Origin of the sequence: Streptomyces sp. NPDC126499 (assembly GCF_040302485.1) — a bacterium.
Taxonomy (GTDB): Bacteria; Actinomycetota; Actinomycetes; order Streptomycetales; family Streptomycetaceae; genus Streptomyces.
The window spans coordinates 57,672-100,074 of sequence record NZ_JBEOUO010000026.1 but is presented as its reverse complement, the minus strand read 5'-3'; the positions used below and the strand labels follow the sequence as shown (position 1 = coordinate 100,074).

At 74.0% G+C, this 42,403-nt stretch carries 33 protein-coding genes, 1 tRNA gene and 1 pseudogene; 12 read left to right on the top strand and 23 right to left on the bottom strand.

Annotation, left to right across the window (positions count from 1 at the left end; genetic code table 11):
• The coding region (locus tag ABTZ91_RS29255) for a DUF2510 domain-containing protein (RefSeq protein ID WP_352080216.1) at positions 1 to 583 on the bottom strand (583 nt) is incomplete at its 3' end.
• Positions 584 to 880: 297 nt separating this feature from the next.
• On the opposite strand from ABTZ91_RS29255, the gene ABTZ91_RS29250 reads away from it, so the two are divergent.
• Positions 881 to 1,372 (top strand): SsgA family sporulation/cell division regulator, encoded by a 492-nt coding sequence (locus tag ABTZ91_RS29250; protein ID WP_352080215.1) that lies wholly within the window; start codon positions 881 to 883, stop codon positions 1,370 to 1,372.
• Between the two features lie 229 nt (positions 1,373 to 1,601).
• Here ABTZ91_RS29250 and ABTZ91_RS29245 read toward each other — a convergent pair whose 3' ends face one another.
• A complete protein-coding gene (locus tag ABTZ91_RS29245) occupies positions 1,602 to 3,023 on the bottom strand; it encodes an FAD-linked oxidase C-terminal domain-containing protein (RefSeq protein ID WP_352080214.1) in 1,422 nt (473 codons plus the stop codon).
• 97 nt (positions 3,024 to 3,120) lie between these two features.
• Between ABTZ91_RS29245 and ABTZ91_RS29240 the strand changes: the two genes are divergently transcribed.
• Positions 3,121 to 4,539 (top strand): hypothetical protein, encoded by a 1,419-nt coding sequence (locus ABTZ91_RS29240; RefSeq protein WP_352080213.1) that lies wholly within the window; start codon positions 3,121 to 3,123, stop codon positions 4,537 to 4,539.
• A gap of 634 nt (positions 4,540 to 5,173) precedes the next feature.
• Here the strand turns inward: ABTZ91_RS29240 and hppD are convergent.
• Positions 5,174 to 6,319, bottom strand: coding sequence for a 4-hydroxyphenylpyruvate dioxygenase (gene hppD, locus ABTZ91_RS29235; RefSeq protein ID WP_352080212.1), 1,146 nt, complete (start codon positions 6,317 to 6,319; stop codon positions 5,174 to 5,176).
• 121 nt (positions 6,320 to 6,440) lie between these two features.
• Between hppD and ABTZ91_RS29230 the strand changes: the two genes are divergently transcribed.
• The 4 genes from ABTZ91_RS29230 to ABTZ91_RS29215 all read left to right on the top strand — a co-directional run bounded on the left by ABTZ91_RS29230 (position 6,441) and on the right by ABTZ91_RS29215 (position 9,501).
• Complete coding sequence (locus ABTZ91_RS29230; protein WP_352080211.1) at positions 6,441 to 6,923, top strand: Lrp/AsnC family transcriptional regulator; 483 nt, start codon at positions 6,441 to 6,443, stop codon at positions 6,921 to 6,923.
• Between the two features lie 109 nt (positions 6,924 to 7,032).
• Positions 7,033 to 7,770, top strand: coding sequence for a winged helix-turn-helix domain-containing protein (locus tag ABTZ91_RS29225; RefSeq protein WP_352080210.1), 738 nt, complete (start codon positions 7,033 to 7,035; stop codon positions 7,768 to 7,770).
• A gap of 37 nt (positions 7,771 to 7,807) precedes the next feature.
• On the top strand, positions 7,808 to 7,981 hold the full coding sequence (locus tag ABTZ91_RS29220) for a hypothetical protein (protein WP_352080209.1): 174 nt from the start codon (positions 7,808 to 7,810) through the stop codon (positions 7,979 to 7,981).
• A gap of 74 nt (positions 7,982 to 8,055) precedes the next feature.
• Entirely contained in the window at positions 8,056 to 9,501 is a 1,446-nt protein-coding gene (locus ABTZ91_RS29215) for an MFS transporter (protein WP_352080208.1), read from the top strand.
• On the opposite strand, the gene ABTZ91_RS29210 is transcribed toward ABTZ91_RS29215, so the two are convergent.
• Both ABTZ91_RS29210 and ABTZ91_RS29205 read right to left on the bottom strand, forming a co-directional pair.
• Positions 9,434 to 10,237 carry a hypothetical protein gene (locus ABTZ91_RS29210; protein WP_352080207.1) on the bottom strand — a complete coding sequence of 268 codons (804 nt, stop codon included), beginning with the start codon at positions 10,235 to 10,237 and terminating at the stop codon, positions 9,434 to 9,436. The genes ABTZ91_RS29215 and ABTZ91_RS29210 overlap by 68 nt on opposite strands.
• Before the next feature lie 53 nt (positions 10,238 to 10,290).
• Entirely contained in the window at positions 10,291 to 11,403 is a 1,113-nt protein-coding gene (locus ABTZ91_RS29205; RefSeq protein ID WP_352080206.1) for an alpha/beta fold hydrolase, read from the bottom strand.
• An 86-nt stretch (positions 11,404 to 11,489) separates the two neighbouring features.
• Between ABTZ91_RS29205 and ABTZ91_RS29200 the strand changes: the two genes are divergently transcribed.
• Positions 11,490 to 12,476 (top strand): helix-turn-helix domain-containing protein, encoded by a 987-nt coding sequence (locus ABTZ91_RS29200; protein WP_352080205.1) that lies wholly within the window; start codon positions 11,490 to 11,492, stop codon positions 12,474 to 12,476.
• 202 nt (positions 12,477 to 12,678) lie between these two features.
• Here ABTZ91_RS29200 and ABTZ91_RS29195 read toward each other — a convergent pair whose 3' ends face one another.
• The 5 genes from ABTZ91_RS29195 to ABTZ91_RS29175 form a co-directional block, all read right to left on the bottom strand.
• Entirely contained in the window at positions 12,679 to 13,320 is a 642-nt protein-coding gene (locus ABTZ91_RS29195; RefSeq protein ID WP_352080204.1) for a helix-turn-helix domain-containing protein, read from the bottom strand.
• 369 nt (positions 13,321 to 13,689) lie between these two features.
• Positions 13,690 to 15,483, bottom strand: a complete 1,794-nt coding sequence (locus tag ABTZ91_RS29190; protein ID WP_352080222.1) for a DEAD/DEAH box helicase — start codon at positions 15,481 to 15,483, stop codon at positions 13,690 to 13,692.
• Between the two features lie 105 nt (positions 15,484 to 15,588).
• Complete coding sequence (locus tag ABTZ91_RS29185) at positions 15,589 to 15,972, bottom strand: type II toxin-antitoxin system death-on-curing family toxin (protein ID WP_352080203.1); 384 nt, start codon at positions 15,970 to 15,972, stop codon at positions 15,589 to 15,591.
• On the bottom strand, positions 15,969 to 16,163 hold the full coding sequence (locus ABTZ91_RS29180; RefSeq protein ID WP_352080202.1) for a hypothetical protein: 195 nt from the start codon (positions 16,161 to 16,163) through the stop codon (positions 15,969 to 15,971). The genes ABTZ91_RS29185 and ABTZ91_RS29180 overlap by 4 nt, the downstream gene beginning before the upstream one ends.
• 491 nt (positions 16,164 to 16,654) lie before the next feature.
• On the bottom strand, positions 16,655 to 18,130 hold the full coding sequence (locus ABTZ91_RS29175) for an MFS transporter (protein ID WP_352080201.1): 1,476 nt from the start codon (positions 18,128 to 18,130) through the stop codon (positions 16,655 to 16,657).
• A 235-nt stretch (positions 18,131 to 18,365) separates the two neighbouring features.
• Between ABTZ91_RS29175 and ABTZ91_RS29170 the strand changes: the two genes are divergently transcribed.
• The 4 genes and pseudogenes from ABTZ91_RS29170 to ABTZ91_RS29155 form a co-directional block, all read left to right on the top strand.
• A tRNA-Cys gene (locus ABTZ91_RS29170) sits at positions 18,366 to 18,440 on the top strand.
• Between the two features lie 153 nt (positions 18,441 to 18,593).
• Positions 18,594 to 19,685 (top strand): serine/threonine protein kinase, encoded by a 1,092-nt coding sequence (locus tag ABTZ91_RS29165; protein ID WP_352080200.1) that lies wholly within the window; start codon positions 18,594 to 18,596, stop codon positions 19,683 to 19,685.
• A gap of 8 nt (positions 19,686 to 19,693) precedes the next feature.
• The gene (locus ABTZ91_RS29160; RefSeq protein ID WP_352080199.1) at positions 19,694 to 21,970 is read left to right on the top strand and encodes a serine/threonine-protein kinase; all 2,277 of its coding nucleotides are present in this window, start codon (positions 19,694 to 19,696) and stop codon (positions 21,968 to 21,970) included.
• A 265-nt stretch (positions 21,971 to 22,235) separates the two neighbouring features.
• Positions 22,236 to 23,222: pseudogene (locus ABTZ91_RS29155) on the top strand (serine/threonine-protein kinase); the annotation flags it as partial.
• Positions 23,223 to 23,236: 14 nt separating this feature from the next.
• Here the strand turns inward: ABTZ91_RS29155 and ABTZ91_RS29150 are convergent.
• From ABTZ91_RS29150 to ABTZ91_RS29105, 10 genes are all read right to left on the bottom strand, one after another.
• Complete coding sequence (locus ABTZ91_RS29150) at positions 23,237 to 24,391, bottom strand: S8 family serine peptidase (protein WP_352080198.1); 1,155 nt, start codon at positions 24,389 to 24,391, stop codon at positions 23,237 to 23,239.
• A 234-nt stretch (positions 24,392 to 24,625) separates the two neighbouring features.
• Positions 24,626 to 26,911, bottom strand: a complete 2,286-nt coding sequence (locus tag ABTZ91_RS29145; protein WP_352080197.1) for a molybdopterin cofactor-binding domain-containing protein — start codon at positions 26,909 to 26,911, stop codon at positions 24,626 to 24,628.
• Positions 26,908 to 28,341: a 2Fe-2S iron-sulfur cluster-binding protein gene (locus tag ABTZ91_RS29140; protein ID WP_407078051.1), complete on the bottom strand. Its 1,434-nt coding sequence runs from the start codon at positions 28,339 to 28,341 to the stop codon at positions 26,908 to 26,910. The genes ABTZ91_RS29145 and ABTZ91_RS29140 overlap by 4 nt, the downstream gene beginning before the upstream one ends.
• The gene (locus tag ABTZ91_RS29135; RefSeq protein WP_352080196.1) at positions 28,338 to 29,225 is read right to left on the bottom strand and encodes an FAD binding domain-containing protein; all 888 of its coding nucleotides are present in this window, start codon (positions 29,223 to 29,225) and stop codon (positions 28,338 to 28,340) included. The genes ABTZ91_RS29140 and ABTZ91_RS29135 overlap by 4 nt, the downstream gene beginning before the upstream one ends.
• A gap of 232 nt (positions 29,226 to 29,457) precedes the next feature.
• Positions 29,458 to 31,167: a beta-N-acetylhexosaminidase gene (locus ABTZ91_RS29130; RefSeq protein ID WP_352080195.1), complete on the bottom strand. Its 1,710-nt coding sequence runs from the start codon at positions 31,165 to 31,167 to the stop codon at positions 29,458 to 29,460.
• Positions 31,168 to 31,171: 4 nt separating this feature from the next.
• Entirely contained in the window at positions 31,172 to 32,041 is an 870-nt protein-coding gene (locus ABTZ91_RS29125; protein ID WP_352080194.1) for a carbohydrate ABC transporter permease, read from the bottom strand.
• On the bottom strand, positions 32,038 to 33,018 hold the full coding sequence (locus ABTZ91_RS29120; RefSeq protein WP_352080193.1) for a sugar ABC transporter permease: 981 nt from the start codon (positions 33,016 to 33,018) through the stop codon (positions 32,038 to 32,040). Before ABTZ91_RS29120 ends, ABTZ91_RS29125 begins: the two co-directional genes overlap by 4 nt.
• Before the next feature lie 17 nt (positions 33,019 to 33,035).
• Positions 33,036 to 34,334: an extracellular solute-binding protein gene (locus tag ABTZ91_RS29115; protein ID WP_352080192.1), complete on the bottom strand. Its 1,299-nt coding sequence runs from the start codon at positions 34,332 to 34,334 to the stop codon at positions 33,036 to 33,038.
• A 214-nt stretch (positions 34,335 to 34,548) separates the two neighbouring features.
• A complete protein-coding gene (locus tag ABTZ91_RS29110; RefSeq protein WP_352080191.1) occupies positions 34,549 to 34,839 on the bottom strand; it encodes a DUF3039 domain-containing protein in 291 nt (96 codons plus the stop codon).
• A gap of 27 nt (positions 34,840 to 34,866) precedes the next feature.
• Positions 34,867 to 35,427, bottom strand: coding sequence for a YqgE/AlgH family protein (locus tag ABTZ91_RS29105; protein WP_352080190.1), 561 nt, complete (start codon positions 35,425 to 35,427; stop codon positions 34,867 to 34,869).
• Positions 35,428 to 35,689: 262 nt separating this feature from the next.
• On the opposite strand from ABTZ91_RS29105, the gene murA reads away from it, so the two are divergent.
• The gene (murA, locus tag ABTZ91_RS29100) at positions 35,690 to 37,036 is read left to right on the top strand and encodes a UDP-N-acetylglucosamine 1-carboxyvinyltransferase (protein ID WP_352080189.1); all 1,347 of its coding nucleotides are present in this window, start codon (positions 35,690 to 35,692) and stop codon (positions 37,034 to 37,036) included.
• A gap of 122 nt (positions 37,037 to 37,158) precedes the next feature.
• Here the strand turns inward: murA and ABTZ91_RS29095 are convergent, their stop codons facing one another.
• The 3 genes from ABTZ91_RS29095 to ABTZ91_RS29085 all read right to left on the bottom strand — a co-directional run bounded on the left by ABTZ91_RS29095 (position 37,159) and on the right by ABTZ91_RS29085 (position 42,115).
• A complete protein-coding gene (locus tag ABTZ91_RS29095) occupies positions 37,159 to 37,440 on the bottom strand; it encodes an HU family DNA-binding protein (protein WP_017237029.1) in 282 nt (93 codons plus the stop codon).
• A gap of 435 nt (positions 37,441 to 37,875) precedes the next feature.
• A complete protein-coding gene (locus tag ABTZ91_RS29090) occupies positions 37,876 to 39,291 on the bottom strand; it encodes an NAD-dependent malic enzyme (RefSeq protein ID WP_352080188.1) in 1,416 nt (471 codons plus the stop codon).
• 478 nt (positions 39,292 to 39,769) lie between these two features.
• Complete coding sequence (locus ABTZ91_RS29085) at positions 39,770 to 42,115, bottom strand: UvrD-helicase domain-containing protein (RefSeq protein WP_352080187.1); 2,346 nt, start codon at positions 42,113 to 42,115, stop codon at positions 39,770 to 39,772.
• Positions 42,116 to 42,403 lie beyond the last annotated feature (288 nt).

Sequence of the window (42,403 nt, the reverse complement as noted above, 5' to 3'; positions counted from 1 at the left end):
TCCGATCTGGGGCCGGGGCCGCGGAGTTCGCCTGCACCGGGGCCGGGGCGGGGGCCGGGGCCGCGGCCTCGCCTGCTGCCGGGCGCTCGGGGCTCGCCGTACCGGAGCCGTCCGCCGGCGCGGCGGTGGCGCCGGCGGCGGGCCATGCGGCGCGCGGGTCCGGGGTGCCGCCCCACGACACCTTCTGGTCGCGTTCGCCGCCGAAGCCGGTCTGGCGGTCCGTGGTCGCCTGCCAGGCGGAGGCGGGCTCCTGCGGGGCGGCCGACGGCGTCGCCGGGGCGGGGTCCTGGGCAGGGGCGGGGTCCGGGGTCGCCGGTTCCGGGTCCTCGTCGAGGAAGACCGGGCCCGTCTCCTCGACCGCGGGAACGGCCGGCACCGAGGGCGCCGGGGCCGGGCTCGCGGCCAGGAGCGGGGCGACGGCGACCGGCGGGGCCGGCAGGGCCTCGCCCTCCTTGGGGGCCGGCCGACTCGTACCGGGGACCCACGCACCGCCGTTCCAGTACCGGATGTAACCCGGAATGGACGGGTCCGGGTAGTACCCCGCCTGCGGTACCTCTCCGCCGCCTCCAGGAGGAGTAGCCACTGCCCCGACTCCGTTCAGTCACAACGCCTTTGATCCGCCCGGGCCGCGCACCGTCCGCACCGACCGCGCCGAGCCCAAGGAGGACAGTAACGAAGAACGCCGCCGCACGGACAAGGAGCCCACCAGAAAGCCCGCCTTCGAGGGACACCTCCGCACTTTCGTCACACAGCGTGATTCTCAGGCCCGCAGAATTTCTCCAGAAAAAACTTCCCGAAGTCGCGTAATGGATCCGCCCGAGCCCGCTCTCTCCCTGTGAAGGCCCCTTTACGGGCCCCCACCGCACAGGGAGACAGGACCATGCAGAACACCGAGAACAACGTCGTCGAGCGCGAGCTGGAACTGAGGCTGGTGCTCTCCCCCGAGCGCTCGATCCCGGTCCCGGCCCGGCTCGCCTACCGGGTGGACGACCCGTACGCCGTCCACATCACCTTCCACATCGGCTCCGACCACCCCGTCAACTGGACGTTCGCCCGCGAGCTCCTCGTCGAGGGTGTCTTCCGGCCCTGCGGCCACGGCGACGTCCGCATCTGGCCGACGAAGGTCGACGGCCGCAACGTCATCCTGATGGCGCTCTCCTCCCCCGACGGCGACGCCCTCCTGGAGGCGCCGTCCGCGCAGGTGTCCGCCTGGCTGGAGCGGACCCTGCGGGCGGTCCCGCCGGGCACGGAGGCCGAGCAGCTCGGCATCGACGAGGGGCTGGCCGAGCTGCTGGCCACGACGGTCGTGGGAGACGACCTGTGGCTGCGCGACCCGTGGCCGTCGGACGAGTCCACCGACGGCGAGCTGTGACGTCCCGGCGCCGGCAGGGTCGGGGGGCGGTCCGCTCGGATCCACCGGCACGTGACCCGGCGAGTGGGCCGGTCCGCTCAGGCCCGCACGCGCCTGACCCGGCAAGGGGGGCGGCCTGGTCGGGTCCGCACCCGCCTGACCGGGCGAGGGGGGCGGTCCGGTCGGGTTCGCACGCGCCTGCCCCGGCCAGGGAGCGGTCCGCTCGGTTCCGCACCCGCCTGACCCGGTTTCAGAAGAGCTTGCCGGGGTTCAGCAGGCCCAGCGGGTCGAAGGTCTGCTTGATCCCGCGCTGCAGCTCCACGCCCACCGGCCCCAGCTCCCTCGCCAGCCACTCCTTCTTCAGGACGCCCACCCCGTGCTCGCCGGTGATCGTGCCGCCGAGTTCGAGCCCGAGCGCCATGATCTCGTCGAAGGACTCCCGCGCCCGCCGGGACTCGTCCTCGTCGGCGTGGTCGAAGCAGACGACGGGATGGGTGTTGCCGTCGCCGGCGTGCGCGCAGACCCCGATCGTCAGCCCGTACTTCGCGGCGATGGCCGCCGTGCCCGAGAGCATCGCGGCGAGCCGGGTGCGCGGCACGCACACGTCGTCGATCATCGTCGCCGTCTTGATGGTCTCCAGGGCGGTGAGCGAGAGCCGGCGTGCCTGGAGGAGGAGCTCGGACTCGGCGGCGTCCTCGGCCGGTACGACCTCCGTGGCACCCGCGGCCCGGCACAGCTCGCCCACGGCGGCCAGATCGGCGGCCGGGTCGGGGGTGTCGAAGGCGCACAGCAGAAGCGCCTCGGTGGTGTCGGGCAGACCCATGTGCGCCAGCTTGTTGACGGCCCGGACGGTGGTGCCGTCCATCAGTTCGAGGAGCGACGGAGTGTGGCCGCGCTCCATGATCGCGCAGACGGCCGCACAGGCGGCCTCCGCCGTGGGGAACTCGGCCGCGAGCGCGAGCTGGACGGGCGGCTGCGGCCGGAGCGCGAGCACCGCTCCGACGACGATGCCGAGCGTGCCCTCGGATCCGACGAAGAGGCGGGTGAGGTCGTATCCGGCGACGCCCTTGGCGGTGCGCCGGCCGGTCCTGAGCAGCCGCCCGTCGGCGAGGACGACGTCCAGACCGAGCACGTACTCGGCGGTGACCCCGTACTTCACGCAGCACAGGCCGCCGGACGCGGTGCCGATGTTGCCGCCGATGGTGCACATCTCCCAGCTGGAGGGGTCCGGCGGGTAGTACAGGCCGTGCTCGGCGACGGCCCGGGAGAGCACGGCGTTGACCACGCCCGGTTCGACGACGGCGATCCGGTTCACCGGGTCGATCTCCAGGATGCGGTCCATCCTGACCAGCGACAGGACGATGCAGCCGTCGGAGGCGTTGGCGGCGCCGGAAAGACCGGTGCGGGCGCCCTGCGGGACGACCGGGACGCGCAGCTCGGTCGCGGTGTGCATGACGTGCCGCACCTGTTCGACGGTGCGCGGGAGCACGACGGCCGCGGGGGTGCCGGCGGCGCAGAAGCTCGCCATGTCGTGGGCGTAGGAGGCCATGACGTCGGGGTCGGTGATCAGGGCCTCGGCGGGCAGCCCGGCGGCGAGGGCCTGGTGGAGCCGGGCCGGGTGGAGCCCGGCCGGGAGGCCGGCGCGAGGATCGCTCTGCTGAAGATCGTCCATACGACCAGCGTGGCACCCGGGGCCATCGGTGTGAACCCGCCGGAGCGGGCGCTCGTCCGCTCTTCGTACAGCCGCGCACGGGCGCACAGTGAGCGCCATGAAGACCGAGAACGTGTCGAGGACGGTCCTCGCCTGCGGCGTGGGCGCGGTGCTCGCGGCGACGGCGCTGCTGTACGTGCCCGAGCTGGTCGGCCGGACGCCGCCGCCCGCGCCCGGTCCCGCCGAGCGGGCGGTGGACGCGGCGAACGCGGGGGCGCAGGCGGCCCTGCCGGACCTGGTCGCGCTGATCGCCGACCGGGAGACGTGGCTGCGCGCCCATCCGGGTGACGAGGCGTCATGGGCGGTGCTCGGCGCCGCCTATACGGAGCGGGGGCTGCGGCGCGCGGACGCGGCGGACCTCCCGCGCGCGGAGCAGGCCCTGAAGCGCTCGCTCGCGGTGCGGCCGGCCGCGCGCGGCAACCTGGACGCCCAACTGGGGATGGCGGCCCTGGCCAACGCCCGCGGGGACTGGAAGACGGCGAAGGAGTGGGGCGAGCGGGTGCGCAAGGCGAACCCGAAGCGCTGGTCGGCGTACCCGGTGCTGATCGACGCGTACAACGGCCTCGGCGACTACAAGGCGGCGCGGAAGGCGACGGAGACGCTGGCCGAGCTGCACTCGGGCGCGGCGGTCAGCACCCGCTCGGCGCAGATGTACCGCGACCGCGGCTGGCGCGAGGACGCGGGCGCGGCGGCCCTGGACGCGGTGGCGCTCGCGGAGACGCCGACGGAGAAGGCGGCGGCCCTGGCCCGGCTGGGCGACCTGGCGTGGGAGCGGGGGGAGCCGGCGGAGGCGCTGGCGCAGTACGGGACGGCGCTGGGTCTCGTACGGGATCACGCCCCGTCGCTCGCGGGCCGCGCCCGGGCCCTCGCGGCCCTCGGCCGCACGCCGGAGGCGGTCCGCGACTGGCGGGCGGCCCTGGAGCGGCTGCCGCTGCCGGAGTACTTCCTGGAGGCGGGCGAGCTGTACGAGGCGCTGGACCGGGACGGGGAGGCGCAGGCGCTGTACGAGCGGGCCCGGACCGCCGGGTGGCCGCGCTCGGAGGCGGTCCTCGGCCTCCTGGAGGCGGAACACGGCGACCCCGCGGCGGCGGTGCGGCGGCTGCGCGCCGAGTGGGCACGGGGGCACCGCTCGATGCAGGTGGCGGACGCGCTGGGGTGGGCGCTGCACCGGTCGGGCGAGTCGGAGGAGGGGCTGGAGTACGCGAAGCGGGCGACGGACGAGGGGCTGCGCAGCGCGCTCTTCGCCTACCACCGCGGCGAGATCGAACGCGCCCTCGGCGCCTTCGGCCCCGCCCGCCGCCACCTCGCGGAGGCCCTCCGCACCAACCCCCGCTTCTCCCCGCTCCTCGCGGCACGGGCGAGGGAGGCGGTGGAGGCGATCGGCGAGCCGGGTACCGCCCCGCCGGGCGCGGCACGACCGGCGGGCTCGGGGGAGCCGGAGCCCGCGAAACCGGCTGGTGCGCCGAAGAGCCCGTAGCGCCGTTCGGACACACTCCGCGCGCGGGCCGGGCCGACACCCCGCTGATCGGGCGCGCCGACCAGCGGCCGGCGGACGGCCGGCGTTGCCTGCCCCCGACGGCGGGTGCGGGGCCGCTGGCTTGTGGGCTGTCACCCGCCCCCGTTGTGGGCATTCGTCCCGCTGGGGCGGGACGGGTGGGCACAACGGACGGCGCCCCTTGCCGGGCCCAGGCTCCCGGTTCCTGACCCGCACCACGAGGGCAGCGCCCTTGTGGTGCGGGCCAGGGCGCACGCTGCGAAACGCGCCCGCAAGGGCACCGTCCCGTGTGCCCACCCGTCCCTCCTCTGGGGCTTCGCCCTGGAGGGACCCCAAGCGGGACGCGGGGCGGCACGGCCCTCACGGGCCCGGGACGACCCGCACGGACGGAGGCGACGAGGCGAAGGCCCAAGGGAGGGCGACGGGGCGCAGGCTCGCCGGGCCCGTCCACCCCCTCAGGGCAAGTCCCGGCCCCCGGGCGAGCCCCCCGTTGCCCGCCCGGGGTGTCACCGGGGTGTGCCCCGGGCGCGGTCGGCGGGCGGCCGGGGCGTGGCGGGGGCCCGGCGCCGGGAGGGTGGCTCCCGGGCCGGGCCCCGCGTATCGAAGGAGGGAGCGGCTAGAGGTTGCCGCGCTTCTCCTGCTCGCGCTCGATCGCCTCGAACAGCGCCTTGAAGTTGCCCTTGCCGAAGCCCATCGAGCCGTGCCGCTCGATCATCTCGAAGAAGACCGTCGGACGGTCCTGGACCGGCTTGGTGAAGATCTGCAGCAGGTAGCCGTCCTCGTCGCGGTCCGCCAGGATCTTCAGCTCGCGCAGCTCGTCGATCGGGACCCGGGTGTCGCCGACCCACTCGCCGAGCGTGTCGTAGTACGCGTCGGGGACGGACAGGAACTCGACACCGGCGGCGCGCATGGCGCGCACCGTCGCCACGATGTCGTTGGTGGCGAGGGCGATGTGCTGGACGCCGGGGCCGCCGTAGAACTCGAGGTACTCGTCGATCTGCGACTTCTTCTTCGCGATCGCCGGCTCGTTGATCGGGAACTTCACCTTCTTGGTGCCGTCGGCGACGACCTTCGACATCAGCGCCGAGTACTCGGTCGCGATGTCGTCGCCCACGAACTCCTTCATGTTCGTGAAGCCCATGACGTTGTTGTAGAAGGCGACCCACTCGTTCATCTTGCCGAGCTCGACGTTGCCGACGCAGTGGTCGATCGCCTGGAAGGTGCGCTTGGCCGGCGGCTCGACGATCGGCTTGGCGGCGACGTAGCCGGGGAGGTACGGGCCGTCGTAGCCGGAGCGCTCGACGAGGGTGTGGCGGGTCTTGCCGTACGTGGCGATGGCGGCGAGGACGACGGTGCCGTGCTCGTCCTTGAGCTCGTACGGCTCGACGAGGCCGGTGGCGCCCTGCTCGACGGCGTGGGCGTACGCGGCGCGCGCGTCCGGCACCTCGATGGCGAGGTCGATGACGCCGTCGCCGTGCGCGGCGACGTGCTCGTCGAGGAAGCGGCCCCAGTCGCTGGTGGCCTTGATGACGGAGGTGAACACGAAACGGGCGGAGCCGTTGGTGAGGACGTAACTGGCGGTCTCGCGGCTGCCGTTCTCCGGTCCGGAGTAGGCGACCAGCTTCATGCCGAAGGCCGTGGAGTAGTAGTGGGCGGCCTGCTTGGCATTGCCGACGGCGAAGACGACCGCGTCCATTCCCTTCACCGGGAAGGGGTCGGCCTCACGCGCGGTGCTGGGGGTGTGATCGATGGTCTCAGTCATGGGAGCAGCGTCGCGCCGGTCGGCAGGCTGCGCAATAGTTTGTTGTTTCACTGGTCAATATGTGCAGCGACCCGCCAGTATGTGCGTGCGACTTGTACATCATGACCACCGGGAGGCCGCTGTGGCGATCGATCATCTGGACGGGCGGCTGATCGTGCTCCTCGCCGAGGAGCCGCGGATCGGGGTCCTGGAGGCCTCGCGCCGCCTCGGCGTGGCGCGCGGCACGGTCCAGGCGCGGCTCGACCGGCTTCAGTCGAACGGAGTCATCCGCGGATTCGGCCCCCAGGTCGACCCGGCGGCCCTCGGCTACCCCGTCACCGCCTTCGCGACCCTGGAGATCAAACAGGGCCAAGGCGCCGACGTACGGGGGCATCTGGCGACCGTGCCGGAGGTCCTGGAGCTGCACACCACCACCGGCCACGGGGACATGCTGTGCCGTCTCGTGGCCCGTTCCAACGCCGATCTCCAGCGGGTGATCGACCGCGTCGTCGGTTTCGACGGCATCGTCCGGGCCTCCACGGCGATCGTCATGGAGAACCCGGTCCCCCTGCGGATCATCCCGCTGGTGGAACAGGCCGCGCAGGACCCGGACCCGCCGCGATAGCCCTCGGGCCCTTCAGGAGTCGAGCGCTCGGACCGTCCGATCACGAGTTGCAAAGCACTCTCTGCAAAAATCCCTTGCAGAGAGTGCTTTGCAACTCTACGGTGGAGTCATGTCCGAGAAGCACAAGCCCGAAGCCGCATCCGCGGCCCGGTCCGCGGCGGAAACCGAGGCCCGACCCGAGCCCCTGTCCGAGGCGGGATCCGAGGCGCGGTCCGAAGCCAGGTCCGAGGCGCGGTCCGAATCCCGGCCCGAAGGCCGGTCCGAGGCCCGGTCCGCGCCGCCCCCGCCCCGGGTGCTCGACCCCCGGTCGCTGCGCGGCCTCGCCCACCCGCTGCGCATCCAGCTGTTGCGCGCCCTGCGCCACCACGGGCCCGCCACGGCCTCCCAGCTCGCCGAGCGGCTCGGCGAGTCCAGCGGCGCCACCAGCTACCACCTGCGCCAGCTCGCCGCCCACGGCTTCGTCGAGGACGACCCCGAGCGCGGCAAGGGCCGGGAGCGCTGGTGGAAGGCGGCCCAGCAGGGCACCGCCATCGACGAGTCGCTGCACGCCAACCCGGACCCCGAGGTGCAGGGCGCGGTCGAGGTCTTCCTCTACGAGATCGCGAACATCCACACCCAGGAGCTCCACACCTTCCTCGGCAACCGCCACCAGTGGATCGACGAGTGGAACGGCGCCTCCGACATCAGCGACTTCACGCTGCACCTGTCCCCCGCGCGGCAGCGCGAGCTCAACGAGCGGATACACGCCCTGATCGACGAGTACCACGCGGTGGAGGACCCCGACGCCCCCGGCGTCCAGCGGGTCCGGATGCACCTGCACGCCTTCCCCCAGCACGGCGCGAACTGACCGAGCACCGACGGATCCGACCGGAAGGGCCCCGTCCATGCACCCCGACATCCACCTCACCCTGCACGCCCTGACCGCCGCCGAACTCCGACGGGCCGCCGCCGCATCCGTACCCGCCACCCCGCTCCGCGTCCAACTGGGGTGGACCCTCGTCGAGTTCGGCCTCAGGCTCGCCGCACCCGGCCCCCGCACCGCCCACGCCGCCGCCTGACCGAGCTCCGAGCACCGAGCTTTGAGCTCCGCGCACCGAAACACCGCGCACCGAACGAAACCGGGGGGACCACCGTGCGCTCACGCACCCGCACACGCATCCGCTCACGCACACCACTGGCCGGCGTCCTGGCCGCCAACGCCATCTCCATCAGCGGCAATTCGCTCACCCTGATCGGCGTGCCGTGGTTCGCCCTGGAGACCACCGGAAGCCCCGGCAAGGCGGGGCTCGTCGCCTTCTGCGCGGCCGCACCCGTCGTCGTCTCCGCCCTCGCCGGCGGCCCCGTCATCGACCGGGTCGGCCGGCGCCGGGTCTCCGTCCTCTCCGACCTCGTCTGCGCCCTCGCCCTCGTCGCGATCCCCCTGCTCAACCGGGCCGGGCTCCTGCAGTTCTGGATGCTGTGCGCGCTCATGGCCGTCACCGGACTGTTCCACGCGCCCGGCGAGACCGCGCGCCACGTCCTCGTCCCCGACCTCGCCGAGCGGGCCGGGACCCCGCTCTCCCGCGTCGCGAGCCTCTACGACGCCGTCTCGCGCGGCGCCCGCATGACCGGCGCGGCCGTCGGCGGCCTGCTCGTGGCTCTGATCGGCGCCGACACCGTGCTGTACGTCGACGCCGCCACCTTCCTGCTCTCGTCCCTGCTCGTCCTCATGACCCTGCGCGGCGTACCGGCGGCCGAACGCCCGCGCCACGCGCCGAAGCTCAACCTCGCCACCTACCGCGCCGACCTGCGCGAGGGCTATTCCTTCCTGCTGCGCACCCGGCTCCTGCTCGCCGTCGACCTCATGGTGATGGTCACCAACGGGCTCGCCCTCAGCTGGAGCGCGGTGCTGCTGCCGATCCACGCCCGCGAGGAGCTCGGCGGCTCGGCCGCGCAGGGTCTGCTGGTCGCCGTCTTCGGCGGCAGCGCCCTCGCCGGCGCCCTGCTCTACGGCGTGGCGGGCCACCGCTTCCCGCGCCGGCCGGTCTTCACCGCCGGCTTCCTGATATCCGGCGCGCCCATCCTCACCGCCGCCTTCACCGACACCGTCCCGCCGATGCTCGTGGCGGCGGCGCTCGGCGGACTCGGCGCCGGGGTGCTCAACCCGATCCTCACCACCGCCTTCTACGAGGTGGTGCCGGAGGGACTGCGCAGCCGCGTCGGCGGCGCCAGCTCGGCCGCCGTGCTGCTCACCACGCCGCTCGGCGGCCTGGCCGCCGGCCTGCTGGTCGAGAGCGTGGGCATCACGGCGGCGCTGCTCACGGTGGGCGGGGCGTTCGTCCTGGCGACCCTGTCACCGCTGCTGTTCCCGGTCTGGCGGGGGCTGGACGCCCCGGCCCCGGCGAAGGCGGCCGTCGGCGGCCCGACGACCGGGCCGCTCACCGGCGGCTCGAGCGGCTCCGACGGCTCCGACGGCTCCAGCGGCTCTAGCAGCCCCGGCGGCTCCGGCGGCTGTAGCAGCTCCAGCAGCTCTAGCAGCTCGGGACCTTCGACTCCTGTCCCTGCTCCAGGGCGCGAAGAGACGACACCGCGTCGTTGAGGGCGGTCACCGGGACGAGCCGCAGCCCCTCCGGCCGCTCCGCCTGTGCCTGGGAGCACTCGGCCTTCGGCACCAGGAACACGGTGGCGCCGTCGCGGGCGGCGGCCTGCGTCTTCAGGGAGACCCCGCCGACGGCGCCGACCGTCCCGTCCGGCTCGATCGTGCCCGTACCGGCGACGATCCGGCCGCCGGTGAGCTCACCGCCGTCGCCGTCCCCGGCGATCTTGTCGACGATGCCGAGTGAGAACAGCAGTCCGGCGCTGGGGCCGCCGATGTCGGCGAGGTGCAGCCGGACCTTCACCTTCTTCGGGTCCAGCTTCAGATAGCCGAGGGCGGCGAGGGTCGCCGCGTCCTGCGACTGCCTCATCTGCCCGAGGTTGCGCTTCTCGATCTCCTCGTCGGACTTGCCCGACGGATAGACGGAGGACTTCGGCAGAACCGCCCGGTCGGTGCGGAACCATGCCTCGGTGACCTCTCCGAGGTCGATGGGCTCGGACGGCCCGGTCGCCACGATCGTCGTCATCCTCAGCTGGCCCTCGGTCGGGCGGACCGGGACGCCGGAGACGGTGATCACCTCGCGGCCCTTGTCCTTGCCGAGCACGTCGGCGGTCGAGCCGGGCTGGGCGATCGTGTACGGCAGCGGTGCGAGCCCGGCGACGGCGAACAGCGCGACGACGGGCAGGGCGCAGAGCGCGAGGGCACGGTGGCGCGGGAGACCGGCGAGACGGGAGAACACGCCCCCAATCTACTGGGCGGCCGCCCACGCCCTCCGTACGGCCCGCGCGCGCCCTACGGCAGGGGGCGGGGCAGGGCGCGGGCGAAGAAGCCGCCCACCCGGCGCCGTACCGATGCCATCGCCGCGTCCCCGTCACCGGGACCGACGAGGGCGGCCCGGGCGGCGGCCGTCACCAGCCCGGCGGCCTGGAGCCGGGGGACGAACGCCGCGTAGTCCGTGAACGCCCAGTGGTTCGCGCCGGTGAGCAGGGCGCGGCGGCCGGGCAGCCCGGCCCAGGAGCTCTCGACGCGGGGGGCGCCGTCGAAGCCGTCGGTGCGCAAGAGCAGCAGCGGCCGGTCGAAGCCGTCGAGGGGCGTCAGGTCGAGATAGCCCTCCAGGTTGGCCACGGCCCGGATCCGGCGGTCGGCGTGCGCCGCGTACACGGCGGCCGTGCCGCCCGCCGAGTGCCCGATCACACCGATCCGGCGCCGGTCCATGACCGGGGCCAGGGGCAGTTCGCCGAGCCGGTCGAGGACGTGGCGGAGGTCCGCGATCCGGGTGTCGATCATGGTGCGGAAGGTCTCCGGGCTCGGCGGCCCGAGCAGGACGGTGGGCCGCATGCCGGTGGGCAGTTCCACCTGGGTCGCGTCGCCGGGGTGGTCGACGAGGACGACGACCCGGCCGTGGCTGGCCAGGTCCTCGGCGAGGCTCGTGCCGAGGGTGCGCGAGTCGCCGCCGCCCGGGGTGTACAGCAGCACCGGCCGCCGCCCCGGCAGGGCGGGCGCCCCGACGTGACCGTGGGTGAGGACGGCGCCCCAGTCCACCGCTCCCGGCCCCGGAAGCCCCGGCCGGACGAGGGGTGCGAGATCGGCGAAGAGCGCGGCCTCGTCCGGGGTGAGCTGCGGGGCGCGCCGACAGCCGCGCACGGTGCGGGCCGGGTACAGGACGGTGAGCATCAGCTCCCGTGCGCCGCCGACCCAGGGGTCGGTACGGGAGTGGTCGATGAGGTGGACGGTGCGCAGGCCCACGGGATGCGGGCCGGTCGGCGCGGGCAGCCGGAGCAGGGGCTGGGGACGGGCGTGGGCGGTGGCGGTGGTCGCGGTGGTCGCCGGCAGCAGCGCGGCGGCGGCGCCGAACAGGGCGGCCTGGGCGAGGGTGCGGCGACCGAGGGCGGGTTTCGCTGTCATACCGGGCATCCTTGGGGCGGGGCGGGGGCCCGCGCGAAGGTTCAGGCCCTGCCCGAAAGGCTGGCGCGAGGCGAGGAGTTGTGCGGGTGCTGCGGATCCACTTCACGGCGGACGATCTCGCCCGGGTCCGGTTCGCGCCCCGGCCCGCGCCGCTGCAGGAGCTCCACGCGGCCCTTGCGACCGCCGTCGTGCCCCGCCCCGGTCCGCCGCTGCTCGGCCGCTGGCGCGGCCGGGTGCTGCGCGCCCTGCCGGCGGCCGCCGGGCCGCTCGCCGACCTGGTGCCGGCGGGCCGCCCGCCGTCCTTCCTCGACGTCCTCGGCGACACCCTCCCCGACGCCTTCGAACGGATCCGCGCGACCGCCCCGGCGCTCGTCCGCTCCGAGCTGGAGAAGGTGTACGGGGCCGGGGCCGGGCCCGCTCCCCGGTGGATCCAGGGCCTGCACGCGGGCGAGGAGGCGTCCTGGCAGACGGTAGGCAGGGCGCAGCGGGCCGCGTACGAGACGGTTCTCGCCCCTGTCTGGGCCCGGGTGCAGGACCTGCACCGCGAGGAGTTCGCCCGGCACGCCCTGGCGGTCGCCGAACACGGCGTGGCCGCCGCCCTGACCGCCCTGGCCCCGGGCAGCCGGCTCCACGCGGGCGTGTGGGAGTGGCCGGGCCCGCCGTCCCGCGAGGTCGAGCTCACCGGCCGGGGCCTCGTCCTCCTGCCGACCTTCCACCACCCGTCGGGCCCGCTCCTCCAGGACCTCCCCGGGCGCCCCGTCGTCCTCACCTACCCGGCGGGCCCCGCGCTCCCGCCCGCCCCGGACACCACTCCCGCACCCCCTGACGAGCCCCCGCCCCCCGTCCTGGGCCGCACCCGCACCGCCCTCCTCCACCTCCTCGCCACGCCCCACACCACGACGACCCTGGCCCGCGCCCTGAACGTCAGCAACGCGACGGCCTCCGCCCACACGGCCGCCCTGCGGGCAGCGGGCCTGGTCGCCACGAGACGAACCGGCAGATCCGTCACCCACGAACGCACGGCCCTGGGCACCCTCATGACGGAAGCGAGCGGCCCCACCCCTGGCGCGTGACGCACCGCAGCGGCAACCGCCCCGGCACCCGGAGCCGTACGCGCACCCGTGCCCCCGCCGCCCCGGAGCCCTGAGCTCGGAGCCGTACCCGTACCCCTGCCGCCCCGGCGCCCGGAGCCGTACCCCTGTCGCCCCGGCACCCCTAGCCGGGAGCCCGGAGCCGTACGCGTACCCGTACCGCCCCTCCTCGCCGCCGCGCGCCCTAGCGCAGCGCGTCGGCGACCTCCCTCGCCGCGTCGACGACCCGCGGGCCCACTCGTTCCGGCACCGCGTCCGCCAGCATGACGACGCCGACGCTGCCCTCGATGCCGGTCACGCCGACCAGGGGGGCGGCGGCGCCGCTCGCGCCCGCCTCCAGTTCGCCGTGGGTGAGGGTGAAGCCCGGTTCGATGAGTTCGCCCTGCCGGGCGGCGAGGATCGCGCGGCCGGCCGCCCCGCGGTCCAGCGGGTGGCGGAAGCCGGCCCGGTAGGCCACGTGGTAGTCGGTCCAGGTCGGTTCGACGACGGCGACGGCGAGTGCCTCCGCCCCGTCGACGAGGGTCAGGTGCGCGGTCGCGCCGATGTCCTCGGCGAGCGAGCGCAGCGCGGGCAGCGCCGCCTCCCGCACCAGCGGGTGAACCTGCCGGCCGAGCCGGAGCACGCCGAGGCCCACCCTGGCACGGCCGCCGAGGTCCCGGCGGACGAGGGCGTGCTGTTCCAGCGTGGCGAGCAGTCGGTAGACGACGGTCCTGTTCACACCGAGTCGGTTGGACAACTCGGTGACGGTCAGGCCGTGGTCGGTGTCGGCGAGCAGTTTGAGGACTCGAAGTCCCCGGTCGAGCGTCTGGGAGGTCTCCGCGGTCACGACGCCCTCTCCTTCGGAGTGAGTGACAACGGACTCCAACGGAAGCTGCGGCACCGGTCCCATCGGCGACGCACGTCAGAGGCCGCCGGCAGGACGGGGTACACCGGCTGCGCTCCGCGGCGGCGCTGCCACGGGGCGTTTGCTTGAGCCGGGACAGTAGCGACCTGCTCCGCTGAGCGGAAGACCTCGTCCAGAATCCGGGCGCCTGCGACCTGATCTGGGCGGTTCGGGACCTAAGTCGGCCGAACGGGGGACTTTGACGGACAAGACCGGCTGCCCCGCCCTGCCCGCGCCGCCCTCCTGGCGCGGAACGGCCCGAGGCCCGTACGCGGTGTGCGCACGGGCCTCGGGCCGTTCCTCCGGGTCACCTCACCGCATGCGGGTGGCCCACTCCTGCACCTTCTTGATCCGCTCGCGGATCTGCCCGGCGGTCGCCTCCGCGCTCGGCGGCCCGCCGCACACCCGGCGCAGCTCGGTGTGGATCACGCCGTGCGGCTTGCCGCTCTGGTGCACGTACGCGCCGACCATCGTGTTGAGCTGCTTGCGCAGTTCGAGGAGTTCCTTGTGCGAAACGACGGGACGCCGTTCCGCCGGAAGCTCCAGGAGGTCGGCCTCGCTGTCCGGCTTCTTGCGGCTGTGCGCGATCTGCCGGGCCTGCCGCTTCTGGAGGAGCAGCTGCACCTGGTCGGGTTCGAGGAGCCCGGGGATCCCGAGGTAGTCCTGCTCCTCCTCGCTGCCGGGGTGGGCCTGCATGCCGAACTCGGCGGCGTTGTAGAGGACCCGGTCGAAGACGGCGTCGGACTCCAGGGCCTCGAAGGGCAGCATGTCCTGCTCCCCGGTGTCCTCGTCCTGCTGCTTCTCGGCCTCCGCCATCTCCTTCTCGGACTCGGCGTACGGGTCCTCCTCGCCCTCCTTCTTCGGCCGGTCGAGGACGTGGTCGCGCTCGACCTCCATCTCGCTGGCGAAGCCGAGCAGGCTCGGGATGGTGGGAAGGAACACGGACGCGGTCTCGCCGCGCCTGCGGGATCGTACGAAGCGGCCGACGGCCTGCGCGAAGAACAGCGGCGTGGAGATCGTCGTCGCGTACACGCCGACCGCGAGCCGGGGCACGTCGACGCCCTCCGACACCATCCGGACCGCGACCATCCAGCGGTCGGTGCTGCCGCTGAACTCGTCGATCCGGCCGGAGGCACCGGCGTCGTCGGAGAGGACGAGCGTGGCCTTGGTGCCGGTGATCTCCCGGATCAGCTTGGCGTACGCGCGGGCGGAGTCCTGGTCGGAGGCGATGACGAGGCCGCCCGCGTCGGGGATGGACTTGCGAACCTCGGTCAGCCGCTGGTCGGCGGCGCGCAGCACGTTGGGCATCCAGTCGCCGCGCGGGTCGAGGGCGGTGCGCCAGGCCTGGGAGATGGCGTCCTTGGTCATGGGCTCGCCGAGCCGGGCGGCGATCTCGTCGCCCGCCTTGGTGCGCCAGCGCATGTTGCCGCTGTAGGAGAGGAAGATGACGGGGCGGACGACGCCGTCGCCGAGGGCGTTGCCGTAGCCGTACGTGTAGTCCGCGGCCGACCTGCGGATCCCGTCGTTCCCCTCCTCGTACGTGACGAAGGGGATGGGGTTGGTGTCGGAGCGGAAGGGCGTGCCGGTGAGGGCGAGCCGGCGGGTGGCGGGCTCGAAGGCCTCCAGGCAGGCCTCGCCCCAGGACTTGGAGTCTCCGGCGTGGTGGATCTCGTCGAGGATGACGAGGGTCTTGCGCTGTTCGCTGCGGTTGCGGTGGAGCATGGGCCGTACGCCGACGCCGGCGTACGTGATGGCGATGCCGTCGTACTCCTTGCTGAGCGGCCCGGCGCTGTAGTCGGGATCCAGCTTGATCCCTATCCGCGCCGCGGCCGCCGCCCACTGCTTCTTCAGGTGCTCGGTGGGCGCGACGACGGTGATCTGCTGCACCACGTGGTGGTGCAGCAGCCAGGACGCGAGGGTCAGCGCGAAGGTGGTCTTGCCGGCGCCGGGCGTGGCGACCGCGAGGAAGTCACGAGGCTGCTCCTGGATGTACTTCTCCATCGCGCCCTGCTGCCAGGCTCGCAGCTTGTTGGCGGTGCCCCAGGGGGCGCGGCCGGGGAAGGCGGGAGAGAGGTGGTGGGAGGAGGCGGTGGTAGTAGTCACGATCTCCGGTTCGACGCTCGTCCAGATATGACAACCGGGCCACCTTACCGGTGCGGTGGCGGCGACCCGGTACGCACGAGTCCGTGCCGCCCCGGCGTGAGAGAGTCCTCACAGAGCTCGCAAACGCCCCGCGATGTCCCCTATGTCCGTGAGCTCGCCGCCCGCGACGGCGATGACCAGGGCGTATGCCCGGTCCTGGTCGACGTCTGCGAGATCGACACCGTTGACGGCGAGGAACACGGCCGCCGACAGCCATGCGGCGCGCTTGTTCCCGTCGACGAACGGATGGTTCGACGCGAGGGCGTGCAGCAGCACGGCGGCCTGCTCGTACAGGTCCCCGTACGCGCTCTGCCCGAACATCCGCGCGCGCGGCCGGTGCACGGCCGACTCCAGCAGCCCGGGCACCCGCAGCTCCGGCACCCCGTCCCCGGTGAACCCGATCCGCGCGATCTCCGTCACCTCGGCGACGGTGAGAAACCGCACCCCGCTCATGCGCCGAGCCGCTTCAGAAGCTCCTGGTGCCGCAGCGCGAGGCGCAGGGCGTGCTGCCGCACGAGGGTCGCCTCGAGCGAGATGTGCCGCTGTACGGCCTCGCCGACGAGCTCCTCGACACAGACGCCGACGGCATCGGCGAGGTCGGCGAGCTCGTCGCTGACGGGGAGGGTGACGGGGGTGGTGGGCATGGGGGGACTTTAGGGAGGGGGGTGAGGACGGGGCGAGGGGTTTTCGGGGGCGCGGGGCCCTGCGGGCGGGTGGCGGGGGCGGGCGGACGCGGGGCGCCTCCGGGTGCGGGGCCTTCGCCCCGCCGTTGTGGGCATTCGTTCGGCTGGGGCGGAACGGGTGGGCACAACGGAACGGCGCCCCTAGCCGGGCCTAGGCTCCCGGTTCCTGACCCGCACCACGAGGGCAGCGCCGCCGTGGTGCGGGCAGGCACAGGTGCGGAACGCGCCCGCAAGGGCGCCGTCCCGTGCGCCCACCCGTCCCTCCCCCCAGGGCTTCGCCCTGGGGGGGACCCCCACAGCGGGACGAATGCCCACACGGGCGGGACATGGCCCGCACGGGCGCGGGGCGCAGGCCCGCACGGACCGCCGTGGCGCGCCGGTGCAGCCGCAGGCACGACCGGCGCCCCGCCGGGTCCCCGCCGCAGGCACCGCACCCGGAGGGGCCCCGCCCGTTACCCCCGGCCCCGCTCCCCCAGTCGCGTCGCCACCCACGCCCCCACCGCCGCCACGCCCGCCATCGGCAGGAAGACCGCCGCGAAGGCGGCCGGGTGGGAGGCGGTCGCGGCGGTGGTGGCGGTGGCCGTGGCGTGGCCGACGGTGCCGCCGCCGAGGGCGGCGAAGGCCGCGCCGCCGAGGGCGAGGAGGAAGACGTTGGAGAGACCGTCCGAGATCTGGAGGGCGGCGGAGTTCGCGCCGGTCTCCTCGGGCGCGGAGAGCTTGAGCAGCAGCACGCTGGTGGAGGAGATGACCATGCCCATGCCGAAGCACCCCCAGGCCCAGGCCGCCGCGACCACCCACACCGGCACGGCCGTGAGCAGCACGGTGGGCGCCGCCGCGATGGCGGTGGCGACGAGGACCATGCCGACGACGACGAGCCGCTCCCGGTACGGCTCGGTGACCGGCCGGGACTGGACCCAGGAGCCGAGCGCCCAGGTCAGGCCGCCGACGGCGAGCGAGAGCCCGGCGAGCGTCGGGGTCAGCCCGCGCTGGGTGACCAGCATCAGCGGCACGAAGGACTCGGCCGCGATGAACGAGCCGGCGGCCACCCCCCGCAGCAGCACCACGGAGGGCAGCCCGCGCGCCGCCCGGTAGGTGCCGCGCGGGAGCAGGCCGCGCACGGCGGGGACGAGCAGGGCCGCGCCGACGGCGGCGGGGAGGAGGGAGAGCCAGCGCAGCTCCTGCCCGGCGTACTGGAGCAGCGCGACGCCCGCGGAGATGCCGAAGGCGAGCCGGATCCGCCTCCGGTCCCACGGCGCCACCGGGGCGTCGGGGTCGGCGGGCCCGGAGGCCGTGCGCCGGATGGCGGGCAGGGCGAGGGCGAGCGGGAAGACGACCAGGGCGGGGATCCCGACGAAGACCCAGCGCCAGCCCAGGTGCTCGGTGATGGTGCCGGAGGCGAGCGGCCCGACCACCGAGGGCACGACCCAGCTCGCCGCGAACGCCGCCATGATCGCGGGCCTGAGGTGCTCCTCGTACGCGCGGCTGATGACCACGTACAGCGCGACGATCACCAGCCCGCCGCCGAGCCCCTGGACGGCCCGGCCGAGGATGAACAGCCACATCGCGCCCGCCGTCCCCGAGAGCAGCAGCCCGGCGGCGAAGCAGCTCATGCCGACGGCGAGCGGGCCGAGCGGCCCGCCGCGGTCGGACCACTGGCCGGCCAGGACCATGCCGAAGAGGCTGGTGGTGAAGTAGGCGGAGAAGGCGAAGGCGTAGAGCGAGACGCCGTCGAGTTCGCGGGCGGCGACGGGCATGGCCGTGCCGACGGCGGTGGCCTCGAAGGCGACGAGCAGGACGACGGAGACGACGCCGATGCTGAGCGCCCGGTGCGCCCGGTCGAGCACGGATCCGCCGCCGGCGCGTGTGTCGGCGGCGGAAGCGGGCGGAGGTTGGGCGATGTCGGCATCGCGGGGTTCGAGGGCGCTCATAGCCACCAGAGTAAGGGCCGTATCCGCTTTTGGCCCCTGTCGTGAGGCGTATGCGGCCTCCCCCGTCGGTCGTACGACCACCGCCCGCCGTGAACGCCGTATGGCAGGCGTATGGCAGTCGTGTTGCGGCCCCCGGCGAACCGTTGAACCCCCGCCCCACCCGCGCCTAACGTCTTTCTCGTCAGCAGCACAGCAGCGCAACAGCAGAGCAGCACAGCAGCACGACACCCACCCCGACCGTGTGCCCGAGTGGTTCAGGGGCTCGCCTGCAAAGCGAGTGACGTCGGTTCGAATCCGATCACGGTCTCCACGCCCGGCCCGGTGCGCCCACCGCGGCCTCCCCCTCGGTCTCCATCGGTCGCCCCCGCTCTCCGTCGGTCGCCGTCGGTCTCCCCTTGATCGTCCTGATCGTCGCTTGAGTAGGCTCTCCCTGCTCATGCGGACGATCAGGGGGGATTCGCACATGGAACGGCCGCTGTCGTACCGGCTCATCACGCGTCTGGACCCGCCGGGATCCGTCCCCTCACCCCCGTACCGCCGCTTCGTCGCCAGGGAGTCGGCCGACGACCGTACGGTGCTGCTCACCGTCCCCCACACCGGCACCGACCCGGCGCTCTTCCGTCAGGAGGCGGAGGCGGCCCAGCGGTTGCCCGCCCCGTGGACGCTGCCGGTCACCGAGGTCATGGCGACCCTGGACGTCGTGGGAGCCGCGGGGGCCCGGGACGGCGCCGGTGCTCCGGCCTGTGCCGGTCCGTACGTCCCCGCGCTGCCCCTTCCCGTCGCCCTGGCCGTGCACGGCGGACCGCTGCCCGAGGAGGCGGTGCGGGTGATCGGCGCCGCGCTGGCCGAGACCCTGGCGGCTTTGCACGCGCAGGGTGCGACGCACGCGGGCGTGTCCCCGGCCGCCGTCCTGCTCACGGCCGACGGCCCCCGGCTCACCTGCTTCGGCGCGGGCCGCGTCACCGACCGGGTGGACCGGGAGGCGCAGGCGCCGGAGCGGGCGACGGGCGGGGTGCCGCGGCCGCCGGGTGACGTGTACGGGCTCGGGGCCGTGCTCGCGTACGCGGCCACCGGCCACACCGTCCCGGAGCGTTCGGAGCTGCCACCCGCCCTGCGTGCGACGATCACCGGCTGTCTGGCCCGCGAACCGGCCGACCGCCCGACCGCCGCCGCCCTGCTCCCGGCCCTGGCGCCGCCCACGCCGCACGCGACGGTGCTCGGCTCGGCGGCCTCGCTGCTGACGCCGGGCTGGCTGCCGCACCGGGTGGTGGCGGCCCTCGCCCGCCAGTCCGCGACCCTCCTCGCGGCCGACCTGCCCGCGACCGCCCCCGCGACCGCCCCCGCGGGCGCCGCCGCGGGCGCCGCTTCCCCCGCCGCGTTCCCGCACGCCGCCGGTGCCACCCCTCGTGCCGCTTCCCCCGCCGACTCCCCGGCCGGTGCCACCCCGACCGCCGCTCCCACCAGCACCCCCGCCGGCACCCCTCATGCCCCCGCGCCTACCGCCCCCGCCCCCGCCGACTTCCCCGGCGTCTCCCCCGTCCATCCCGGGAACTGACCGAACCGATGCTCTCCCCCCTCACCCACGACGACCCGTCGGCCATCGCCTCCTACCGCCTGCTCGCCCGGCTCGGGGCCGGCGGCATGGGTACGGTCTATCTGGCCCGCTCGCCCGGCGGCCGTACCGTCGCGCTGAAGACCCTGCACGCGCGGCTGGCCGCCGACCCGGCCTTCCGCACCCGCTTCCGGCTGGAGACGGACGCGGCCCGCATCATCGGCGACCGCCACGGCGCGGCCGTCTTCGACGCGGACCCGCTCGCCGAGACCCCGTGGCTGGCCACCGAGTACGTGCTCGGCCCGCCGCTCGACGACGCCGTCGCCCTCGCGGGCCCCCTTCCCGAGCCGACGGTCCGCGCGGTCGGCGCCGCGCTCGCCGGGGCGCTCCGGCAGCTGCACTCCTCGGACGTGGTCCACCGCGACCTGAAGCCGTCCAACATCCTCATCACCGCCCACGGCCCGAAGGTGATCGACTTCGGTATCGCCCGCGCGGCCGGCGACGACCGCCTCACCACCACCGGTGCGGCGGCCGGCACCCCCGCCTTCATGTCGCCGGAGCAGGCCTCGGGCCAGGAACACCCGCCCGCGGGCGACGTGTTCGCCCTCGCGGGCGTCCTGGTCTTCGCGGCGACCGGCCGCGCCCCCTTCGGCGGCGGCGCCCCGGCCGACCTCCTCTACCGGGTCCGCTACGCCGACCCGGACCCCGAGGCCCTGGCCGCCCTGCCGCCGTCCCTGCGCCCGCTGCTGACCGCCTGCCTCGCCAAGGATCCGGCGGCCCGCCCGACGACCGCCACCCTGATCCGAGAACTCCACGACGGCCACGGCGAGTTCGCCGACCACCTGCCGGCTCCGCTGCTCGCCGCGATCGCCCGCCGCGCCACCGACGTGTGGCACCCGCTCCCGCCCCGGCTCCCCGCCCCGGCGGAGGACCCCTACGCGCCGACCGTTCCGGCCGGGACGCCCGGCGGCCGGTCCGCCTCCGCCCCCTCCTCCACCGCCTCCGGTCTCTCGCGCCGCAGACTGCTGCTCACCGGCGGCGGATCGGTGCTGGGACTCGCCGCGCTGGGCGCGGGCGGATGGGCCTGGCTGGGGCCGGGCCGAGGGGACGGCGGCACCTCGCCGAACGGCAAGGGATCCGGTACGCCGTCCACGTCCGCCTCCTCCGGCACGGCCGACGAGAGCGGCCCGCTGCGCAGGGCCTGGTTCAAGGAGGCGGCGGGCGCGCCCGGTTCCGCCCCGCCGATCCTGCTGGACGCGGCCGTGATCATGATGACCGGAAACGGCCTCAAGGGCCTGCGCGCCGCCCCGGGCGGCTTCGAGTGGACCGACCCCAAGCTCCTCCACGAGGACCAGGTCGCGGCGGACCGGAAGACCGTGTACGGCCTGGTCGAGGACGAGTCCAACGGGCTCACCGTCCGCGCCCTCGAACCCGACACCGGCCGTGAGCTGCGCGAGGTCGCCGTGCTCAAGGACTTCAGGTACCCGTGGGTGTCCGGCCTGGCGAAGATGCTCCACGCGAGCGACGGCACCCTCTACCTGGCCGTCAACCGCCGCGGACCGGGCGCGGGCAGCGGTACGTACGACTGGGTCCTGATCGCCCTCGACACCGCCACCGGCCGTGAGCGCTGGCGCGTGCCGATCAAGGAGTCGGAGCCGGGGCACGACTTCAACGTGTACTTCGCGCGGGCGGTCGGCACCCGCCTGATCGTCGGTCAGGCCACCAACGACATGACCCTGACCGCCTACGACACCCGCACCGGCAAGGTCCTGTGGCGCACTGTCGTCCCGGAGGCCTCCGGGGCGTTCCTGCGTCCGCCCGTCAACGGCGCCGAGGTCGCGGAGGACGGCACGCACCTCTACGTCGGTGCACGGTTCCTGCACGCGATCCGGATCACGGACGGGCGGGAGATCTGGAACTTCGGCTACGGGCGCCCGTACGGCGATCTCCAGCCGCAGCGGCGGCACTACGGAGCACCGCTCGTCCACGACGGCGTGGTGTACGCGGTCGAGGGCACCCGCACCCTGGTCGCCGTCGACGCCCGGCGGGGCCGGCGCCTGTGGGAGGCCGACGTGTCCGCCGGCGGCACGCCCGGTCTCGAAGCGCCGCCGGTCGCCGGCTCCACCCTCCTGTGCCTGGTGAACCAGCGCGGCGTCGGCGTCGTCGACCTGGAGACGCGCCGCTACGTCCAGACCCTGTCGAGCGCCGCCGCCCGCCTGGCCTCCTCGGGCGACAAGTGGTTCTACGGCGTGGGGGGCGGCCGCGTGACGCAGTTCGCCGCACAGTGAAGGACGCGGTGAAGGACCCGGCCGCGGAGCAGGGGACGGCAGGGACCCGCCGCGCCTCCACCCGGCGGCGCACCCGCCGCGCTGTCGACGTACGGCGCGCCCGCCCGGCCGACGCCCGGCAGCACCACCCCGCCGGCGCCCAGCGGACCCGCCCGGCCCCCGCACAGCGGCGCACCCGCCCTGCCGGGCGCCCGGCGGGCCCGCCGCCTCGACGTCGGCGGCGCACCCGCCCGGCCCCCGCCCAGTGAAAGGACCCACCGCCCCCGTGAACCCGCTCTCCACCGGAGATCCCCTCCGCCTCGGCCCGTACCGGCTCCTCGGCGTCCTCGGCGAGGGCGGCATGGGCAAGGTCTACTTCGGCCACGACGGCTCCGGCGGCACCGCCGCCGTGAAGGTCCTGCGCCCCGAACTCGCCCACGACCAGGGGCTCGCCCAGCGCTTCGTCCGCGAGGCCGAGATGGCCCGCGCGGTCACCAGCAAGGGCGTGGCGCGGGTCCTCGGCGCGCAGACGGAGGGCGGACGGCCGTGGATCGCGGCCGAGTTCCTCGCCGGGCCGACGCTGGACGAGGCGGTGCGTACGTACGGGCCGATGGACGAGCCCACGGTGCGCGCCCTGGGCCACTTCCTGTCCCGGACCCTCCACGACATCCACGCGGCGGGCCTGGTGCACCGGGACCTGAAGCCCGCGAACATCGTGCTGACCTCGTCCGGTCCGCGGGTCATCGACTTCGGCATCGCCCGGCCCGAGCACGGCCTGACCCTGACGACGACCGGCCAGATACCGGTCACGCCCGGGTATGGGGCCCCGGAGCAGGTCCTCGGCCGGCGGGTCGGGCCGGCCTCGGACGTCTTCTCGCTGGGCGCGGTGCTGGTCTTCGCGTCGAGCGGCCGCCGCGCCTTCGACGCGGCGCATGTGGCGGCCGTGCAGTACGAGGTGGTGCACGGTCACCCGGACCTGAGCCTGGTGCCACCGTCGCTGCAGCCGCTGATCACGCCCTGCCTGGCGAAGGATCCGGCGCTGCGGCCGGCCCCGGCGCAGATCGCGGCGGCCGTCACGCCGCCCAAGGGTGCCGACCGGGCCTGGCGCAGGGGGCCGCTGGCCGACGACATCGCCCGCCGGGAGGCGGCGACGGCCCGCCTCGTCGCCGTCCCGGGCCTGCCCCGCTCCACCGGGGCGCCCCGGCGCCGCTTCCTCACGGCGCTGGTGACGGGCGGCGCGGTCCTGGCGGTCGGCGGCGGTTCGGCGGCGTACGCGCAACGGAACGACTAGGCGAGGCGGCGGCCGCGGCGGTGGTCGGCGATCAGGAGCGGCGTACCGACCGCCATGGCGAGGAGTCCGGCGGCGCAGACGCCGAGCGCGATCCAGAAGCCGGGGCTGTGGCCGTCGCCGCCGGGGCCGGAGGCCACGTCGGTCACGGCCGAGGGGGCGGCAGCCGGGGCGCTCGGCTTCGGGGTCGGAGTGGGGCTGGGGGTGGGCTCCGCGTAGTCCTCCAGCGGGAACACGTTCGGCGGGCCCGGGTCCCCCGGCGTGTTCAGCGCCCGCCGCGGCCGTACGGCGCCGTAGCCGATGTAGTCGCTGCGCACTTCGCCGCCCACAGGTCCGGCGACGGTGTTGAGCAGCACCTGGAGCACCTGGTTGCGGGTCCAGTCGGGGTGCGCGGACCAGACGAGGGCGGCGCTCGCGGCGGCGACGGCGGAGGCGATGGCCGTGCCCTTGGACCTGCACAGTCCGGTGCCTCCGGCGCAGGCGCTGATGATGTCGGCACCGGGGGCGGCGAGGTCCACCTGGGGGCCGACGCCGGTGCCCTTGATCCAGGTGCCGTTCCGGTCGACGGCGGCCACGCCGACGACGCCGGGCAGTCTCACCGGCGTCTCGACGAGCCCTTCCTCCAGGAAGGTGTCCCCGACCCCGGCGAAGATGAGCTTGCCCTTGGCCATGGCGTACGCGACGGCCTCGCGCACCTCGGCGGACTCCTCGTACACGGGGACGCTGACGGACACGGAGATGATCCGGGCGTCCGAGTCGGCGGCGTGCCGCAGCGCGGGGACCAGTCCGGCGTTGACGGCCTTCTCCTGGTCGGCGACGCTGCCGTTGCGGCGATACCCGTCGCTGATGTTCAGCGGCATCACCTTCGCCCCGGGCGCGAGCCCGTACGCACTGGCCTGCCCCCCGGGCCCCTTCCCGTTCCCGGCGATGACGGCGGCGGCGGCCGTCCCCCCGTCCTTCCTGCTCGCGGTCCCGGCCCCGGGAAAGTCGACCTCCCCGACGAGCCGCCCGGCGAGCTCGGGCACCTCCTTCACCCCGGTGTCGACGAGGGCGACGGTGATGCCCTTCCCGGTGCTGCGCTGCCAGATCTCCTCGGCGTGCATGGACGTGAGGTGCCACTGCCGCTGCCGCACACTCTCGGCGTGCGCGGGCATCGCGGCCACCCCCACCAACAAGGCCCCGAGCCCCGCAGCAACCCCCCGCCAAAGCCCCCGAGCCGCCACGCCGCTCCTACTCCCGCTGTTCCCACGCCGCTTGACGTCCTACGGGGAGGGAGCCTACTGGGGCGTGAGAACGGGCTTGTCGGTGAGTCCGGCGTTCCCACACCCCCGCACAGGCGTCCGGGACGAGATCCCGCCAGCCGCCGAGCCCAAGCAGCCGGGTGGCCCTCAGGCCACCACCACCGCCGCCTGCGGTCGGATCGGGAGGCGGTTGACCGGGCGGCCGGTGGCCGCGCGGACGGCGGCGGCCACGGCGGCCGGTGAGGTGACGACGGGGACCGCGCTCGCGGGTTTGGCGCCGAAGGGGGCGACGACGTCGCGTTCCTCGACGAGTTTCACGATGCGAATGTCGGGGGCGTCCAGGGAGGTGGGCAGGGCGTAGCCCGTCAGGTCGGGGTGGCGGACCAGGCCGCGGGAGGTGCGGAGGTTCTCGGTGAGGGCCGCGCCGACGCCCTGGGTGACGCCCGCCTCGATGCGGGTGGCGAGCTGGGCCGGGTTGAGGATGCGGCCGACGTCCTGGGCGACGGCCATCTCGACGACCCGCACCGTACCCAGCTCGACGTCGACGTCCACCACCGCGCGGATGGCGCAGAAGGCGAGACCCACGAAGGCGTCGCCCTGGCCGTTGTCGTCGAGGGGCTCGGTGGGATGCGGGCGGCACTGGGCGGTGGCCCAGAGTTCCTTGCCCTCCAGGGCCTCGGTGACCGTGGTGGACAGCACGCCGTCGTACGAGGTGATCTTGCCGTCGGCGATCTGGAGGAGCTCGGTCGACATGCCGAACTTGTGGGCCAGCGGCTGGAGGAGCTGCGTGCGGACCATCTTCGCCGCGCGTTCCACGGCGCCGCCCGAGACCCAGGTGTGCCGGCCGTGGGTGGCGGGCCCGGCCGGGGGCTGGTCGGTGTCGACGGGGGCGACGTACACCTCGTCGATGCCGAGCGTGTCCTGGACGATCTGGCGGGCCAGGGTCGTGAAGCCGGAGCCGGTGTCCACGGCCGCGCAGATGACGGTGGCGACGCCGTCCTGGACCCGGACCGTGGCCGTCGAGACCTCGTCGGTGCCCTCGGCGCCCAGCATGTGCACCATGCCGAGCGCGTAGCCGACGCCCCGCCGCACCGCGCCGGGCTCCCCCGCGCCGTCCGGGCCGCCGGGCAGCAGCCAGTCGTCCTCCGGGGCGTCCATGGGAAGCGGCGGCAGCGGGTGGTCCCGTACGGCGGAGAGGAGTTCGGCCACCGGTGCCGGGCAGGTCACCGTCTGGCCGGTGGGCAGGATGTCGCCCGTCGCCAGGACGTTGCGCATCCGCAGCTCCGCCGGGTCGACGCCGAGCCGCGCGGCCAGCTTGTCCATCTGCGCCTCGTACGCCGCGCACACCTGCATCGCGCCCTCGCCCCGCACATGCCCGGACGGCGGGTTGTTGGTGCGCACCGCCCAGCCCTCGACGAAGGCGTGCGGGACGACGTACGGGCCGCAGGCGAAGGCCACGGCCGCGGCCAGGGACTCGGAGGAGGAGTCGGCGTACGCGCCCGCGTCCAGCAGGATCTGCGCCTCCACCTTCACAAGGCGTCCCTCGGCGTCCGCGTGGTGGCGGTAGCGCAGCAGGGTGGGGTGGCGGTGGGCGTGGCCGAGGAAGGACTCCTCGCGGGTGGCGGTGAGTTTGACCGGGCAGCCGGTGCGCAGCGCCAGCAGGCCCAGCGGGATCTGGAAGCCGGGGTCCTCGCGGTCGCCGGTGGCCCCGGGCACGCCGGTGACGACCAGCTTGACCTGGTCGGGCGTCAGGCCGAAGCAGGCCGCCGCCAGGTCGCGGTCGGTGTGCGGGTCGGTCGAGGCGGTGTAGAGCTCGACGCCTCCGTCGGGGCGCGGCACGGCGAGCGCCGCCTCCGCGCCGACGGGGGCGGTGTCCTGCCGGCCGATCCGGTACAGGCCCTCGACGACGACCTCGCCGGTCGCCTCCGGGTCGCCGAAGCGCAGCGGGATGTGCCGGATCAGGTTGCCGTCCGGATGCAGGGGCGGGGCGCCGAAGGCCTGCTCGGGGTCGGTGACCGGCTCCAGGACCTCGTACTCGACCGCGATGGCGGCCGCCGCGAGGCGCGCCGTGTCGGGGTGGTCGGCGGCGACGGCGGCGATGGCCTCGCCGTGGTGGCGGACGAGGTCGGAGGCGAAGACGGGACGGTCGGCGACCTTGCGGCCGTACGTGGCGGCGCCGGGCACGTCCGCGTGGGTCACCACGGCCCGTACGCCCGGCATCTCGGCGGCCGCCGTGGTGTCGATCGACACGATCCGGGCGTGCGGGTGCGGGGAGCGCAGGATGGCGGCCCACAGCAGGCCCTCGGCCCACAGGTCGGAGGCGTACGGGAAGGTGCCCTCGGTCTTCGCGCGGGCGTCGGCCTGCGGGAGCGAGACGCCGAGACCGAGGCCGAGGCCGTCGGCCTGCTCCGTGGTCGTCGTGTCGCTGCTCACGCCGTGCCTCCGTCGTGCGGGTGGGGAATCTGGTGCGGGATGCGGGCGGCGGTCTCGTCGCCGGGGCGGGCGGACGCCTCGCGCTCGGCGACCACCTCCCGTACGGCGTCGAGGACGCCCCGGTAGCCGGAGCAGCGGCAGAGGTTGCCGCACAGCGCCTGGCGGGTCTCCAGCTCGGTCGGGGCGTGGTTGCCCTCGAGGAGGTCGTGGACGGTCATGGCCATGCCCGGGATGCAGAAGCCGCACTGCACGCCGCACTTGGCCAGGGCCCGCTGCACGTCGGACGGCTGTCCGTCCACCGCCAGGCCCTCGACGGTCCGCACCTCGCTGCCGGCGGCCGTCGCCGCCGGCACCAGGCAGGAGGCGACGAGCCGGCCGTCGACCTGCACGTTGCACGCGCCGCACTCGCCCTGCGAACAGCCGTCCTTGGCCCCGGCGAGGCCGAGCCGCTCCCGCAGGACGTAGAGCAGCGACTCGCCGATCCAGGAGTCGGTGACGGGGCGGTCGGCGCCGTTCACGCGCAGCGTGTACGAGATGTGGGGGTGCTCGTCGCTTTCGGTGGGCAGGTCCGCCGGCATGCCGGTCGGGATGTCCGTCGGCATGTCGACGGGCGGCGTGGCGGCCGGGTCCACCGGCGGAACCGGAACCTCCTCCGCCGGCGCCTCCTCCGCGACCACCGGCTCGGGCCCGGACTCGTTCTCCGGTACGGGTACGGATGCGGGTACGGGCTCCGCTACGGGCGCGGGTACGAGCTCGGCCTCGGGCGCCGGTTCGGCCCCCGCCCCGTCCTCCGCCGCGGCCTGCGTCTCGTACGCCGCCCCGGCCTCCGCCCCGGCCTGCGCCTCGTACGCCGCCCCGGCCCCTGCCTCGTACGCCGCCCCGTACTCCGGCGACGGCACCGGCTCCGGCTCCGTCACCGCCCACGGCGCGGGAGCGCCGCCCGGCAGCGTCGCCGGGGCACTGCTCGTGTAGTGCGCCGGCGCCGACGCCGTGTACTCGCCCGAGCCGTCCCGGACGTCGCGGACGTCCTGGCCCCCCGGGGCTTCCTCGACCGTCGGGACGGTCCAGGAGGCCGTCTGCTCGTACGCGGCCTCCGGCGCCGGCTCCTGCGGGAACCCCGTCCCGTCCGCCCCCACCGGCGACTGCGTCTGCCACGGCCCCGTGGCCGCCGGGTCCGTCACCGGTTCCGGCGCCGGTTCCGTCGCCGTCAGAGGAGTCAGCGGGGTGATCATCGGCGGCGGGACGTAGCCGTGGCCCGGAGCCTCCAGCGGCACGCCCTCCAGCATGAACTCGGGCGGCAGCTGCACGAACGCCGTCGCGTCGCCGTCGTAGCCCTCGCTCTGCGGGATCGGCTCCCAGCCGCCCGTTCCCTGTGCCCGGCCCTCGTGTGCCCGGTCCTCGTGTGCCCGGTCCTCGTGTGCGTCGCTCACGACAGCGCCCTCCCCAGTGCTCGTCGGGCCAGCGCGGCGACCGTGCGCCGCAGGTGCAGTACGACGGGGGGCAACTGCTCGTCGCCCTGCGGGTCCGGGATGCACGCGGCGGCCACGTAGTCGCCGAACGCCGCCAGCGCCTCCGGGGCGAGGCCCCGCTCGCCGTCCCAGTCGACCAGCGAGGCGATCCACTGCTCCGCCTCCAGCGGCCGCAGCGGCATCGGCGCGATCGCGCCCACCGCGCAGCGCACCCCGCGCCGCGCCGGGTCGAGGACGACGGCGACGGAGGCGGTGGCGCGGGCCGGGCCGGTGCGGCCGGTGGCCTTGAGGAAGACCTGCGGGGCGTGCAGCAGCGGTACGCGGACGAAGGCGACCAGCTCGCCGGGGGCCAGCAGGTCGCGCCCGGCCAGCAGGTGGCTGACGGGCAGCTCGCGGCTGCCGAGCGGGCCGACCACGACCAGTTCGGCCTCCAGGGCGGCGAGCACCGGCAGCGAGTCCCCGGTGGGCGCGGCGGACACGACGTTGCCGCCGAGGGTGCCGGCGTTGCGGATCTGCGGCGGGCCCGCGACGCGCGAGGCGGCGGCCAGGGCCGGGATGAGGGCCGCGAAGTCGGGGCGGCCCATGCGCGCGTGCGTGAGGCCCGCGCCGAGGAGGGCGTGGCCGTCCTGGTACTGCCAGCCGCGGATCTCGTTGATCCGGCTCAGGCCGACCAGGCCCGCGGGGCGCAGCTGCCCTCGGTTGACGGCGGCCATCAGGTCGGTTCCGCCGGCCACGGGCACGGCGGCCGGCATGGCCGTCAGCGCCGCCACTGCCTCGTCGAGCGAGGCGGGCAGCGTCACGGACCGCGCCGTCCGTGATGCCGTCTGTGGTGCGTGCGTGGTCAACCCGCTGCCCCTTCCCGGTGTCCCGGTGATCCCCGACCGTCCCCGGCTGTCACGCCTGTGTGGCCGTACCGTACGTGCTCACGGCCCGGACGTGGCAACTCTGGCACATCTTCCGTGCCGTACGTCGCGAGGGTCCGCGAAGGACGGTTCCGTCCGCGAGGTGCCGGGAACTCCCGCGAGCGCCCGGGACTTCCGTTTTGCCGCTCTTGGGTGACGGGAGGGGGCGGGTGTCTCACACGTTCGGGGGTGGCCCGTCGATCGGGCGGCCGGCGACGCCGGGTCGACGCTGCCAGGGGCGCGGCCCGGAGGGCGGCCGGTAGTCGACGCCGAGGGCGTCCAGGCGCCGGTAGTGGGCGGCCATGCGGCGCTCGAAACCGTCGAGGTCACGGGCATCCGGGGCGGGCAGCGGGGACCAGGCGACCTCGGCGAAGGCGGCGAGCCGGGGGAAGACCTGGTAGTCGACGCGGGCCCGGTTCTCCATCACCTCCGTCCACACGTTGGCCTGCGTGCCCAGGATGTGGGCGGCCGCCTCGGGGGCGAGGCCCGGCGGTACGGGGTCAAAGCGGTAGACGTCGGCGAGGGTGCGCACGTAGCCGATGGGCACCGGTTCGTCCTGGCCCGGCGCCTGACGGTGGTCCAGGTACACGTGCTGCTCGGGGCACATCACGACGTCGTGCCCGGCGCGGGCGGCGGCGATCCCGCCGGCGTAGCCGCGCCAGGACGACACGGCGGCGCCCTTCGTGAGCCCCGGGTCCGTCGTCCCGCCTCCGGCCCGACTCCCGCCCTCCAGGATCTCGTCCCAGCCGATGAGGCGGCGGCCGCGGGCGGCGAGCCAGCGGTCGAAGTGCCGGACGAACCAGGACCGCAGCCCGTCCTCGTCGCCGACGCCGAGCTCCTCGATCCGGGCCCGGGCGGTGGGCGAGGCCCTCCACTGGTCCTTGGGGCACTCGTCGCCGCCGAGGTGGACGAACGGGGAGACGTCGGCCGGGAAGACGTCGAGGACCTCCTCCAGGACCCCTTCGTAGAAGCGCAGGACGTTGTCAGTGGGGGCGAGTACGTTCGGACTGATCCCCCAGGTGTCCCAGACGGAGAGGGCGGTGGTGTCGATGACGTCGGTGTTGCCGAGTTCGGGGTACGCGGCGATGGCGGCCTGCGAGTGGCCGGGCACGTCGATCTCGGGCACGACGGAGATATGCCGGTCGGCGGCGTAGGCGACGATCTCGCGGAGGTCGTCCTGGGTGTAGAAGCCGCCGTGCGGGGTCTCGTTCCACAGCGGTGACGCCCGGTGCCCCCACTTGGTCCGCGCCCGCCAGGCGCCGACCTCGGTGAGGCGGGGGTGGCGCTTGATCTCGACGCGCCAGCCCTGGTCGTCGGTGAGGTGGAGGTGCAGGACGTTCAGCTTGTGCGCGGCCATCAGGTCGAGGTGGCGCAGGACGTCGTCCTTGGGCATGAAGTGGCGGGCGACGTCGAGCATGAGGCCGCGCCAGCGGAAGCGGGGGCCGTCGGAGACGGTGAGCAGGGGCAGGTCCCAGTCGTGCCCGGCCGGCACCACGCGCGCCCTGCGGTGGGCGTCGGGTCCGAGGAGTTGACGCAGCGTCTGGGCGCCCCAGAACACCCCGGCGGGACCGCCGCCTTCGATGAGGACGGCCACGTCGGCCATCGAGCCGTCGGTGGACAGCACGTAGCCCTCGGGGCCGTGCCGCCGCTCCACGTCCTGGCTGATCCGCAGCCGGATCGCGTGCGGGCCGCCGCCGTCGGCGAGCGGCAGGCCGGTGGCGGCGCCGAGCACCGACCTGAGCCAGCGGGCGGTGGCGTGCGTGCCGGGTCCGGCGTCGAGGGTGGTGCGCTCGCCCAGGGCGGCGTACCCGGGCGAGCCGGCGCGGCACGCGGCCTTTGCCGGCGCGGGGATCAGGTCGTGGACGAAGTCCTGGTCGGTGGTCATCGCGTCAGTCCTTCACCGCTCCGCCGAGGCCGGAGACCAGGCGGCGCTGTACGAGTACGAAGAAGACGAGCACCGGGATCGTCATCACGGTCGAGCCGGCCATGATGCCTCCCCAGTCGTTCTCGTCCGGCTTGAAGAACACCAGCAGCGCCATCGGGAGGGTCGACTGCGAGGTGTCGCTGATGAGGAAGGACTTGGCGAAGAGGAAGTCGTTCCAGGTCGAGATGAACGAGAAGACGCTCGTCGCGACGAGCCCGGGGAGGACGAGCGGGAAGAGGATCTGCCACAGGAACCGGGCGCGGCTCGCGCCGTCGATCATCGCCTGCTCCTCCAGGGCCTCGGGCACGGCCTTCACGAAGCCGCGGAGCATCCAGATCGCGAAGGGCAGCGAGAAGGCGATGTGCGGGAGGATCAGCGAGCCCAGGGTGTTGAGCTGGCCGAGGTCCCGCATGAGGAAGAACAGCGGGATGGTCAGCGCTTCGACGGGGACCATCTGCGCGATCAGGAACATGACGAGCAGGGTGGTGCGGAAGCGGAAGCGGAAGCGGGTGACGGCGGTCGCGGCGAGGAAGGCGATGACGGCGGAGGCGAGCACCACCGCGCACGCCACCACGAGGGAGTTGAGGAAGTAGCGGCCGAAGTCCTGCTGTTCGAGGACGCGGCGGAAGGAGTCCAGGGACGGGGCGAGGGTCCAGGGCCGTGGCTCGGCCGACTGGATCTCGCCGGCCGGTTTGAAGGCGGAGAGGACCATCCAGTAGAGCGGGAAGGCGACGGCGGCCGCGACGAGCAGGGCCGCCGCCTCGGCGGCGAGCCGCCCGGGGCGGGTGGGGCGCCGTATCCGGAATCGGGGGCGGGCTTCGGAAGGGGCGGTCACAGTTCTTCTCCCCGGCGGCGCAGCAGACGGAGGTGGACCAGGGTCACGGCCAGCAGGATCAGCAGCATGACGACCCCGATGGCCGAGCCCAGGCTGTACTCGGAGGAGGCGAACGCCTTCTGGTACGCGTACACGTTGAGGACCAGGTTCTGGCCGGCGATGCCGCCGCCCCCGGTCATCACGTAGATCTGGGTGAAGACCTTGAAGTCCCAGATGACCGACTGGATCGTGACGACGGCGAGGATCGGCCGGAGCATCGGGGCGGTGACGGAGCGCCAGATCCGCCACTGCGAGGCGCCGTCGAGGGCGGCGGCCTCCAGGACCTCGGCGGGGACGGCCCGGATGCCGGCGTAGACGGTGACCATCACGAAGGGGAAGGAGCACCAGACGACTTCCGTCAGGACCAGGGCGAAGGCGCTGTAGCGCCCGTAGGTCCAGGAGAAGTCGCCGAGGCCGAGGATGCGGTTGACCGGCCCGTGGTCGGGGTCGAAGAGGAAGACCCAGACGGTGGAGCCGGTGACGGCCGGGGTGGCCCAGGCGCCGAGCGCGGCCAGCATCAGGGCGAGCCGGGGCACGGCGCGGACGCGGGTGAGGAGGACGGCGAGGGCGCAGCCGACGGCGAGGGTGGTGACGACGCAGGCGGCGGCGAAGAGGACGGTGGCGAGGAGGACCTGCCGGAACTGGGGGTCGGAGAAGAGGGTGGTGTAGTTGGCGAAGCCCTGGAAGGAGGTGGGTTCGCCACCGCTGACCTGGGCCTGGGTGTACTCCAGGAAGGAGATCAGGCCGAGTTGGTAGATCGGGTAGACGAGGAGCGCGCCGAGGACGGCGAGGGCGGGGAGCAGATAGAGCCAGGGGGTCCAGGCGGGCCCGCGCCGGCGGGCGGCCGGCCGGGGTGCGGGGGCGGGGGGCCGCGCGGGGGCGGCTTGGCCGGTGGTCTGCCGTGCCGGGCTGCCGGAGGCGGTCGTGGTGGGGCTCATGGGGGCGGTCCGGCGTCTCAGCGGGCGGTCGCGGCGAAGGCGGCGTCCATCTTCTTCGCCGCGTCGGCGGAGGCGGTGCCGACGTCCTTACGGCCGCTGACGATCTCCTGGAACATGGTCGGCAGCACCTGCTCGGCGTCGATCCGTCCCCAGCCGGCCGAGGCGGGGACGAACTTCGTGCCGGCGCCGAGGGTGTCGGTGAAGGGCTTCACGAACGGCTCCTTGCGGGCCGCCTGCTGCCGGACGTCGGTGTATGTGGGCAGGAAGCCCATGGCGTCGAAGAGCCGGGCCTGGGTCTCCTTGCCGGCGAGGGACTTCATCAGGTCGACGGCGAGGGTGCGGTGGGAGGTGCTCTTGAGGACGCCGAGGTTGTTCCCGCCCGCGAAGGCGGGGGTGATGGAGCCGGGGGTGGTGCCGGGCAGCGGCACGACCGCGTACTTCCCCTTGACCGCGCCGGCCTCGACGGCGGCGTGGCTGAAGTCGCCGCCGATGGCCATGGCGGCCTTGCCGGAGGCGAAGGCGGTGACGGTGGCGTTGCCGCCCATCTGGGCGCACTTGGCGGCCGGGCAGTTGTCGTCGCCGAAGAGCGAGGTGTAGGCGGTGATGCCCTTGCGGGCGGCGGGGCTGTCGAGGGCGGACCGGTAGGACGGCCCCTGGGGGGTGGCGAGTTCGCCGCCGTGGGCCCAGATGAAGGGCAGGGCGCCGTAGGTGTACGCGCCGCCGACGGCGATCCCGTACAGCTCGGGCTTGGCCTTGCGGACCTTCTTCGCGGTCGTGACCAGTTCGGCCTGGGTCCTGGGGGCGGTGAGGCCGAGTTCGGCGAAGACGTCGGTGCGGTAGTAGAGGGCGCGGACGCCGACGAACAGCGGGGCGCCGTAGACCTTCCCGCCGACGGTGACGGAGGAGCGGGCGGTGGGGTCGGTGTCCCGGGCTTCGGGCCAGGCGTCGAACTCGGCGGTGACGTCGGCGAGTCCGCCGTCCTTGACGTAACCGGCGGTGTCGGTGTTGCCGTACTCGATCAGGTCGGGCGCGGACGCGGGGTCGTTGAAGGCGGCCTTGACGCGCTGGGCCCGGGTGTCGACGGGGATGTACTCGACCTCGACGTCCACGCCCTTGTGCCGCTGCTCGAAGGCGGCGACGGCCTGGTCGACGACCTGCTGCTTGGGCTTGTTGTCGACCTCCTGGAAGAGCCAGACGCGCAGGGTGCCGCTCTTGTCGTCGGTGGGGGCGGTGCCGCCGGAGGTCTGCGGAGCGCAGGCGGCGAGGGTCACGAGGGCGAGGGCGACGGGTACGGCGATGCGGGCAGGAAGCTTCATGGCGTGCGGTTCCCCTCCGAGCGTGTTGCAACATACGCAACGGGCGTTTCGTGCTGCACAACACGCGTGAGGTTAGGGGCCGGTCATCGCCGCGACAAGTGGTCTCCACCACTCTGTGACCGGCAGAAGCACCCCGTGCAACGAGAACGGCCCCCGGCGTGCGTACACAGGGGTACGCACGCCGGGGGCCGCCCGGACGGGGTGGGACCGCGGACTACTTGTCCTTGCCGCCCTTACCCTTGTCCTTGTCGCCGCCGGAGCCCATGGATTCGTAGATCTCCTTGCACATGGGGCAGACCGGGTACTTCTTGGGGTCGCGCCCCGGTACCCAGACCTTGCCGCAGAGTGCCACCACGGGAGTGCCGTCGAGGGCGCTCGCCATGATCTTGTCCTTCTGGACGTAGTGGGCGTAGCGCTCGTGGTCGCCGTCACCGTGGGACACCTGCGGCGTCGGCTCGACGAGGGTCCCCGTACCTGCCCCGCGCTCGGGCTCGAGAGTGCTCATGGGCCCAGGGTACTGAAAACCGGGGGGTCAGTTCAGCGAAGGGTCGTGCGGGTAGGTGGCGACCATCGCGAGGTCGCCGCGCTGGCGGCGCAGGACCTGGCGCCAGAGGGTCTCGGGGCGCGGCGAGGAGACGTCGCCGGGCTCGGACTCCACCACGTACCAGGCGCCGTCGCCGAGCTCGGCCTCCAGCTGGCCCGGGCCCCAGCCCGCGTAGCCGGCGAAGATCCGCAGGGCGCCGATGGCCGGGCCCAGGAGCTCGGGCGGGGCCTCCAGGTCGACCAGGCCGATCGCCCCGTGCACCCGACGCCAGCCGAGCGGGCCCTCGTCGCCGGGGATGACGGCGATGCCGAGGGCGGCGTCGAGCGACACCGGGCCGCCCTGGAAGACGACACCGGGCTCGCCGGCCAGGTCGGCCCAGGGGGCGAGGATGTCGCCGACGGTCACCGGTGTGGGCCGGTTGAGGACCACGCCGAGGGAGCCCTCGTCGTCGTGGTCGAGCAGCAGGACCACCGCGCGGTCGAAGTTGGGATCGGCCAGCGCGGGCGTGGCGACGAGCAGCCGTCCTGTGAGCGAGGACACCTCGGTCATGCGACACATGATCCCGCATCTTCGGCGATTGCGGGGGTTGTCCGGCCGGGTCGGGGGTAGGCGGGCCCAGTCCCAGGTCAGCCCGGCCCCTCCACGGCGGCCGACAACAAGTGGACGGTGACGCTCCGCAAGATCACGGGAACGGAGGGTGTTGTGCCGAATTCATTACGTTCGCGGGGCCCCCTCAGCCACACAAGTGGGGTGTCATCGCCCCTTACCCTTTTCTCTGGCCACCCGACCGACGACCCGGAACGCGAGATCCATGACCGGCACAGACAGCCATGATGTACTGCTCGTCCATGGCGGAACCCCGCTGGAGGGCGAGATCCGCGTCCGCGGCGCGAAGAACCTCGTGCCCAAGGCGATGGTCGCCGCCCTGCTCGGCAGCGAGCCGAGCCGACTGCGCAACGTGCCCGACATCCGTGACGTCCGCGTGGTCCGCGGACTGCTCCAGCTGCACGGCGTGACGGTCCGCCCCGGCGAGGAGCCGGGCGAGCTGATCATGGATCCGACGCATGTCGAGTCCGCCAACGTCGCCGACATCGACGCCCACGCCGGCTCCTCCCGGATCCCGATCCTCTTCTGCGGCCCGCTGCTGCACCGCCTCGGCCACGCCTTCATCCCGGGCCTGGGCGGCTGCGACATCGGCGGCCGGCCGATCGACTTCCACTTCGACGTGCTGCGCAAGTTCGGCGCGACGATCGAGAAGCGGGCGGACGGGCAGTACCTGGAGGCCCCGCAGCGGCTGCGCGGCACCAAGATCCGCCTGCCGTACCCGTCCGTCGGCGCGACCGAGCAGGTGCTGCTCACCGCCGTCCTGGCGGAGGGCGTCACCGAGCTGTCCAACGCCGCCGTGGAGCCGGAGATCGAGGACCTCATCTGCGTGCTGCAGAAGATGGGCGCGATCATCGCCATGGACACCGACCGGACCATCCGGATCACCGGTGTCGACCAGCTCGGCGGCTACAACCACCACGCCCTCTCGGACCGCCTGGAGGCGGCCTCCTGGGCGTCGGCGGCGCTCGCCACCGAGGGCGACATCTACGTGCGCGGCGCGCAGCAGCGCTCGATGATGACCTTCCTCAACACCTACCGGAAGGTCGGCGGCGCCTTCGAGATCGACGACGAGGGCATCCGCTTCTGGCACCCGGGCGGCTCGCTCAACGCCATCGCCCTGGAGACGGACGTGCACCCCGGCTTCCAGACCGACTGGCAGCAGCCGCTGGTGGTGGCGCTCACCCAGGCCGCGGGCCTGTCCATCGTCCACGAGACGGTGTACGAGTCGCGGCTCGGCTTCACCTCCGCGCTGAACCAGATGGGCGCGCACATCCAGCTGTACCGCGAGTGCCTGGGCGGCTCGGACTGCCGCTTCGGCCAGCGCAACTTCCTGCACTCGGCGGTCGTCAGCGGCCCGACCAGGCTGCAGGGCGCGGACCTGGTCATCCCGGACCTGCGCGGCGGCTTCTCGTACCTGATCGCGGCCCTCGCGGCGCAGGGCACCAGCCGGGTGCACGGCATCGACCTGATCAACCGCGGCTACGAGAACTTCATGGAGAAGCTCGTGGAGCTCGGCGCCAAGGTCGAGCTGCCGGGCAGCGCGCTCGTCTAAGCGCCTGCGACCGCTTCTGGCGGACGAACGAGAGGGCGGCCACCCCCTGACAGGGTGGCCGCCCTCTCCGCTTGCCTCAGGCCGTCTGTACGGCCTCGCGGCGCGCGCTGCCTACAGGCTGCTTACTTGCCCTTGGCGGCTTCCTTGAGCTTCGAGCCCGCGGAGACCTTCACGCTGTAGCCGGCCGGGATGTTGATCGGGTCGCCGGTCTGCGGGTTACGAGCGGTGCGAGCGGCACGGTGGGTGCGCTCGAAGGTCAGGAAGCCGGGGATGGTGACCTTCTCGTCACCCTTGGCGACGACCTCGCCGACGGTCTCGGCGAGCGCGGCCAGCACGGCGTCGGCGTCCTTGCGGGTCACCTCGGCGCGGTCGGCCAGGGCGGCCACCAGCTCACTGCGGTTCATTTCGTTACTCCCGTGTTTCTACTTGCCTGTGAGGCGGGTTGCCTGTGAGGCGGGCCACGCGGCGGAGCCGCATGACGGGCACTGCGAAGCCGATGCTGCCAGGGCCCTCGGACAGTCCCCGGACCCGGGTCTGGTGACAGACCCTCGCGCCCAGACCGCATCCTGCCCCCACCAGCGGCGGGAACGCCAATCCGGCACCCCCTGGGGTCACACGAAAAGCGCCAGTGCCCACCGGTGGTGACGTAGCGTCGACTCCGCGGGGACCATGCGCAGCCGAACTACCACCCTAAAGGCGGGTTTGGGGTGCGGCACCCCGCGACACGCGCGCCAAGGCCGCCCCCCGGGGCCCGAGGGCCCGAGGGGCGGTGTGGAGCGGGAGCGGCGCCGGGCCGGCACCGGGGCGGGGCCGGGGCGGCGCCGGGGGAGCCGGGGGGCTCAGGCGCCCGCGCCGGCCGCCTTCGCCGCGGTGCGCACGGCGCCCGCGACCGCGCCCGCGACCTTGTCGTTGAAGACCGACGGGATGATGTAGTTCGGGTTCAGCTCGTCCTCGGTGACGACGTCGGCGAGGGCGCTGGCCGCGGCCAGCATCATCTCCGTGTTCACCGTCCGGGACTGGGCGTCGAGCAGACCGCGGAAGACACCCGGGAACACCAGCACGTTGTTGATCTGGTTGGGGAAGTCCGAGCGGCCGGTGGCGACGACGGCGGCGGTCTGGCGGGCGATCGCCGGGTCGACCTCCGGGTCCGGGTTCGCGAGCGCGAACACGATGGCGCCGTCGGCCATGGCGGCCACGTCCTCGCCGCCCAGCACGTTGGGGGCCGAGACGCCGATGAAGACGTCGGCGCCGACGACGGCCTCCTTGAGGGTGCCGGTGACGCCCTCGGGGTTGGTGTTGTCGGCGATCCAGCGCAGCGGCGAGTCCGGCGTGGCGTCCACCAGGTCCTCGCGGCCCGCGTGGACGACGCCGTGGATGTCGGCGACGACCGCGTGCTTCACACCGGCCGCGATCAGCAGCTTCAGGATGGCCGTACCGGCCGCGCCGGCGCCGGACATGACGACCCGTACGTCACCGATGCCCTTGCCGACCACGCGCAGGGCGTTGGTCAGGGCGGCGAGCACGACGATGGCGGTGCCGTGCTGGTCGTCGTGGAAGACGGGGATGTCGAGGGCCTCGCGCAGCCGGGCCTCGATCTCGAAGCAGCGGGGCGCGGAGATGTCCTCCAGGTTGATGCCCGCGAAGCCGGGGGCGATGGCCTTGACGATCTCGACGATGGCGTCGGTGTCCTGGGTGTCCAGGCAGATCGGCCAGGCGTCGATGCCGGCGAAGCGCTTGAAGAGGGCCGCCTTGCCCTCCATGACGGGCAGGGCGGCCTTGGGGCCGATGTTGCCGAGGCCGAGGACGGCGGAGCCGTCCGTCACGACCGCGACGGAGTTGCGCTTGATGGTGAGGCGGCGGGCGTCCTCGGGGTTCTCGGCGATCGCCATGCACACGCGGGCCACGCCCGGGGTGTAGACCATGGAGAGGTCGTCACGGTTGCGGATGGGATGCTTCGACGCCATCTCGATCTTGCCGCCGAGGTGCATCAGGAACGTACGGTCGGAGACCTTGCCGAGGACGACGCCCTCGATGCCGCGCAGCTGCTCGACGATCTCCTCGGCGTGCGCGGTGGAGGTCGCGGCGATGGTGACGTCGATGCGGAGCTTCTCGTGGCCGGAAGCGGTGACGTCGAGGCCGGTGACGGAACCGCCGTGGGACTCGACGGCCGTGGTGAGCTGCGAGACCGCGGTGCCGCTCGCGGGCACCTCGAGCCGGACCGTCATCGAGTACGAGACGCTGGGCGCCGTTGCCATGGCCGTGTTCCTCTGCTTTCCCTAGCTTCGTTGCTACGCCGGCCCGGCTGGTTGCCCGGCGGCGCCCTCCGATGGTCGCACCTACCTGCCGGTAGCAGGTAATACGGTCTTTTCGTTTTCGGAAAGTAGTTTCCACCATACGAGAGAACGTCCGGAAACAGAAGAGGCCCCCGCCCCCCGAAGGGGGCGAGGGCCTCTCACGTAAGCGACACCGACCCGCCATGCTCGCCTCGCGGCAAGTGGTCCCTCGAAGGGACGAAGGTTGGGCCCGGGGGCTTGGATCGAGCCGGTGTCACGACAAGGCTAACAAACCACCCCCGGAAGCGATTCCCGCGGCGCGGGTTGACGCGAAATGACCCCCGGTCGGCCCGCTCCTCCGCTCCGGATGCCGGCCGAACGCCCCCCGGCTGCCGATCCGCCCGCCGCCCCGGATCAGTCCCGGCCACCGCCGTCCTGACTCGGTCCGCGCAGCTCCGGCTCAGTCGCGCAGCAGGTCCGGGACGCCGTCCGCGTCGGGCAGGTCCCGGTCACCCGAGACCACCGTCAGGGCCTGCGTGGACCGGGTCAGCGCCACGTAGAGCACCCGCAGGCCGGCCGGCGACTCGTCCGCGATCTCCGCGGGCGAGACCACCACCGTGGCGTCGTACTCCAGGCCCTTCGCCTCCAGGGAGCCGAGCGCCACCACCCGGTCGCCGAGCCCGTCGAGCCAGCGGGCGGCCTCCGCGCGCCGGTCCATGGCGACGACGACGCCGACCGTGCCGTCCACCCGCTCCAGCAGCCGCTCCGCCTCGGACCGTACGGTTTCGGCCAGCTCGCCCTTGTCCCCCACCGCGACGAAACGCGGCTCGACGCCGGTGGAGCGCACCGCCTTCGGCGACTCCTTGCCGGGCATGGCGAGCGCGAGCACCTTGGCGGCGAGCTCGGCGATCTCGGCCGGGTTGCGGTAGTTCACGGTGAGCTCGAAACGGCGCCGGGGCCGGGTGCCGAGGGCCTCGTCGCGGGCGGCGGCGGCCTCGTCCGGGTCGGACCAGGAGGACTGCGCGGGGTCTCCGACCACGGTCCAGGTGGCGTGCCGACCGCGCCGGCCGACCATCCGCCACTGCATGGGCGTGAGGTCCTGGGCCTCGTCGACGATGACGTGCGCGTACTCGGTGCGCTCGGCCGCGAGCCGCTCGGCCCGCTCCCGCTGCGTCTCCTCCCGTACGGGCATGAGCTCCTCCAGGCCCGTGAGCTGGTCCAGCGGGTCGTACTCCCGCTTCTTGCGGGGCCGCGCCGGGGTGCCGAGGAGGGTCTGGAGCTCGTCGAGCAGGGCCACGTCGTGCACGGACAGGCCGGGGCGGCGCAGCGAGCGGGCCAGCCGGCGGACCTCGCCGGGGTTGAGGATCCGGCGGGCCCAGCGGCCGAGCCGCTTCTCGTCGGCCATGGCGTCGAGGACCCGGCGCGGGGTGAGCTCGGGCCACCAGGCGTCCAGGAAGGCGAGGAAGGAGTCCTCGGTGGACACGTCCTCGTCGAAGGAGGAGCGCAGCTCGGCGGCGAGCTCGGGGTCGCTGTGCCGGCCGGCCGCGCCCGACTTGGCGTACAGCGCGTCGAGCAGCAGCCGGCGGGCGCGGGGGCGCAGCAGGTTGACGGGCGCGGTACCGCCGAGGACGTTGTGGCGGATGCGCCTGAGTTCGTCGGCGCCGAGTTCCAGGCGGCGGCCGAAGGCGACGACGCGCAGCAGGGCGGGGGTGCCGGCCGGGGCGGCGGGGGCCTCGTCGTCCCCGTCCAGGGTGAGCTGGGCCTTCGGCGCGGGGGTCTCCAGGGCGCCGCGGGCGGCCTTGCGCAGCACGGCGAGCATCCGGGAGGAGCCCTTGACCCGGGCGACGGCGGGCTCGTCGTACGCGTCGGCCTCGGCCCCGTCGACGAGCGAGCCGAGCGCCCGGATGGCGACCTGGCCCTCCTCGCCGAGCGAGGGCAGCACGCCCTCGGTGTACGAGACGAGCAGCGGGGTCGGCGAGACGATGAGGATGCCGCCCGCGTAACGGCGCCGGTCCTGGTAGAGCAGGTAGGCGGCGCGGTGCAGGGCGACGGCGGTCTTGCCGGTGCCGGGGCCGCCCTCGACGTAGGTGACGGAGGCGGCGGGGGCGCGGATGACCAGGTCCTGCTCGGCCTGGATGGAGGCCACGATGTCCCGCATGGTGTGACTGCGGGCCTGGCCGAGCGCGGCCATGAGGGCGCCGTCGCCGATGACGGGCAGCTCGCGGCCGTCGAGGGTGGCCTTCAGCTCGGGGCGCATCAGGTCGTCCTCGACGCCGAGGACCTTGCGGCCCTTGGAGCGGATGACGCGGCGGCGCACGACCCGGCCGGGGTCGACGGGGGTGGAGCGGTAGAACGGGGCGGCGGCGGGCGCCCGCCAGTCGATGACCAGCGGGGAGTAGTCGGCGTCCAGGACGCCGATCCGGCCGATGTGCAGGGTCTCGCCGATCTCGGCGTACTGCTGGCCGCCCTCGGTCCGTACGGCGTCCTCGGCGGGCTCGACGGAGGTGTAGGCGCCGTCGGGGCCCTTCTTGCCGTCCTTGCCGTAGAGGAGGTCGATGCGGCCGAAGAGGAAGTCCTCGAACTCGTTGTTGAGCCGGTTGAGGTGGATTCCGGCGCGGAAGACCTGGGCGTCGCGCTCGGCGAGGGCGCCGGGCGTGCCGACCTGGCCCCGCTGGGCGGCGTCGTTCATCAGGAACTCCGCCTCGTGGATCTTCTCCTCGAGGCGGTGGTAGACCCGATCCAGATGTTCCTGTTCGACACCGATCTCGCGGTCCCTGACCGTGTCGACGGCTTCCTGCGCGGCCACCGGGCCCCCTTCTGACGTGCACTGGGCAGCCTTCGAGGCTACGCCACCGGGTGGGGCCGTGTCAGGCCTGGTGCCGTGTCAGGGGGTGGCGTATCGGGACGGGTGGTGGGTCGGGGCCGGTGGCGGGGGGGCGGGGGGCCGGCGGTGTGGTGGCGTGGTGGGCAGCGGCCGGCGCGGTGGCGGGCGGCGGGCGGGGTGGGTCCGGGGCGCGCTGGTTGTCGGTGGCCGCCGGTAGCGTCCGTTCAGGGGAGGTCGCGGGAGGACCTGGCAGGACGGGGGAGGACGTGG

Coding starts and splice junctions, on each gene's coding strand:
- ABTZ91_RS29160 (WP_352080199.1), top strand. CDS start 19,694: ATGCTCTCCCCCCTCACCCACGACGACCCGTCGGCCATCGCCTCCTAC.
- ABTZ91_RS29105 (WP_352080190.1), bottom strand. CDS start 35,427: ATGACCGAGGTGTCCTCGCTCACAGGACGGCTGCTCGTCGCCACGCCC.
- ABTZ91_RS29225 (WP_352080210.1), top strand. CDS start 7,033: ATGTCCGAGAAGCACAAGCCCGAAGCCGCATCCGCGGCCCGGTCCGCG.
- ABTZ91_RS29185 (WP_352080203.1), bottom strand. CDS start 15,972: ATGAGCGGGGTGCGGTTTCTCACCGTCGCCGAGGTGACGGAGATCGCG.
- murA (WP_352080189.1), top strand. CDS start 35,690: ATGACCGGCACAGACAGCCATGATGTACTGCTCGTCCATGGCGGAACC.
- ABTZ91_RS29245 (WP_352080214.1), bottom strand. CDS start 3,023: ATGGACGATCTTCAGCAGAGCGATCCTCGCGCCGGCCTCCCGGCCGGG.
- ABTZ91_RS29175 (WP_352080201.1), bottom strand. CDS start 18,130: ATGAGCGCCCTCGAACCCCGCGATGCCGACATCGCCCAACCTCCGCCC.
- ABTZ91_RS29205 (WP_352080206.1), bottom strand. CDS start 11,403: ATGACAGCGAAACCCGCCCTCGGTCGCCGCACCCTCGCCCAGGCCGCC.
- ABTZ91_RS29120 (WP_352080193.1), bottom strand. CDS start 33,018: ATGAGCCCCACCACGACCGCCTCCGGCAGCCCGGCACGGCAGACCACC.
- ABTZ91_RS29095 (WP_017237029.1), bottom strand. CDS start 37,440: ATGAACCGCAGTGAGCTGGTGGCCGCCCTGGCCGACCGCGCCGAGGTG.
- ABTZ91_RS29180 (WP_352080202.1), bottom strand. CDS start 16,163: ATGCCCACCACCCCCGTCACCCTCCCCGTCAGCGACGAGCTCGCCGAC.
- ABTZ91_RS29130 (WP_352080195.1), bottom strand. CDS start 31,167: ATGACCACCGACCAGGACTTCGTCCACGACCTGATCCCCGCGCCGGCA.
- ABTZ91_RS29115 (WP_352080192.1), bottom strand. CDS start 34,334: ATGAAGCTTCCTGCCCGCATCGCCGTACCCGTCGCCCTCGCCCTCGTG.
- ABTZ91_RS29220 (WP_352080209.1), top strand. CDS start 7,808: ATGCACCCCGACATCCACCTCACCCTGCACGCCCTGACCGCCGCCGAA.
- ABTZ91_RS29165 (WP_352080200.1), top strand. CDS start 18,594: ATGGAACGGCCGCTGTCGTACCGGCTCATCACGCGTCTGGACCCGCCG.
- hppD (WP_352080212.1), bottom strand. CDS start 6,319: ATGACTGAGACCATCGATCACACCCCCAGCACCGCGCGTGAGGCCGAC.
- ABTZ91_RS29110 (WP_352080191.1), bottom strand. CDS start 34,839: ATGAGCACTCTCGAGCCCGAGCGCGGGGCAGGTACGGGGACCCTCGTC.
- ABTZ91_RS29250 (WP_352080215.1), top strand. CDS start 881: ATGCAGAACACCGAGAACAACGTCGTCGAGCGCGAGCTGGAACTGAGG.
- ABTZ91_RS29240 (WP_352080213.1), top strand. CDS start 3,121: ATGAAGACCGAGAACGTGTCGAGGACGGTCCTCGCCTGCGGCGTGGGC.
- ABTZ91_RS29090 (WP_352080188.1), bottom strand. CDS start 39,291: ATGGCAACGGCGCCCAGCGTCTCGTACTCGATGACGGTCCGGCTCGAG.
- ABTZ91_RS29150 (WP_352080198.1), bottom strand. CDS start 24,391: ATGCCCGCGCACGCCGAGAGTGTGCGGCAGCGGCAGTGGCACCTCACG.